This window comes from Dietzia sp. NPDC055340, assembly GCF_053645335.1.
In genome coordinates this window covers 1-54,687 of record NZ_JBSHML010000007.1, presented here as the reverse complement: position 1 = coordinate 54,687, position 54,687 = coordinate 1, and the positions used below count along the sequence as shown (strand labels likewise).

Genomic DNA, 54,687 nt, shown 5'->3' with positions numbered 1-54,687 from the left:
GCCCCAGCGTCAGAAGGACGGTCGAGACCAGGGCGACGAGCAGCCGAGTGAGGGATGGGCGAGGGATGAGGGTGGCTCGGGCAGGCGGACCGGCAGGAGTCATGGGGCGAGTATCCGGGAGTAACACGCGCCACACAAGCAACTCGCGCAACTATTTCCCAGCTGGTTGTAGGAGCCGCCCGTCCCGGCCGCGGATTGGTTTGGCCCCGAAACAAGTGTCACGGATTCACAACAACCGGTAACACGCAGCCCCACCCGTGCGATCTGCCGGAATTCGCACATAACCTTGAGGACGTAACCAATACCAGTCGGGAGTGCCCCTCATGACCGATGCCATCGACCTCACCACCCTCCGATACCGTGAGCGCCTCGTCACCGAGGTGGACGGGCCGGACGACGACCCGTTCCTCGAGGTGGTCGTCGCCGAAACCGTGCTACTGGACGCGGACGGTGCCGGCCGCGGAGCGCCGGAACTGCGCCTGAGTACGGGCGGGCAGGACATCGTGCTCACCGACAGGGAGCAGGTGCTGCGACTGCAGGCCGTGATCAACCGGGCGGCCAACCAGTGGCGCGAGGTCGGCTCGCACCTGCCCTGACCTGTCGAGCCGCCTGCCCGGGCGGCCGCGCGGCGGTCAGGCGACCCGGATCCCGGTCTCGCCGATGAGGGCCAGGCCCACGCCCAGAACCTGCTCCGGCGAGATGAGCGCGCCGCGCAGCGCCGAGGCCCCGCGAAGATCTTCCAGGTCGGCGCCCCGCAGGTCGGCGGCGGCGAGCTGCGCGCGCTCGAAGTTCGTCCCGCGCAGGTCCGCGCCCTCGGTGGACAGGTCCGAGACCTGGGCCTCGTGGAAGTCGGCCTGGCGGCCGCGGGTGCCGGACAGGCGGATCCGCTGGAGCCGGGCCATGCGCAGGTTGATCATGTCGGCGTGGCAGTCCTCGAACGAGACATCGGTGAGTCGGGCGGCGGACAGCACCAGTCCGGTCAGTCGGCATCCGACGAACCGCACGCGGGTCAGCGAGGCGCCGTCGGCGACGAGGCCGGACAGGTCGCAGTCGCGGAGTTCGACGTCCGTGAGGCGCAGGCTGTCGGCGCGGGCACTGCTCAGGCGAAGCCCCTGCACCAGCGATTCACGGATCTCCATCCCGCCGAGGTCGGCGGGCCCGTCCATGAGGTCCGGCCCGTCCTCGGCGCCGGCCAGTACCCCGTCCCAGAGTCCGTCGGTCTCGAGTTCGGAGCCGGGGGCGTCGAGCTGCTCGGGTCGCGGAACGCTCGGGGCGGTCGGGGGACGGGGGTTCTCGGAACGACGACGCAGAGGAGGGGCCACGGGCCCCACCTTAGATCCGCACGATTTCGTCCGACCGGCCGCGCACCTCTCCGGACGTGGTGGCGCGGTCGCCGTCGCCATCGGCCTGGGATTTCTCGACGGTCGGGAGTAGTCTCGTTTTTAGCGATAGACAGATCGGTCTATCCGGAAAGTCTGAGAGGTCGGCACGATGAGTCTGCGCGAGGCGTTCGCCTTCCCCGAGATCGTCAACGACTACGCGGCACGCTGCACCGCGGCGCTCGTCGTCACGCTCGCGGTGGTCACGATCATCGTGTCGGCGCCCGTTCAGACCTGGCTCGCCGGCGCGCTCTTCGTGGGCTTCGCGCTCCGCGTCGCCGGCGGCCCCCGGTATTCGCCGTTCGGCCGGCTGTCGGTGCACGTGCTGGCGCCCAGGGTCAGTGCCGAGCCGAGGATGGTGGCCGGGGCGCCCAAGCGGTTCGCGCAGACCATCGGTCTGGTGATGTCAGGAGTCGCGTTCGGCTTGTTCCTCGCCGGCTTCGCCACCGCGGGCGCCGTGGTGCTCGGTGTGCTGGTACTCGCGGCTCTCGCGGAGGCGGCGCTCGGGTTCTGCCTCGGTTGCTGGATCTACGGGCGGTTGCAGCGTGCCGGGATCGTCTCCGAGGACGCCTGCGTGGATTGCGCGGACATCTGGTCGCGCCCGGAGATGACTGCTCGCCACTGATGCGGTCCCTTCTAGGCTGCTGGCCGTGAACACCCCCGGCGATCACTGGCGCGAACAGGCGGCGCCGTACCGGCCCGCGGAGCCCCGCAGGGACCCGCTCGTATACGCGGTGGCCTCCTTCTTCGTTCCCGGCCTGGGGACGATCATCAACGGGCAGGTCCGGCGAGGAGTGACCATCATGGCCATCCACTACGGGACCCCGTTCGCCGTTCTCGCAATCCTGTTCTTCACGCTGTTCACCACGCGTGTGGATCTCTCGCCCGTCAACCTGGCCGTGATCCTCGGTGCTCTCGCCGTGATGTTCGGGACGTGGATCTGGGGAATCGTCGACGCCTACCGGGCAGCCTCCGAGCACAATCGCCTCCACGTGGACGTGTGACGACTCCTCCGCCCGCGGGCCGTCACCAGCACCGGCCCGCTGTCGCGACGGCCATGCGGGCATCAGAGCTCGGGGCTACTGTGGTGCCATGAGCCACCCCGCTGACGATCGCCGCCCCGAGGATTTCGATGCGTTCGCGGGCGACGGCACCTCGAGCCCGTCGAGCGACTGGCGGAACGATCCGTCGCCGGGAACGGACCAGGCCGGGGCGCCCTATGGTGCGAACCCCTACCTCGCGGATCCTCTCGGGAACCAGCAGTTCGGGACCCAGCAGTACGAAGCCCAGCAGTACGGGGCCCAGCCGTTCGGGAACCAGCCGTTCGGGAACCAGCAGTTCGGCGATCAGCAGTACGGAGCCCAGCCCTACGGCGGGCAGCCCCTGACCGGCCCGGGATTCGCTACGCCGGGCTACGGGACGCCCGCGTACGGCGCGGTCCAGCCCTACGGCCAGTACCCGCAGGTGGCGCGCAAGGACCCGGCGATCATGCTGGTGGCATCGCTGATCATCCCGGGGCTCGGCACGCTCCTCAACGGCTCGACCGGCAAGGGGATCGGCATCTTCGCCGGCTACTGCATCGGCGCCCTGTTGTCGGTGATCCTCATCGGACTGCCGATCATGTTCGGCTTCTGGGTCTGGGGAATGGTCGACGCCTACAACGGCGCCAAGGACTTCAACGCGCGTCACGGTCTGCCCTGAGCCCTGAGCCCTGAGCCCTGAGCCCTGAGTCCGGCCCGCCAGATCCGCGCGTTTCCGTAACCTGGTCGCATGACTGCGACCGAGAACCCCACCACCGACACCCAGCGCCCCTCCGGCCTGGATCTCCGGTACATCAACACCGACGTGCGGTCCCAGGACGACCTGTACCAGCACGTCAACGGCACCTGGATCCGCGACCACGTGATCCCCGCCGACCGTCCCATCGACGGCGCGTTCCTCGCCCTGCGTGACCTGTCCGAGGAGCGAGTGCGCGACATCATCACCGACGCCGCCGTAGACTCGCAGATCGGCGCCTTCTACGCCTCCTTCATGGACACCGACGCGGTCGAGGCCGCGGGCGTGGCGGCGCTCGCCCCCGACCTGGCGGAGATCGACGCCGCCACCGACGCCACCTCGCTGGCGTTGGCCATGGCACGCCTCGAGCGGGCCGGCATCGGCGGTCTGATTGGGGCCTACGTCAACAACGACGCCAAGAACTCCAGCGAGTACATCCTCTACCTGGTTCAGAACGGAATCGGGCTGCCGGACGAGTCCTACTACCGGGAGGAGCAGTACGGGCCGATCCGCGAGCAGTACACCGAGCACATCGCGCGGATGCTCGAACTGGCCAGCCTCGCCGGCGCCGGGGACGCCCGCGCGCGTGCCGAGCGGATCGTCGCCCTGGAGACCCGCATCGCCGCCGCGCACTGGGACGTGGTGGCCCGCCGCGACGCCGACAAGACGTACAACCCCGTCACCTGGGACGAGTTGCCCGCGCTGGCGCCCGGCTTCCCGTGGCACGAGTGGGCGCGCGAGGTCGGCGGCACCGAGGAGACCTTCGGCCGCCTGGTGGCCATGCAGCCCGACTTCCTCACCGCGGTGGCCGAACTGTGGGCCGGCGAGCCGCTCGAGACGTGGACCGAGTGGCTGCGCTGGCGGGTCGTCAGTTCGCGCGCCCCGTACCTGACCTCGGACCTGGTGGACGAGAACTTCCGCTTCTACGGCACCGCGATGTCGGGCACCGAGGAGATCAAGGCGCGCTGGAAGCGCGGCGTCGGCGCGGTCGAGGCGGCCCTCGGTGAGGAGGTGGGCAGGGAGTACGTGTCCCGCCACTTCCCGCCCGGGCACAAGGCGCGGATGGAGGAGCTCGTCGCCAACCTCACCGCCGCCTACCGCTACTCGATCAGCCGGCTGCCGTGGATGACCCCCGCAACCCAGGAGCGGGCGCTGGCCAAGCTCGAGGCGTTCGTGCCCAAGATCGGCTACCCCGACGAGTGGCGTGACTACTCGGCGCTCGAGGTGAAGGCCGACGACCTCCTCGGCAACGTCCGGCGCTCCGCGCGGTTCGAGCACGACTACGAGCTCGGCAAGCTCGGCGGCCCGGTCGACCGCGGTGAGTGGCACATGACGCCGCAGACGGTCAACGCCTACTACAACCCGGTCATGAACGAGATCGTGTTCCCCGCCGCGATCCTGCAGCCGCCGTTCTTCGACGCCGACGCCGACGACGCCGCCAACTACGGGGCGATCGGTGCGGTGATCGGGCACGAGATCGGCCACGGCTTCGACGACCAGGGATCGAAGTACGACGGCGAGGGGAACCTCGTCGACTGGTGGACCGACGCGGACCGGTCCGCCTTCAGCATCCGCGTGGACAAGCTGATCGCCCAGTACGAGGGCCTCACCCCCGACGGCCTGGACCCGGAGAAGGACCACGTCAACGGTGCCTTCACGGTGGGCGAGAACATCGGGGACCTCGGCGGGCTGACGATCGCCCTGCTGGCCTACCGGCTGGCACAGAGCGTCGACGGCGAGCCCGTGCAGGGCACCGACGTGGGCCCGGAGATCGACGGCCTCACCGGGATCCAGCGGCTCATCGCCTCGTGGGCGATCGTGTGGCGCACCAAGACCCGAGCCGAGGAGGCCGCCCGCCGGCTGGCGGTGGACCCCCACTCGCCGCCGGAGTTCCGCTGCAACCAGGTCGTCAAGAATCTCGACGACTTCCACGAGTCCTTCGGCGTGGTCGAGGGCGACGGCATGTGGATGGCCCCGGAGGAGCGCGTCAGCATCTGGTGATCCGGTGATCTGGTGAGGCGGGCGCCACGCGGTGGCCGGGCCGGTCAGTAGCGCGCGAGGAGTTCCTCGTCGAGCGTGAACTCCCGGTGCGCCCCGCGGCTGATCGCCCCGGAGTCCATGAGTTCGCGCAGGCGTCGGCTCAGCGTCTCCGGGGTGGTGCCCAGGTACGAGGCGAGGTCGATCTGCGTCAGCGGCAGCTGCACCGCGGTGCGGCCGTCCCCGCCCCGGCGCCGCGGCAGGGACAGCAGGTAGGACACCACCCGGGTCGCCACGTCCTCCGACGTGAGCGAGACCAACAGGTGCTCGCTCTCGGCGGTCTTCCGGGCCAGCGCCATGGTGATGGCGCGCTGGAGGGCCGGGTGGCGGTCGGCGATCGTCCGCAGGTCATCGAAGCGGATCTCGGTCAGCGTCGAGTCCTCGCCGGCTTCGACGAGGTAACGCGCGGCGCTGTCCAGGGCGAGCTCCACCAACCCGTAGTGATCACCCGGCCCGATGATCCGCACGATCCGGCGGCGGCCGGCCCTGTCGCTGCGCACCACGTGCAGGGAGCCGGCGGTGACGAGGAGCAGTCGGGTCGCCGGCCCGCCGACTGTCTGCAGTACCGTCCCGGCCTCGACCTCGACGGTGTGCGCGACGGCCGCCAGTTGCTGGCGGCCCTCCGCGTCGAGGGCCGCGACGAGGTCGAACTGGCCGGTGAGGCCGTCGCGGCGGGAGCTGGGCATGTGTCGAGTATCGCCGCCGGCATGAGGTCTGGCCAGTAGTAGAGAAATTGACGTCGGTCAATGCGGAGACGCAGGCGTGCGCCTAGCGTCGGCAGCAGGTCGTCTCAAGGGAGTGCCATGTCATCAACGCTTGCCCCGTCGAGTCGAGCAGTCGGCGGGGGTGGTGCACCTGTTGCCGCTCCGCGCCAGGGGCAGACGCCCTGGCAGATGCTCACCACCACCGATCACAAGCAGATCGGCGTGATGTACGTCGTGGTGTGCTTCATCTTCTTCTTCATCGGCGGTCTGATGGCGCTGCTCCTACGCGCCGAGCTCTTCTTCCCGGGAATGCAGTTCCTGGCGAACGAGCAGTACAACCAGCTGTTCACCATGCACGGCACGGTGATGCTGCTGTTCTATGCCACCCCGATCGTGATCGGCATCGGCAACTACGTGATGCCGCTGCAGATCGGCGCCCCGGACGTGGCGTTCCCGCGGTTGAACGCCTTCGGTTTCTGGCTGTTCACGTTCGGCGGGATCATCGCGCTCTCCGGGTTCCTCACGCCCGGTGGCGCGGCCGCGTTCGGCTGGACCATGTACATGCCGCTGGCGGACAAGATCCACTCGCCGAACGTCGGTGCGGAGCTCTGGATCCTCGGGGTGGCGATCGGCGGGATCGGCACCATCCTCGGCGCCGTCAACTTCATCACCACCATCGTCTGCCTGCGTGCCCCGGGCATGACGATGTTCCGGATGCCCATCTTCACGTGGAACCTGCTCATCACCTCGGTGCTGATCCTGCTCATCTTCCCGTTGCTCACCGCCGCCGCGATGGGCGTCTTCTACGACCGGACATTCGGCGGGCGCATCTACTCGGCAGGCAACGGCGGGGCCATCCTGTGGCAGCACCTGTTCTGGTTCTTCGGCCACCCCGAGGTGTACGTGGTGGCGTTGCCGTTCTTCGGCATCGTCTCCGAGGTTTTCCCCGTGTTCTCGCGTAAGCCGCTGTTCGGCTACGCCGGCCTGGTGTTCGCGACCCTCGCGATCGCCGCGCTGTCGATGGCGGTGTGGGCGCACCACATGTTCGCCACCGGGGCCGTTCTGCTGCCGTTCTTCTCGTTCATGTCGTATCTCATCGCCGTGCCGACGGGCGTGAAGTTCTTCAACTGGATCGGCACCATGTGGAAGGGCAAGCTCACCTTCGAGACGCCGATGCTGTTCGCGCTGGGCTTCCTGGTGACGTTCTTGTTCGGCGGCCTGACCGGCATCATGATGGCCTCCGCGCCGATCGACTTCCACATCCACGACTCGTACTTCATCGTGGCGCACTTCCACTACACGCTGTTCGGGACGATCGTGTTCGCCACCTTCTCCGGCGTCTACTTCTGGTTCCCCAAGGTCACCGGGCGGATGTACGACGAACGGCTGGGCAAGCTGCACTTCTGGCTGATGTTCATCGGCTTCCACACCACGTTCCTGGTCCAGCACTGGCTGGGGAACCAGGGCATGCCGCGGCGCTACGCCGACTACCTGGCGAGCGACAACTTCACCGTCCTCAACCAGATCTCGACCGTCGGCTCGTTCATCCTGGGTATCGCGATGCTGCCGTTCATCTGGAACATGATCAAGAGCTGGCGGTACGGCGAGATCGTGACCGTCGACGATCCGTGGGGCGCGGGCAACTCGCTCGAGTGGGCCACCTCCTGCCCGCCGCCGCGTCACAACTTCGAGACGCTGCCCCGCATCCGCTCGGAGCGCCCCGCCTTCGAGTTGCACTACCCGGAGATGTCGGAGCGGATGCGCGCCGAATCCCACGTCGGCGGCCGGCGGAAGTCCCACGATCCGCACTCGTCCAAGGACGTGGCCGAGCGCGGGCCGTCGCCCAACAGGTGAAACAGGTTCTACCGGCGGCGGTGCGCGGTTAGGGTCCACCCATGACGATTCGCGTTGTGGAGTGGTCGACCGGGTACCTGGGGCGGATGGCGGTCGAGGCGATCCACGCCCGGCCCGAACTCGAGTTGGTGGGCGTGTTCGTCTCCGACCCGGCCAAGGTCGGGGTCGACGCCGGACGGCTGGCCGGGCTGGACCGCGACCTCGGGGTCGTCGCCACCGATGACCGCGCGGCGCTGCTCGCACTGAAGCCGGACGCGGTGCTCTACACGGCCGAGACCGAGACCCGGTTCATGGGCGGGATCGAGGACTTCGCCGAGTTCCTGCGCGCCGGGATCAACGTGGTGGCTTCCGGGCCGGTGCTGTTGCAATACCCGCACGGGACTATCCCCGAAGAGATGATCACCGCGCTCGCGGACGCGGGCCGCGAGGGCGGCGCGACGTTGCACGTCAACGGCATCGACCCGGGCTTTGCCAACGATGTGCTGCCCCTGGTCATGACGAGTCTGTCCCGGCGGATCGACCTGATCCGCGTGGGCGAGATCGCGGACTACTCCGTGTATCACCAGGGCGAGACCATGCGGCGTCTGTTCGGATTCGGACAGTCCATGGAGACCCTGCCACCGCTGCTGCGGCCGGGCATGCTCGCCGCGGGCTGGGGTTCGGTGGTCCGTCAGCTCGCAGCCGCGCTGGAGGTGACCCTGGACGAGCCGCTGGTCGAGCGGCACGAGCGGCTCGCGGCCGATCGTGACCTGTCGCTGCTGGCGTGTGAGGTGCCCGCCGGGTCGCAGGCGGCCCTGCGGTTCGAGGTGGTGGGGCAGGTCGACGGCGAGGACCGCATCATCCTCGAGCATGTCACCCGCACCGCGCACGATCAGGCGCCCGACTGGCCGCGGCCCGACCACGGCGACGGTTGCTACCGCGTGGAGATCTCCGGCCAGCCGGAGATGCGGGTGGAGTTCACCCACCACGATGCCCACGGCGACCACAACGTCTCCGGCATGCTCATCACCGCCATGCGACTGGTCAACTCGATCGAGGCCGTGGCCGCGGCGGAGCCTGGCCTGGTCTACGCAAAGGACCTGCCGGTGATCACCGGCCGTGGCTTAATGGCCAGATGAAGATCCTCTCCAGCGCAGGGGCGGTAGTGGCCGCCGCGCTCCTCGTGCTCGCCGGCGCGGCAGCCGCCCCCGCGGCCCCGGCCCCGACCCCCGCGACTGCCCCGGCTACGGATCCGGCGGCGCGGGCCCCGATCCCGGTGCCGACTTCGTTCGCCGAGGGTGTCGCGGGTGCGCTGAATTCGCCGGGCGGTCAGCTGCCCGGCGCCAACGACTGGTCCTGCCGGCCCTCGGCGGACAAGCCTCGTCCCGTGGTGCTGGTGCACGGTACCGCGGGTGGGGCCGTGACCAACTGGGGGACCTACGGCCCGCTGTTGCACAACGAGGGCTACTGCGTGTTCGCGCTGACCTACGGGGCCCTGCCGGGGCAGCCGTGGCCGATCAGCGAACTCGGTGGGCTGGCGGACATCCTCGAGGTGTCGGTTCCGCAGGTCGGCGGGTTCGTGGATCGCGTGCTCGAGGCCACGGGGGCCGAGCAGGTGGACCTGGTGGGCCACTCGCAGGGCACCCTCGTCTCCGGTCTGGTGGCCAAGGTCGGCCGCCCGGGGCGCGTGCACGCGGTGGCCTCGCTCGCGCCCCTCTGGGACAACTCGGAATCGGAGGCACTGGAGGGATTGGAGTCCGTGCCCGGGCTCCTGGACCAGGTCAACCGGGTCCTGCCGCCCGCGTTGAGCCAGATGGGCCCGGACTCGGCGGCGTCCCAGGCGCTGTGGGAGGGCGGCACTCCGTACGCGCCCGGCGTGCGTTACCTCAACGTGGTGACGCGCTACGACCAGTTGGTCACCCCGTACACCGCCGGGATCGTCGAGGGGCCGCTGGCCACGAACGTGGTCCTGCAGGACGGCTGCGAGGAGAACCGGTCCGAACACACGGCGATCGTCGCTGACGGTCGTGCGGCAGACCTGGTCCTCGCTTCGCTCGATCCGGCGACGCCCCGCGAACCCCGCTGTGAGTCGACAGTGGAACGGGCGCCGGGCGGTTCGTGAGCTGTCCCGGTTATCCAGGTCAGATGTCGTACGGCCGTGGCTTAATAGGCGCATGACAATCCTGCGCGCCGCTTGCACTCTCCTCGCCGCCGTGACGCTCGCAGTGTCCGGGGCGGGCGCCGCCACTGCCCAGCCTGCCACTGCCCAGCCCGCCACCGACCCATCGATGCGGGCCCCGCTGCCCGTTCCGTACTCGTTCTTCACCGGCGCCGCCCAGGCGCTCACCGCCCCGGGGTCCGAACTGCCGGGGGCCAACGACTGGTCGTGCCGCCCCACCCCGGACAAACCCAGGCCGGTCGTGCTGGTGCACGGTACCTCCGGCGGGGCGGTGACAAACTGGGCCACCTACGGTCCGCTGCTGCACAACGAGGGGTATTGCGTCTACACCCTGACTTACGGCGCCCTGCCCGGTCAGCCGTGGCCGGTGAGCCTGCTCGGCGGGCTGGCGGACATCACCGAGGTCTCGGTGCCCCAGGTCAGTGAGTTCCTCGACCGAGTCCTGGAATCGACCGGAGCCGAGCAAGTGGATCTGATCGGTCATTCGCAGGGCACTCTCGTCTCGGGTCTGGTGGCCAAGGTCGGTCGGCCGGGCAAGATCAACACGGTCGCGTCGATAGCACCGTTGTGGGAGGGCTCCCGCGGGACCGGATCCGGGGCGATCGGCACCGCGCTGGCCAGCGGGGATCGCGGACGGGCGGAGGAGATCGCGCCGTCGCTCGGTCAGATGGCCGCGGGTTCGGACATGCTCGAGACCCTGTGGGCCGGTGGCAGTCCGTACGCCTCGGGCGTGAACTACCTCAACCTGGTGACCGTCCACGAGCAGGTGGTTCAGCCGTTCACCTCAGGGATCGTGGAGGGGTCGAACGCCGCCAACGTGATCATCCAGGAGGGTTGCAAGCAGAACCACGCCGAGCATCTGGGCATCGCGGCGGACGGCCGCACCGCCGACTTCATTCTCAACGCCCTCGACCCGGCCAATCCGCGTGAACCCCGTTGCGAGGCAGTGGCTCCGTACGTGGGACCGATCCCATCGCTGCCGGGCTCGTGAACCGCTCTGCGATCGCTGACCTGCTCGCGGCGGCAGCCCTCGTCGTCGTCACCCCCGGGCTCGCGGCGGCTGCCCCCACATCCCCGACACCCTCACCGCCGACACCCACCGCCGACCATGTCCCGTGGCGGTGGTGGGACGGCGCGGCGTATCAACTCACGCACGGCCTGGCCGACCCGCCCGCCCTGAACCGCGACGACTGCCGCCCCACCGCAGAGCGCCCGCACCCGGTGATCCTCGTCCACGGCACCGGGCTCAACGGAGGCAACTCGTGGGCGACCATCGGCACGGCGCTGGCCGCGGAGGGTTTCTGCGTGTGGGCGCCCACCGTCGGGGCGCCCGAGGGTATGGGCTCGACGGGAGGACTCGACTCGTTGACGGGGGCGTCGGCGCCGCAGCTGGCCTCCGAGATCGACCGCGTGCGGGGGCTCACCGACGCCGACCGGGTCGACCTCGTGGGGCACTCGCAGGGGGCGATCGTGGCGTCGTTCGTCGCGGCGACCGTCCGTGCGGACGCGGTGCACACCGTGGTCACGCTCGGCGCGGACCCGGCGAAATCGGGGGAGGGGCCGCCGGAGTTCGTCACCGCGATGCTCGGGGTGCTGTCCGCGGAGACCACGCGACGCGACGCCGAGGCGACCCTGGCGTGGCTGGGCGATGAGGGCGTGCCGTTCGCGCGCGGGGTGCGGTACGTGGCGGTGTCCTCGGATTACGACGAGCTCACCGGGCCCGTCGTGGCGCCGATCGTCCCGGACTGGGTGGACCTGCAGGTCGTGCGCCTGCAGGACGGGTGCGAGGCCGACCGCTCGGGGCACCTGACCGTGCTCGCCTCACCGCGCGCCGCGGACCTGGTGGCCGACGCGCTCGCCCCGGCGGAAGGTGCGCCCGCCGAAGCGCACCCACCGCGATGTGTGGCCGCCGACCAGGTGCTGGGGGTCCTGGCGCCGGTGCCACCGCGGTAGCGGTCGCCCGGTGCTCGTCAGTAGTTCCAGTCGCCCTGCCCGTCGAAGGCGCCGAACTGCTTGCCCGGGCCATTGATGACGATGAACGGATCCCCGTTGCCGGTGTTCTCGTAGTACCAGGCCGCGTCCTCGGGGCTGATGTTGATGCAACCGTGCGAGACGTTGCGCGCGCCCTGGTCCGCGACGGACCACGGGGCGGAGTGGATGAAGATACCGTCGTAGCTCAGTCGCACCCCGTCGTTGACCACGGTGTCGTAGCCGCCGGCATCCTGGGCCAGGCCCCACGTCGCGGAGTCCATGTGGACCTCGCGGGCGCGCCAGCCGTTGTAGTAGATGCCGTTGTGCGTGGGGTAGGCGTCGCGGCCGGCGGAGGCCTTCATGACGCGCTCGACCACGCCGTTGCGGGTGACGGTGACCTCGTGGGTGTTGTCGTCGTAGGTGGACACCACGGCGTCGCCGGTACGGAAGGTGTGTTCCGCGCCGCCCGCCCAGACGGTGACGGCGGTGGCGGCCGGCCAGAACTCGTGCGGCCGCCAGCGCAGCTCCGTGTCGCCGACCCAGTAGAACTTGCCCTCGATGCCGGGCGTGGTGCGGATCCCCACCGCCGCCTCGGCGGCCGCGCGGTCCGCGACGGGGCGGTCGAAGGTGATCATGACCGGTTGCGCCACGCCGACGGTCTCGTCGCGGGTGGGGTAGACCGAGGCGACCTGCGCCTCGATCGACGGCCGCTGGGGGGCCAGGGCGGGGACCGTCAGGACGGGCAGTCCGGGCATGAGGAAGGTGGGTAGGGGCGCTGTCTCCATGCCGACCGCGCCGGCCGAGCCGGAGGAGCCGAAGCCGCCGGCGAGTGACTGTGCGGAGGCGGCGGGGGAGAGTCCGACGACGACGAGACCGGCGGCGGCAAGGACGGCGGCGGTCGAACGGGTGCGGCGGTGCATCGATCTCCTCGGGGCGCGTGCCGCGGGCGGGCGGCGGTGTTCGGGGAAGGCGATCCGAGACGGCCGGCGTTCAGTACTTAGAAACACTAATCACACCAGTCACTCAGATAACTTGCGTAACACTACCGCGAATCCGGGTGCCGTGTACATCCCGCGGGCGCTGCGGCGATACGGACGCGGTGGCGCCCGGTCCGGCGCGGCGCGAAACCCTGCCATCGTTTGTTGGCATCGACGCGGAGGGAAGTGCAGGTAGATGCCGCGAGAGGTGTTACTGACCGAAAGTCAGTAGAATAATCGCAGTTCACCGGCTTGATCGCGCTGTGGGCGCAACATATAGTCCAATCAGTCACCAACCGAGGGAGGTGGCGAGGTGAAGGACTGGTTGAGGGACCACGACTTCACGCTGAGGGGCCGGTCATACGGACCGGAGCACCTGGGGGGGTGCTGGCCCGCGGCCGGACAGGCATGCGAGGCGGCGTGAGCGCGCGATGCGCGATCCGCCGAATACGGGAACGGCGTCGGAAGCTGAGAGGCTCCGACGCCGTTTCTCTAGTTGGCCTCCAGCCCGCCTCTAACTCTCGAGAGACGCGAAGCTAGATGATCCCGGCAGCATGCCCGAGCCCCCGCCCGAGGAGCAGGACAGCGCCGGCGGTGACCACCACGACGGCAACCCTGCGGCCCGCCTCTGCGGAGACCCGCCGGGCCAGGACTCCTCCCAGGAGGACGCCGAGCGGCACCATCGCCACGATGAGGCCGATGACGATCATCGGTGGGAGCTCGGAAATGGGCGCGGCGCCGACGCCGATCTTGGTGATCACGGACGTGGCGCCCATGGTGCAGAAAATCGGTTGAAGGGTCGCGGCAAAGGACCGCTGTCTCCAACCAGTTGCCTGCGCGTAGACCAGCATCGCGGGAGCGGCCACCCCCACCGCGGTGTTGAGGAACCCTCCGGCGGTGCCGGCCACCGCAGCAGGGAAAGGGCCGCTGACCTGCGGGATGCGCGCGATCGCCGTCATGAGAAGCGTGCCCAGCAACGCCGCCCCGATGATGATCTCGAGCCAGCTGCGATCGACGGCGCCGACCAGGAGCGCGCCGGGCACGGACCCCACGACGATCAGGGGCGCGAGACGGCGATACCGACGCCAGTCGATGTCGCGACGCAGCATGATCGCGATGAAAGCAGCGGAAAAAGTGGTGGTCACGTTGGTCAGCAGGACTCCGGCGACGGGCCCGAGGATCAGCGACAGGGTCGGCGCCACCACGAGCCCGACCCCCATCCCGCTGACCCGCTGCAGTACCGTGCCGAGGACGACGGACACCGCCGCGACGATCAGGAGGGGTGGACCGATGTCGCCGAGCATGGAATACAGCATTCCAGGTGCGTTGGTCCGTGCTGCCGGCGGTGCGCGCCGCTCAGGCCAGGATCTGACGGGCGACCCGGTGTAGGCCGGCCAGCGCCTCGGCCTCCGCCTCCGGGCTGCGAGCGGTCTCCGGCTGGACCAACGTGATGTGCCACAGGTAGTCGCCGGTGACGAGGATCGTGTGCACCTCCACGCCGCCGCCGGTCGGCGCGGCGAGGCAATCGATGAAGGCGGTCGCCAGCGGCGGCGAGACGGGGCCCGGTGCGCCGGGTGCGGCGGGTGGCGCCCCCTCGACGGTGGCGGCCAGTGTGCCGCGGACCTCCGAGCACGCGTAGCGCGCGCCGAGCATCAGCGGCTGTCCGGCGAGCGCCGCCTCCGCTCCGCCCTGCGGCTCGACGACGCCGGCGGCGAAGGTGTCCGGCACGATGCCCGGCTCGAAGGCTGGCGGGGCGGGGGCTTCCGTGGTGGCGGTCGTGGTGGTCGCGCCGAGGTTCCAGGGGTCGGTCTCGTCGGCACCGTCGGTGCCGTCCAGGTCGTCGGTGCCATCAAGGCCGTCGGAGTCGTCCGGGTCGTCGAGATTGTCGTCGGAACCTGTGCCCGTCGCGGCCTCGGCCCGATCGGGCGAGCCCGGGCCACCGTAGGTACAGATCAGGCCCAGGTCGCCGGAGCCGGTCGGCTCCACGTCGGGCATCTCGGCATCGGTGAGCGTGATGACCTCGGCGGTCGTCAGGTCGAGCATCTCGCAGGCGTTGAGTCGCTCGTTGGCGGAACCGCTGCTCGCGATCATCGCCTCGGCGGCGTCCATCTGCAGGTTCGGGGTGAGTCGCGGCGGGCCGGACTCCGCCTCGTCGCCGAGACCCGAGCAGCCGGCGAGCGTCAGCGCGGCCACGGCGGCCAGCGCTCCGGTGACGCCGCGGGACGGGGACGGCGAAGTCGAACGCAGCGAGGAACGCATGGCCCCGATCCTACGGCGCGGGGTCGCGGGTCCCGCCTCCGCTCCTGCCCGCCACCCGGACGAGCCGACTCTGTGATCGGCGTCACCGTCTTGACGTCCGACGTTCACCGAGAGTGTGCCGTCCGCTCAACTGGTCTGGTGAGACTGCATGTCGTGGAGCCGATTTCTGACACCGTCACCGGGCGAGACCGCCGACCGGCGCAGCTGGGTGGCCGGGCGCTCGGCTATCAGCGTTCGATCCTCGCCGGTCCCGGTCGATGTCACGCCCCCGAGGGCTGGGCGGAGATCTCCCTGACCTCCCGGCTCGGCGAGGGGACGGCCCTGTTCGACGTCACCTCCGACGACCTCCTCGGCCTGGACGCCCACTGCCGTGCCGGGTTCCGGCTGGTCGGGGCAGACCCGGGCCTGCCGTCGGACGTCGACCTGCTGGACGGGCCCATGCGTGGCCCCTGCCGGGTGGTCGACAGGACCGACGAGTCGCTGCGGCAGGGGCTCGTCGTCGGCACCCTCGAGGGCAACCCCGCGGTGGCCGAGCACCGCTGCCACGTCGATCTGGATCCGGACACCGGCGCCGTGACGGCGACGGTCCGCACCACGTGGCGCCCCGGTTCGGCCTACGTCCTGCCCGGCGCCGGACGTCGCGAGGCGCGGGCGTACCGGCGGATGGGGCAGCGGCTCGTACGCGCGCTCGGGGCCTGCCGGGCGCCGGGATCAGGAGTCGTCGGGCCGTAGGATCACCGCATCGGTGACGGCGTCGAACGACTCGTCGATCAGGTTCTCCAGCAGCGCCCCGGATTCGTCGGTGCGCCACCGCTCCACGGCGACCCGCAGGATCGCGATGGAGGCCGCCGCCACCGTGGCCGCCTCGACCGAGTCGGGGGCCAGACCCTCCCGCTGGCACACCAGCTGGGCGAGCCGGCCCTCCAGCCGCGCGAACAGCGCGTGCATCTCGGTCTGGATGCCCGGTTCGTGCCGCCAGAGGTCGTGGAAGCGGTCGAACTCGGGGGACTCGCGCCGGGCCGTCGACACCTGGTTCCACATCAACCGCGACAGCGCCGTCATGGTGGGCACCGACCGGTCCGACAGAAACAGCTGCACCGCCTCGGGTTCGGCGGGCGGCACGTAGGGGATGCACGCGGCGACCTTGGACGGGAAGTAGTTGAAGAACGTACGCCGGGAGACGTTCGCGGCGCGCGCGATCTCGTCGACGGTGACGTCGTCGAGCCCGCGCTCGAGCACCAGGTCGAGCGCCACGCCGCTGATGCGGACCCGCACCTCGCGGCGGCGGCTCATGCCCGGCGGGCCGGAGGACTCGGTGCTGCTCATCTCGGCCCTCCTGTCCGTACCTCGTGTGATCGACTGCCGTCGATGTTACGGAGCGGCCTCCGCCCTATCCTGGCTGGCATGACCACTCGCACCGCCGCCGCCCTCGCGTCAGCCTCCGTGGCGCTCCTCGCCGTGCTCGCCGGATGCGGTGGGACGGGCTCCGATCAGGAGACCGGCACCATCAGGACCGAACCGCTGCCGGCCCCGGAGCGGGAACTGCCGCCGGTCCAGCCGGCTGCTGCCGCGGACTGCCCGTACCTGTCGGTGGCCGAGGCGGCGGAGACGGGCGCCGCCCCGGTCACCGAGGTGCGGATCGACGAGAGTATCGACCCGGCCGCCTGCTTCTTCTACGGGACGGACGGCTCCGTGGTCCTCACGACCACCGTCTATACGGTCGACTCCGCCGAGCGGGCGCGCGAGCTGGTGGCCGAGTCCGCGCCTGAGGACACGGCCGAGGAGGCCACCGCCGACGGTGGCTGGGCCGGCGCCCGCACCGGGGGCGCGGCCGGCGCGCTGGTCGTGCTGTCCCGGGGCGACCAGCTGCTGGCGGTGCAGACGGTCAACGAGGAGGCCGGCCCGGCGCAGCAGGTGGCCGAGCTGGTCGGCCCCCGCCTCGCGCAGTGACCGGCCCGGGTCAGATGGGGTCGGTGATCATGCCCAGGATCAGCTCGGCCATGCTTCGGGCGGTCATGGACGTGGTCTGGACCTCGCCCAGCATCGCGGCGGTGACGGCACCGTCGTGGAGCAGCGCCAACCGGTCCGCGAGGTCGGCGATGTTGTCCGGGTCCTGCAGGCCCATCCCGGCCAGCTCGGCGCGCAGGGTCTCGGCGACCCAGGCGCGCTGGTCGGCGACCGCGGCACGGATCGAGCGCTCGCCGTCGGTGTCGGGGCTGGGGAACTCGATCGCGGCCCCGATGTGGCAGGAGCCGGGGGTGGCGGGCTCGACCCGCTCGCGGATGATGTCGAACAGGGCCAGGACGCGGCCCCGGGCATCGGGCGAGCGGTCGGCGCGGCGTCGCCACAGCACCCGGTCCCGCTCGGCCACCGATCGTAGGTAGGCCACCACGAGCTCGTCCTTGGACCCGTACGTGTTGTAGAGGCTGGCCTTGGCCACGCCCGCCTCGCGCAGGATCCGGTCGATGCCCACGGCCCGGATCCCGTCGGTGGAGAACAGACGGGTCGCCGTGGCCAGGAGCCGCTCCCGCGGCCCGGGCTTGGTCGACCGTGTACTCGTCACGGGTTACAGACTATCGGCTGTGACCACCGACACCGCAGGGCCGGTGCCGCGTGGAGCGGGCGCCGGCCCCGAAGATCTGGCAACGGGTGCTCGAAGGGTGTCGAGCCGTGCCGGTCAGGCCGGCGGGCGACCCCCCTGCTCGGGGCCGGGATCGGGGGTGGGGGTGCCGTCCGGCGCGTCGGGCACCTCGGGGGCGTCGGCAGTGCGTCCGGTGAGGAACTCGCCGGCCTTCTCCTGCACGCGGTCCGTGTGCTGGGCGTGCTTACCGCCGGTCTTCCTGTCGAACATGTCGCCGGCCTTGTCGATGACCGAGTCCACCTTGTCCGGGTTCTTGCCTGCGAGTTCCTTGGCCTTGGCCAGGCCCTTGTCGAGAAATCCCATGTCGGAGTCCTTCCTGCCTTCCTGCCTGGTGGCCAGCGGCCCGGCTCCGCGTGGGAGGCCGGGCCGCTGGATCGTACGGGTTTGTGAGGGTTGTGGTGGGGTCAGACCTTGGTGCGCCCGCGGCCCTTGACGGCCGCGACCACCCAGATCAGCAGACACGCGCCGATGATCGCCGCGATGAAGCCCCACAGCGAGAAGGCCTCCGGCATGCCGCCACCCCCGGTGATCAGCGAGACGATAAGGCCTACGACGAACGCGCCGACGATTCCGGCTACAACGTTGGCGACGAATCCCATCTGGGCGTTCCGGCCCATGATCATGGACGCGATCCAGCCGGCGATTCCACCGACGATGATCCAGGAGATGATGCTCCACAGCATGGTGGTTGTCCTTTCCGAGAGTCGTTCTCGGCCCAGGGGTGGGCCGCTCACTCAGGAGAACACGATCCGGCCACGGACGCTTCCGGTCCACTCCACTGTGCGGTTAAACGTCGCTCATCCGTTACCGCGCCGTGTCCGGCTGTGGGCCCGGCGCTGCTCAGGCGAGGTCGGCCGAGTCCGGGTGTTTCTCGATGTACCGGGCGACGAACGAGCAGGCGGGATTCACGCGGAGCCCCTTGCCCCTCGTCTGCCGTAGGGCCTCGCCGATCATCCGGCCGGCCAGACCGCGACCGCCGAACTCGGTGGCCACGACGGTGTGCGGGAAGGTGCGCACCCCGGAGGCCGTGCCGGTCCCGGGCGCGTCCTGATAGTCGGCGAACCCGGCCACCACGTCGTCGACCAGGATCTCGAAGCGGCCGGCGACCTCGTCCTCACGGACCCGGATGTCCTCGGCGCTGCCGGGGTCCCCGCTCATTCGTGGGCCTCCGGACGGACGACCATCACGGGACACGGCGCGGCCTGGAGCAGCGCGCGGGACGTCGAGCCCAGGACCATGCCGGCGAAGCCGCCACGCCCGTGGGATCCGACGACGACGAGCTGTGCCCCTTCGGACTGCTCGACCAGGGCGCGGACCGCGCGGTCCCGGGTCACGTAGCGGGTGACGTTCACGTCCGGGAAGCGGTCGGCGAAGCCGGCCAGCCGTTCGGCCAGCGTCTGGTGCTGCTGCTCCTCGAGTTGGCTCCAGTCGTCGTCCGTGAGGGCGATCCCGGCGGCCGCGGCCTGGACCTGCGGGTCCATCCAGGTGTGGACGGCGATCAACTCGGCGCCGCGGGCCGAGGCCTCGGCGAACGCCCAGTCGGTGGCCCGGGCACTGATCTCGGAGCCGTCGATACCCACCACGACGGGGCCGGTGCTGTCCGGCTGATCGGTGTCCGTGCGGGTCACCACCACCGGGCAGAACGCGTGGCTGGCGACGGCCGCGGAGACCGAGCCCAGGACCATGCCCTTGATGCCGCCCAGGCCGCGGGAGCCCAGGACGATGAGCTTGGCCTTGCGCGAGTAGTCGATGAGCACCTGTGCGGGGTTGCCCTCGACCACGGCGTGGCCGATCTGGATCTCCGGAGCGATCTTCTGAGCGGTGGCCCTGGCGCTCTCGATGATCGGGTGGCACTCGCGCTCGAGCTCGTCGTAGACGGGCTGGGGCGGCACCATGCCCTCGGCGAACATGGCCGCCGGCATGGTGTAACTCGTGACGAGCAGCAGCGGGATGCCACGGGTGGCGGCGGTGTTGGCGGCGTAGGCGACTGCGCCGGTGGACGCAGCAGAGCCGTCGACACCGACTACAACGGTGTTCTCGAGGGAAGCCATGCCGTCAGCGTACCGCCGGGATCGGCCTGCGGAAGCGGCTTGGCGAAGGGTGGGCGAACGGGGTTACGCCGCCTCGGGGAACGGGGCGTTCGACGGGTAGGCGAGGTTGAAGCTGCCCTGGAACGCGGGCAGGATCGCGCGGCCCGGGCCGAACAGGAAGAAGTCGACGACGGCGTCGATCATGGTTGCTCCTGGTGCTGAAGTGATAGATGAGGCGCAGGTGAGTGTAACGCACGGATTAGGCTCGGGGGTATGGCCAGTTCTGGTTCCCGGCGCAGCCGCCGGCCGCTGCCCCTGCGCGACGGCGTCGACCCGGTCCGCATCCGGCTCGCCGACCCCGGCCAGGGGCCCCGCAGCATCCCCGAGGAACTGCGGCGCCGCTTCCCCGACCGGCTCGCCGAGCTCGAGGCCGCACTGGCCGCGGGTGAGGTCGTCACCGCCGACGGCAGCCCCGTCACCGGCGAGACCAGGCGCCACCGGGGGATGGACGTGTGGATGTACCGGACCCCCGGGCCCGAGACCGAGGTGCCCTTCGACCTCGTGGTGCTGCACCGGGATGACCGCCTCGTCGTCGTCGACAAACCGCATTTCCTCGCCACCACGCCGCGCGCCGGGCACGTCACCGAGACCGCACTGGTGCGGCTCCGCCGCGACCATCACGGACTCGGCGACCTGGCGCCCGCGCACCGCCTCGACCGGCTCACCGCCGGCGTGCTGGTGTTCACCGCCGACCCCGCGCACCGCGGCGCCTACCAGGAACTCTTCGCCGCCCGCCGCGTCGACAAGACCTACCTCGCCGTGGCGCCGGCGCCGGACGGCACGCCCGAGGTGCGCGAGCGGTCCAGCCGGATCGTCAAGACGCGCGGCATCCTCCAGGCCGCCGAGGTCGACGGCGAGGCCGACGCACACACGCGCATCACGCTGCTGGACGCCCGTGACGGACTGGGCCTCTACCGCCTCGAGCCCACCACCGGCCGCACCCACCAGCTCCGCGTGCACATGAACGCCCTGGGTACGCCGATCCTCGGCGACGACCTGTACCCCGACGTGCTCGAGGTGACCCCCGGCGACTTCACCCGCCCGCTGCAGCTGCTGGCGGAATCGATCGCGTTCACCGATCCCGTCTCCGGCGAGCGGCGCAGGTTCACCACCCGTCGCACACTGGAGCAGTGGCCGACCGCGCCCGATGAGCCCGAGCCCGATCAGGGTGGAAACCAGGGCCATCCCTGATCCGTCCCGGTCCCCGGATGCTGCATGCTTTAGTCGACCACCACCTTGCGAGGGAGCACATGACCACCCAGGCCGAGACCCACCAGCAGCCCGGCGCCGCGGAGCCCGTGGCCGCCATCGCCACCGACCTCGTCATGACCTACGGCGAGGGCGAGACCGAGGTGCGCGCCCTGGACCACGTCAGCGCCACCTTCGCCAAGGGCCGGTTCACCGCCATCATGGGGCCGTCCGGCTCCGGCAAATCCACCCTCATGCACTGCATGGCCGGGCTCGACCGGCCCACCTCCGGGTCCGTACGCATCGGCGACACCGAGATCGTGGGCCTTCCGGACAAGCAGCTCACCGCATTGCGGCGCGACCGGATCGGCTTCGTGTTCCAGTCCTTCAATCTCGTGCCCACCCTCACGGCCGAGGAGAACATCACGCTGCCGCAGGACATCGCCGGCCACCGCATCGACCGCGCGTGGTTCGACGAGGTCGTGGGGCGCCTGGGCATCGGCGACCGGCTCTCGCACCGGCCGTCCGAGCTGTCGGGAGGGCAGCAGCAGCGCGTCGCCTGCGCCCGCGCCCTCGTCGGCCGGCCCGACATCCTGTTCGGCGACGAGCCCACCGGCAACCTGGACTCCACCTCCTCCGCCGAGGTGCTGTCCATCCTGCGCAGCGCGGCCGACGACTTCGGGCAGACCGTCGTGATCGTCACCCACGACCCGCGCGCCGCCACCTACGCCGACCGCGTCCTGCTGCTCGCCGACGGGCGGCTCGTGCGCGAACTCGAGAGCCCCACGGCGGACGAGATCCTCGCCGCCATGGGCGACCTCGAGGAGCGGTGATGGCCACCGCGAAACACCAGGCCCGCCACTCCCGACCCGACGAGCACGCACCGCGGCATGCGCGGCCGATGCTGCGGGTCTCCCTGCGCAACATCGCCGCGCACAAGCTGAGGCTGCTGCTGTCGGTGCTGGCCGTGGTGCTGGGGACCGCGTTCGTCACCGGCTCGCTCGTGTTCACCTCCACGCTCAAGAGCACCTTCGACGGGCTGCTCGAGCAGGGCACCGCCGACCTGTCGGTGATGATCGAGCCCGAGGATCCGCGCGGTGCCGGGGTGCCGTTCGAGGTGGCCGACCGGCTCGGGGAGATGCCCGGCGTCGCCGCGGCCATGCCCGAGGTGTCCGGGACGGTCGTGCTGTTCAACGCCGACGGCACCCCGTACCAGTCCGGCGGGGCCCCGTCCGAGGGCCTGGCCTGGATCGATCCCGAGCAGGCGGTCGGCAGCAGCAACGAGATGGTCGACGGGCGCACGCCCGCCGCCGACGGCGAGGTCGTTCTGCCCGAGGGCGTGCTCGAGGGGGCCGGCCTGGCGATCGGCGACACCGCGCAGGTGTACACCACCTCGAACGGGATGATCGACGTCACCGTCGTCGGCGCCTACACCAGCGACACCGACGTCGGCGGCTACGTCGGCGTCGGCTTCACCTCCGAGCAGGCCCGCGCGCTGTTCAGCGACGGCGAGAACGCCAGCAGCGTCTCCGTCCGCGCCGAGGAGGGCGTGGGCCAGGGCGAGCTGCGGGACGCCATCGCGGCCGAGTACCCCGACTTCTCCGTCAGCACGGGCGAGGAGGTCAAGGAGCGGCTCTCGGACCAGCTGGGCACGATGCTGGACTTCATCAACTACTTCTTTGTGGCGTTCGGCCTGATCGCGCTACTCGTGGGCACGTTCATCATCTACAACACCTTCTCCATGCTGGTCGCGCAGCGGCTGCGGGAGCTCGCACTGCTGCGGGCGATCGGCGCCTCCCGGGGTCAGATCACCCGGTCGGTGCTGGCCGAGGCCGCCGTCACGGGGATCGTCGGATCCGCGATCGGTGTGGTGGCCGGGTTCGGGCTGGCGCAGGCGATCTTCATGGTGCTCGACGCCCTGGACCTGGGCATCCCGGCCGGCGACCTGGCGCTCGCCACCTCGTCGGTGGTCACGCCGCTGGTGCTGGGTTTCCTCGTCACCCTGTTCTCCGCCTGGGCCCCCGCCCGGCGGGCCGGACGCGTCGCCCCCGTGCAGGGTATGCGCGTCGGCTCCGTCGCCACCGAGGCCGGCGGCGGCATGCGCACGTACGTCGGCGTCCTCGCGGTCGTCGCGGGTCTCGCGCTCGCGCTCATCGGCACGTGGCAGGACACCACGAAGTCCGGCGCGATCACCGTCGGCGTCGGCGCTGCGGCCCTGATTGTCGGCAGCTTCCTGGTGATGCCCGCCCTCGCGCGGCCCATCGCCGGTGGTATCGGCCGGGTCATCGGCGCGCCCTTCGGTGCGGTCGGTCGGCTGGCCGCGACCAACGCCGGGCGCAACACCCGCCGCACCGCGGCGACCGCGTTCGCGCTCACCCTCGGACTCACCCTGGTCGCGGCGTTCGGCACTCTCGGCGCCACCACCAAGGAGAGCATCAGCGGCATCATCGACCAGGACATCAAGGCGGACGTCGTCGTCCAGGGCGTCGCCTCGCAGGGGCCGCCGGTGCCGCTGCCCGGTGCCATCGAGGAGCGGATCTCCGCCGTCGACGAGGTCGGCGAGGTCGCGTACCTGGCGTTCGGGTTCGGCGTACTCGGCGGGGAGCAGCAACTCATCTCCGCCGCGGGCGGCCCGGTCGAGGAGATGATCGACGCGACCGTCGTGGACGGCTCGCTCCAGCCGGCCGAGGACTCGCTCGTCGTCTCCCGCTCCGTGGCCCGCGACAAGGGCTGGACGTACGGCAGCACCGTGCCGCTCGTCGGGCCCGACGGCAGCGAATCCACCCTGCGCGTCACCGGCGTCTACGAGGACTCGCAGGTGCTGGGCCAGTTCTACACCGGTAGGGACGTGTATGAGCGCCTGGTGCCGGAGAACCTGCGGACCACGTTCAACGTGCTGGTCTCTCCGGCGGAGGGATTCACCTCGGACCAGGCCCGGGAGGCGGTCACCGCGGAACTGGCCGACACCCCCATCGCGATGGTGCAGAGCAAGCAGGAGTATATCGACCAGCAGACCGGTGGGGTCGACCAGTTGCTCACGATCATCTACGCCCTGCTGGGGCTGGCCCTGGTGGTCGCGGTGCTGGGCATCGTCAACACGCTGGCGCTGTCGGTGATCGAGCGGCGCACCGAGATCGGGATGCTCCGCGCCGTCGGCATGCAACGGTCGCAGGTGCGGCGAACGGTCAATCTCGAGTCCACGCAGATCGCCGTGTTCGGCGCGCTGATCGGTGCTGCGGTGGGCGTCTACCTGGGCTGGGCGTTCGTGACCGTGCTGGCGTCCAGCGGGCTGCAGATGACCACCATCCCGTGGGGGATGATCGGCATCGTGCTGGTGTGCTCGGCGTTCGTCGGTGTGCTGGCCTCACTGTGGCCGGCGCACCGGGCGGCCAAGACCGGGCCGCTCGAGGCGATCACGGACTAGCAGCACTCCGTGCAGCCCGCTCGTGGAGCCGGCGTACCTCGTCGGCCAGCTCAGGCACAGGGCCGGCAACGGGGACGTCCGGCGCGACCTGCGTGATCGGCAGACCGGCCACCGGTCCCGGGTTCACGCCGAGCTCGGCCATCCACGCCGCGTACTGCGCACCGCTGGAGGCGAACACGATGCGACCGAGCCCCACGAGGGCGTGCGCTGCGCTGCACATCGGGCAGTGCTCGCCCGAGGTGTAGACGGTCGCCGCCGCGCGCTCGTCGGGGGTGAGGTTGTCGGCCGCCCACCGCGCGATCGCGAACTCCGGGTGCCGGGTGGCGTCGCCGCCGGAGATGCGATTGCGGTCGGAGAACCGGACCCGCCCGGCGGCGTCGACGAGGACTGATCCGAACGGCTCGTCCCCGGCCTCTACCGCCGTGGTGGCCAACTGGATGCATCGGCGCAGGTGGGTGATGTCGTCGTCGTCATACTTGTTGTGTTCGGTCACGGTCCCTCCTCGAGCAGGGCGACGACCTGCCCCTGGCCGCGCCCGGCGGCCAGGTCGCGCGGCGAGGTACCGTCGCCGTCGGGCAGGGTCGGATCCGCGCCGCCGTCCAGCAGGATGCGGATCGTCTCGAGATGGCCGCCGGTGCCGTCACCGTAGATGATCGCCTCGTGCAGGGCGGTCCAACCGAGGTCGTTGACGTGGTTCACGGGCACCCCGGCATCCACCAGGATCTGTGCGGTGCTCGCGTAGCCGCCCTCGCCGGCGGGGATGAGCGCGGTGCCGCCGAAGCGGTTGGTGCTGGTCACGTCCGCGCCGTGCGCCAGGGTCATGGTGAGGATCTCGTCCAGGCCCTCGGCGCCGGCGTACAGGAACGCCGAGTCCTGGATGTCGTCCTGCGCGTCCGGGTCGGCGCCCAGGTAGAGCAGCAGTGCGGCGACCCGCGGGTGATTGTTCCTGGTGGCAACGACCAGCGGGGTCTGGCCCTGGGCGTTGCGGGTGTCGAGGTCCGCGCCGCGGCGCAGCGCGAGCGCGGCGGCGTCGGGGTCGCCGCTCGCTGCGGCCTGCAGCAGTTCGGCGTCGGCGTCGCGGCCGGGCGCGTCGGCGCGGTCGGCGGCCACGGCCTGCTCGATCAGGCTCGCCTGCGACGTCAGCCCGTGGCGGCGCGCCAGTTCGAGAGGGGTGGCGCCGTCCTGCTGCGCGGGGATCGTGAGGTCACCCCCGGCGGCGACGATCACGCGCACGCTGTCCATGAAGTCGGTGCTGTCGCCCCGCGCGGGGCGTCCGGCCTGGTCGGCGAAGATGAGCGCCTCGTGTAGGCCGGTCCAGCCGAGGTTGTTGACGTGGTCGATGTCCACGTCATGTCGGATGAGCCGGCCGATGATGTCGGCGTGCCCGCGCTCGGCCGCGCGGATGAGACCGGTGCCGTCGTAGGAGTCCAGCGAGGTCATGTCGGCACCGTTGGCGAGGGTCAGGTCGAGCAGTTCGGTGTACCCCTCCGAGGTGGCGATGAGGTAGGCGCTCTGCACGGTGTCGTCGGTGGCGTTGACATCGGCACCGCGGGCAATGAGCTCACGCGCGGCGGGCACATCGTCGGCCCACGCGGCGGCGATGAGCTCGGTGTCGAGCCGCTGCTGTTCCTCGGGGCTGAGGGTGGGCGCGGTGGTGGGCGTCGCGGTCTCGGTGACGACCGTGGAGGGGGCCGCCTCGGGCGTGGGGGCGGCGTCGGTCGCGGTGTCGGTGGCGCAGGCGGTGAGGAGCAGGGCCAGGGCGGCCACGCCGACGGTGGCGCCAGCTCCTCGCGGACGGTGACGGATCATGTGGGGTCCTTGAGGTCGTGAACCGCCTGCCGGCTGGAGGCGGCGTGGGAGTGGATGAGCGCGGCCGCCGCGGTGGTGTCGCCGGCGGCGATCGCGTCGGCGATCGCCACGTGCTCGGCGTGGAGCACCGCGGCGTCGCCGTGTTGTCGGTGCACCCAGGCCAGGCGTGGCCGGATGGTGCTGAGGAGTTCGTGGGTGATGCTCCCGTGCGCCTGGTCCAACAGGACGTCGTGGAAGCGGGCGTTGAGGGCGATTGCGCGGGTGGTGTCCCCGGCCTCGATCGCCGCGCCGGCCTCTGAGGTGACCGTGTGGAGGGCGACGACGACGAGTTCGTCCGCTTCTTCCGCGAGCCGGACGACCAGCACCGTCTCGAGGACTTCGTTCAGGACGATCAGCTCGTCGATCTCGGCCTCGGAGTAGTGCCGTACCTCCATCCCGCCGGCCGGTCGCTCGCGGGTGAGTCCCTCGGCGAGGAGGTCGCGCAGGGCGTCCCGGACGGGGACCCGCGATACCTCGAGTTGGGCGGCGATCCGCTGCTCTATCAGGCGGGATCCCGGCGCGTATTCGCCGGAGAGGATGCGGTTGCGGATCGCGTCGCGAACGGTCGGGGTGGTGAAGGAGGGCCGTGGCACTCGTTTAGTATACAAAAACACGGGGTCGGCGCAGGGCGCCGCGACGAGGCTCACGTGCAGACAGGCGAGCCCCCGACGGCCTGGGGGCAGGGCGTCGGGGGCTCGGGATGGTGCTGTGGGGCTGGCGGCGCCTGGCTAGCGGCGCAGGCCGAACAGGTTGCGGGGGCCGCGGTGCTCGTGGCGTGCGAGCGCGGCGCTGAGCAGCTCGGAGTCGTGCGCGCGGTCGACGGCCTGGCCGGCGAGGCGGCCGACGGTGCGCTCCCAGATCAGGCCCTCGAAGACGGCGAGGAGGTCCATCGCGGCGACCGCCGGCTCACGCATCCCGGTGGCGTCGAGCGCGTTGGTCAGGTCGCTGGGGTCCAGCAGTGAGGACACGAGATCGGTGGTGTCCTCCTTGCCGGAGAGCTCGATGATGAGCGCGGACCGCGCGGCCAGCTCGCCGCGGTAGTCGGCGAGCAGGGCCTCGATCATGCGGGAGAGCACCCCCAGCACGTCGTCGGCGTTCGTGGACGCCAGCTCCTGGATTCCCGAGACCTCGACGAATCCCCGCAGCAGCGAGGTGACCCGGTCGACGGTGAGACCGACCAATTGTGCCCGGGTGCGGCAGTAGTACGAGGTCGAGCCGGAGGGGAGGCCCGCCTCGGAGTCGACGGCCCGGTGTGTGAGCGCCCGGATGCCGTCCCTCGCCACGACCTCGATCGCCGAGTCGGCGATCAGCATTCGCCGGTCCTCCATGGGTACTCCCGTCGTCATGTGTGACTGGTGCTGGACTGGTACGGCCGACTTCCGGGGTCAGCCTATCGCCGGTTCTACAACTGGGGCGTCGAAATCACGGACGCCCTCGACACCTGATCAGGTGTCGAGGGCGTGGCGGCGTGCGATTCAGGTCAGGAGACCGGCACGTACTTCTTCGCGCGACGGCGGGCGCGCTGCTGGCGTAGCGCCGTCTTGAGTCCGGCGCGCTTGCCGTTCCCGGCGGTCGGCTTCGGCTCGGGGAGCCCCTCGAACATCCGCTCCGAGTGGGTCTCGGGTGCGTCGTCGGCGGTGTCCTTGAGCATGTGGTTGGGCAGTGACATCTTGGCGATGGTGCGCCACGCCTTGAGGTATTGCACCGGAAGCGAGCCGGCCACATACGGCAGGTCGTACTTGTCGCACACCTCGCGCACCCGTACGGACGCCTCCGCCAGGCGGTTGGACGACATGTCCGGGTAGAGGTGGTGCTCGATCTGGTACGACAGGTTGCCGGACATGAAGTCGATGACCGGGCCGCCGGTGAGGTTCGCGGAGCCGAGCATCTGGCGCAGGTACCACTCGGCCCGCGTCTCGTTCGCGAGGTCCTTCTTGGTGAACTTCTCGGCGCCGTCGGGGAAGTGGCCGCAGAAGATCACGGCGTTGGTCCACACGTTGCGGATGCCGTTGGCCACCAGGTTGGCGGTCATGGTGGACTTCCAGCCCTTGCCCGACAGTGCCGGGTAGAACACGTAGTCCTTCGCGAGCTGGCGGCCGGCCTTGCGCAGGAACAGGGCGACGTTGCGCTTGGTCTCCTCGCGGTCGTCGCGGCCCTTCACGACCTTGCCCAGCTCCAGGTACTGGATCCCCACGCCCCACTGGAACAGCAACGCCAGGGCGGTGTTGTAGGCCAGGTTGCCGTAGTAGAAGGGGTGCCAGCGCTGGTCGCGGGTCACGCGGAGGAGTCCGTACCCCACATCGTCGTCCATGCCGATGATGTTCGTGTACTTGTGGTGCATGTAGTTGTGGGTCTGCTTCCAGTGCTCGGACGTGCCCACGTTGTCCCACTCCCAGGTGGTGGAGTGGATCTCGGGATCGTTCATCCAATCCCACTGCCCGTGCATGATGTTGTGCCCGAGCTCCATGTTCTCGACGATCTTGGCCACACCGAGCGCGCCCGCGCCGATCGCCCACGCGGTCTTGTTGCGAGAGCCCACCATCAGCAGCGCCCGGGCGCCGACCTCGAGGCCGCGCTGGAAGCGGATGGTGTTGCGGATGTAGGTGGCATCTCGCTCACCCAGGGAGCCGATGATGTCCTGACGGATCTGCTCCAGCTCCGCGCCGAGCGCTTCGATGTCATCCTCGCTGAGATGTGCGAACTCTGGGATGTCGGTGATTGCCATGAAGCTACGGTACCGTAAGTTACGGTCCCGTAGGTTAGCTTTGTCGGGTGAGTCACACTCCGCGGCGATAGTCCACCGCAGGGTGAGGGCGGGGCGGCACAGCCGTGACCAGTGCGAAAAGTGTGGGAGTCGCCACGGATATCACGGTTGTGTAACGTCGGGCCGGTTGGTGGCGACATACCGGACGTACTCGGTCGCACACCGCCGGGAAGAGACACTGACGAGGGGACCAACATGAGCAACGCGAACGACATTTTCCTGCAGGCCATCCAGCCCGTGGTCGACATCTTCTGGACCATGGTGTGGAGCGCCACGGGGTCGACCATCAGCGTCCCGCGCCCGACGGCCCCCCAGGGCTGATAGCCCGCACAGCGCAACGCAGCACAGCACAAGGCAGCACGGCGCAAAACAACGCAGCGCAGGCGGCCCGGCTCCCTCGATTGAGGGTGCCGGGCCGTTCTCGTGTCTGGCAAGCGCGGTCGGTCAGCGCCCGAACTTCTCGCTTCCGCCCAGGTCGACGGGGATAGAGGCGCCGGTGATGCCGGCGCCGGCATCACTGCACAGGTACAGGGCCATGGAGGCGATCGACTCGGGCCCGACCCACGGCTGCGGCATCTGGTTCATGCCGGCGAAGGTCTCGGTGGTGTCCTCGAGCGTCGTGCCCTGTCCGCCGGACATCATGGCGATCATCGACGGGTTCTCGATCATCGGCGTGCGTACGTTGCCGGGGTGGATGGAGTTGCACCGCACGTTGGAGAAGCCCAGCTCCCCGGCGAGGGCCTTGGCCAGACCCCGGACGCCCCACTTCGAGGTCGCGTAGCTGGCGGTGAAGGAGCCGCCGCGCAGCGCGACCATCGAGCTGATGAGGATGACCGCGCCGCCCCGGCCGGTGGCCAGGATGTGGGGAATGGCCACGGTGGTGGTGACCCAGGTGCCCTTGAGGTTGATGTCCAGGGTGGAGTCCCACTCCTCCTCGGTCCGCTCCCACGACGGGATGGGCTGCGGCGAGACCCCGGCGTTGGCGACCACGAAGTCCAGGCCACCCAACTCGGCGACACCGGCGTCGACGGCCTCGCGCATCCCCGGCATGTCCCGCACGTCGACCTCGCCCGTCACGCAGCGCCGCCCGAGCGCGCGCACGGCCTCGGCGGTGGCCTCCAGGTCCGCCGGGTTCGCCATCGGGTAGGGCACGGACTCGATGTCGCGGCACAGGTCGAGGGCGATCACGTCGCAGCCGGCAGCGGCGAAGGCCTCGCAGTGGGCGCGGCCCTGTCCGCGGGCGGCGCCGGTGACCAGCACGACCCTTCCACTGAGGTCGGTCGGCGTGGCGAAGGGTTGTGACATCGAGAGACTCCTGACGTTGTTCGGTAGCGACCCCTGCGGGTCCGTGCGCCCTGCGGCATGCTGGAAGTCAACGAATGACAACCAGAACAGGTCGTGATCATCATGCTTCAACGAACTCTGATCCTCGTCGATACGTCTTACCTACTGGCGAGTTTCTATAACTCGTGGGAGGAGGGGGCGCGCGGTCAGCTGGAGATCTCTCTGGCCACGGTCGTGCACCGTTTAGATCAGGTCGCGCACGGTCTGGTGGATCAGCCGGTCCAGCGCCAGAACTGGTACGACGGCATCCCGGATTCAGGACCACACCGCTATCAACGGACACTGCGCGTCATCGAGGGCGTGCAGTTGCGGGCCGGTCAGCTGATCGAGTGGGGTGAGCGCCGGACGCAGAAGGCCGTCGACACCCTGCTGGTCGCGGATATGATCCAGGCCGCGTACAAGGGGCACTGTTCCGACATGGTCCTGGTCACCGGCGACGCCGACATGATCCCGGGCGTCCGGGTGGCCGTCGACGCGGGCGTGCGCATGCACCTCGTCGGATTCGGCTGGGATTCCATCTCGTCCGCGCTGCGCCACGCCTGCGACACCACGACCGTGCTCGATCCCCGCACGGACTTCCACGACGCCATGCAGATCCGGGTCCTCGAGGGGCCGATCCCGCCGAAGGTGCGCACCGCGGCCCCGCGCCCTGCGCATCCCGGCGAGGAGACCCGCGATCCGGAGGCGGAGGAGACCGTGGACATGGTCGACGTGCAGTTGCGGTCCGACCGCGCCGCCGCGACCACCGTGGCGGACGAGACGCGCCAGACCGTGGCCGACGAGGAGCTCGCGGCCGAGGCCGAGGAGCTCGCGGCCGACGAGGAGGAGTGCGCGGCCATTGTCGATGACGCCCACCGCGAGGACCCTGCCGGCCCTGCCGGCCCTGCCAGCCCTGCCAGCCCTGCCAGCCCTGCCGATCTGGCCGATCCGGCCGATCGGCCGGCAGTGCCGAAGCCAGGCCAGGTGCCGCCGGCGCCCCGGGCCGAGTCGCCGGCCGCGGCTGCGCCCGCGTCGGATGAGCCGACGGCCAATGGCTCCGCGCGGCCGAGCCCGTCGATGATGGCCCCGCATCGTCGTCCGCTGCGGTCGAAGTTCGTACCTCTGCCCGAGGAGGTGTGGACCTCCTCCGGTGAGCAGACCCCCTTCGACGTGGGACAGCAGTACGCCACCTGGTGGTACGAGCAGGCCGCCACCGAGGAGCAGCGCGACGACGCGCATCTCCTGTCGGGCGGGGTGCTTCCGCCGGCGATCGACAGGCCATTGCTGCAGTTCGCCTGCCAGATGCTCAACGAGTTCACGCTCACCGAGGCCCAGCGCGTGCGTCTGCGTGACGGATTCCACGAGGGCATCCGGGCGGTCCTTCTCAAGCACCGCTGAGCCGGCGGCCCGCCTCGGTCAGAACGGTGGCGGGTCGTAGCCGGGGTCGCCGGGCTCGGGGACACGCCTGGCGGCGATGTTCTCTCGACGTGCCGCGACCTGGCGTTGCATGCGCTGGAACCAGTAGGTCGGTTTCGGCTCAGGGCTGAGCCACGGCCGCGGTGGCCCGGCGTCAGAGGAGGCCCCCTCGTCCGGCCGTTGGCGCCATCGCGCCAGCGGCCCGTCCGGCTCGGTGGCGAGGGTGTGACCAGTGCTGGTGGTGACGGTCAGTGTGCCGTCGCGCGCCAGTTGGTACCTCCACCCGTGGAAGGTTTTGAAGCGGTGGTGCCGCCGACACAGGCACATGAGATTGAACTCGACGGTCAACCCGCCGGAGCCGGAATCAGAGTGATTGAAGGGACGGACGTGGTCAACATCGCAGTCGTCGGCCGGCACCGAGCACCCGGGGTGCCGACAGGTACCGTCCCGTAGCCGGATGCGGCGCGCCAGTTCGGCACTGATCCGATAGCGCCGGGCGGCCGTGCGCGAGTCAGCCGACCCGGGCGTGGGGTCCGGGACCGAGATGGTGGCGCCGACACAGCGCGACAGCAGCTCCATGAGGGCATCGATCGTGGCCGGCCCGCCCCGGGGCATGTAGACGGCGGGCTCGCCGCCCGGGCCGAGTTCGGTGAGCACGGTGATGTGTGGCCGGAGCTGGGCCCGGGGAGTCTCGCCCGCGAGGCGCTCGCCCGCGAGGCGCTCCGGCTCAGGGGCAGAGCCGGGATCGGCGCCTTGTCCGGGCCCGAGGATCGCGTCGACCAAGGCGTCGGCGCGGCGTTCGCCGATGCGCCGGCCGGACGAGTTGTCGCATACCCCCGCGTCCACGTACCGGGTCGACTCGCCGCGGGAGTCCTTCTCCTTCTTGATCTGATCGCGCGCCGACATCTGCAGCGCCTCGTACAGTGCCGCCGCCTCCGCCGACGTCAGATAGGCATGGAGTTGGGCCATGCCGTCACTGCTGCGACGGACCTGAACGTTCCGCTCGGTGATCGCGCGCCGGCGTCTGGCGAGGACGCCGTCCGGGTCGGACTCCTCGATGATGCGATCCGTCTGGCCGAGAATTCGATCGCGGCCCGGCCGCTGCCCCGCGTCGATCGCGCCCAGGAGCCAGTCGGCCACGGCCTTCTGCACGGCGGACCTGAACCTCGGTTCCACGACCCGCATCTGGCGCGCGAGCATCTTGGCCGTGTCCTCGTCGAGGCGGCCGCTCTCCATGGCCTCCAGTAGGGCGGGGAAGTTGTCGACGAGCGTGATCGACAGCCTGATCAGCGCCCGCGCCCTGTGGGTATGTACGCCGTACGCGGCCACGATCTCGGCGCAGGCGATGTCGAAGGGGTCGATCAGTGCGTAGTCCTGCGGCTCCTCGCCCATCGGGTCGTAGCCGGCGTCGATAGCCCGCTGGAACTCCACATCGTCACAGATGTCGAGTAGCGCGTAACACGCACGCAAGCGGGCGGCGGCGGCACGATTCTCCGCCCGGAGGGCCTCGAGAACCGCCTTGCTCGCCTCCGGGATCCTGGTGTCCGAACCGGGTTCCGACGTCTGGTCAATTCCCGCCATCGCCATCCACGCCACCCCCTCCACGCTCTGATTCAGTCGCTTCTGTGTTCGACTGGAATCAAGGTAGCAAGGGGGTACGACATCAACCTCGGCCGCTGAACAACTCCCTGTAGTAGCCGGCCAGACCTGGGTAATAGTCGGGGTCGAATCGGAGCGCGTCCGGATCCCGGCCCGCCTCGGCCTCGACCAGCCGGTCCAGGTAGAAGTCCCACCCGGGACCGATCGAGGCGGCGGACTCGGCGTCCGGAATGTCCTGTTCCAGGGAGATGACGGCCTCGTCGTCGTCGCCCTCGACGCGCACCGTGAGCACCCACCCGCCGGGGCCGGTGGTGACGACGACCACCGGTTCCTCACACCGCCGCACCTCCACGGTCGACGTGGGGGAGCCCCCCTCGACGGTCATCGTCAACTCGACGGTACCGCTGGCCGGATCGCCCGACCACGGGCCGATCCACCGGGCAGTGCGGGCCGGGTCGGTGACGGCCGCCCACGCCTGCTCGCGCGAGATCGGCAGTCGGCGCGTGAACACGACGGCCCCCGACTCGGTGAGGGAGCCGGAGGCCGTGGGTGGGGTGGACATGGCGTCTCCTCGCGGTGAGAGCGACGCCGCGTCGGCCGGATGCTCTAGCGCAGCGCCGGCATCACCGTATCGCGCATGGGCGCGAGGAAGCGGCTGAAGTTATCCCAGTTGTGCATCCCGGTCGGCAGGTAGTCGACGCGCGCACCGATTCCCAGCTCCTTCAGGCGCTCGTCCATGTCGACGGTGCAGGCGTGGGTGGCGATCTCCAAGCCGGCGCCCTGGCTGAAGCGCAGCAAGTCGTGGTCGTTGCGCTGCCACTCGGTGGCGTCGGGCATGCCGGTCGCTGTCGCGAAGTAGAGCGCCTTGTCGCGGAGCTTCTCGGCGTGGAGCAGGCCGTCGTTCTCCAGGTAGGCGGGGTCGTTGCGCTGGCCCCACATGTTGGCGATGGTGCCGCCCCGGGACTCGGTCACGATCTTGGCGAGCAGGAAGCCCAGGTCGTCGCGGGCCGTGTAGCAGCCGGCGATCGCGCCGACCGCCTCGTACATCTCGGGGCTGCGCTCCGCGGTGGTGACCGCACTGGCGGCGCCCATCGACAGGCCGGCCACGCCGCGCTTGCCCGTGAACGGGATGGCGTGTGCGCCGGACTCCAGCAGCGGCGGCAGCTCCTGGGTGAGGAACGTCTGCCACTTGTTGCGGCTCAGTACCGGGTCGTCGTGCTGCCAATCCGCGTGCAGCGAGCCGTCTGCCCGTGCCGGCATGACCAGGGTGACGTGCTCCCCCGCGAACACCTCCTGGATCTGTCCGGGCAGCAGCCAGCCGCTCGGCGAGGGCGAGTCCACGCCATCGAGGAGGTAGAGCATCGGCGCCGGAGCGTCCGAGGCGGCGCGCCAGATCTCGACCGGCAGGACGCGGTTCATGGACTTGGAGGCGACCCACCAGCGCTCGAAGCGTGGATCGCCGCCGGCGACCATCTGGTCGCCGACCTCGACATCGCGCACCTCGGTGACCTCGACTGGTTCGGACTCCATGCCGATCGGCGGGGTGGCCGTGGTGTTCTGCGAGCCGGTGCCCATCGGGGGCAGGGTGCCGAGGCCGACGAGCGAGTCGGTGCCGGTCGAGCCGGTGGAGCCGACGGTCGCGGAACCGGCGGCGGCGCTGGACGGGTCGACGCTGCCGCCCAGGTTGTTGACCGAACCGATGTTGCCGATCGAGCCCGGGTCGAGCGATGCGGGATCGCCGGAGCCCGCCTGTGCCGCCGCGGGCGCCGCCGCGCCGCAGACCAGGGTCAGTGCGACCGCGGGGACGAGTGCGCGGCGTGCTGCGGAGGCCGGAAGGGATCTCAAGTTCACGGGGTCACCTTGGTTGCGCGGGAAGGGAAGCGACCCCGCTCAACGACCCGCTGAGCCACCACGCGGAGGCCACTGGCTGATGATAAACCACTGAGCGTGCCAGGTGAATGTCCTGAAACTCCCTGGGCATGGCCCTCAACCGCATCCGCACGAGCGACGCGCGAGCGACTACTGGCGCGTGTCGCGGGGCAGCGTCGGGCCCGACTGCCCGCCCTCGGCGCTGTCGGTGCCTCCGGCGCCGCCGGTGTCGGCCGGCCGGGCGTCGCCGGGGGCGGAGCTGGCGGCGTTGTCGTCGTCGCCCTCCGTCAGTTGGCGGCCCGCGCCCGCCGCACCGCCCGACTCGAGGCCCATCGACGCGCGGATCTGGTCAAGCTTGGAGCGGCCCTCCGATTCCCGGGTGAGGGCGGCGGCGTCGAGCTGCGCGGTGGACGGGCCGCCGGTGGCCTCGGCGAGCTCCTGCTTGCCGAGCGCGGTGGTGTACCGGCTCTCGATCTTGTTGCGGATCTCGTCGAACGTCGGCGAGTTACCGCCGCCGACGCCCTCCATCGAGGTGAGCGACTCGGTGGTGCGATGCTGCATCTCGGCCTGCGTGGCCTGCAGCAGCAGCTGGTCCTCCTGCGCCAGGGTCTCCCGCAGCTTCCGCTCGGACTCGCCGACCGCCTGCTTGGCCTGCTCGGCCGCATGAGTCGCCTGACCGTGCAACTGCCGCGTGTGCTCCAGGTCCGACTCCAGCGTCACGAGCCGCCCGGCCATCTGCTCGGCCTGCGTCTCCAGCTGGCCGGCCCGCGCCTGGTCGCCCTCCGCGCGCGCCTTCTCGGCCATCTGCAGCATCTGCCGGATCTGCCCCTGCACCTCGTCGAGCTGCCGGGCTTTGGTGCCCATCGCGATCTCGAGCTGCTTGGCGTTGCCGATCACCGCGGCGGCCTGGTCGGCCACGGCCTTGTGCTGGTCCCGGGCGCCCTGCATCGCCTGGCGGACGAGCACCTTGGGGTCGGCGTTGTCGTCGACCGTCTTGTCGAGCGAGGCCTTGAGGTAGTTCCAGCCCTTGGAGAACGGGTTCGGCATGGCTGCGTCCTTACTGTCGGCGAGTGGCGAGCGCTACCTCTTCACGGTACCGAGCAGCGCCGCGACCGGGAGGGCGGTCCGGGGCAGGTACGGCTGCCGCCACAGTCCGCCCGAGGCGGCGCCGGACGACTCGTGCTGCCACTGCACGTCGACCTCGGGTCGGTCCACGTTGAGGTCGTGGACCATGAGCGCCGCGAGCATCGCCGAGGAGGTGTCGGGCTCGAAGATCTCGATGCCGAACGCGCCCGCGCCCTTGTAGGTGCTGGCGAGGATCTTGTTCTTGGTCACGGAGTAGGTGTCGGTGGCGGGGGCGACGTTGACGGAGACGGTGTGGCCGTCGGCGAAGGCGGTGGTGGCACGCCAGCGCTGGACGCGCTTGGCGAGCGTGTAGTTGGGGCCCTGCTGGGGGACGAGCGCGTCGTGGACGGCCGGTCCGCGGCCGGCGGCGTAGTTGCGGTGGAACAGGCGGCCACGGGTGAGGGCGCCGACGATCTTCTTGACGTCGATGGCCCTACGGTCGGCGAGTGCGGCGTCGGAGGCCTCCCGCACGTCGGCGGGTACGACGAAGGTGTCCATCGGGGTGGCGAGGTAGGCCAGCGCGGTGGCGGTGGAATCGGACAAGAGGTCGACGACGAGGGCGTCCGCCGCCGAGGACAGTTGCACGTGGGTCCCGCCGTCCGCGTAGAAGTAGCTGCCCACCGTCAGCGGGGCGGGGGCGGCGTCGCGGGCCCAGGCGGCGAGCTCGGGCAGCTCGGTGAGCAGGTTGATCCCGGGTCGGCCGTCAGCGTCGGTGGGGATGTGGAGGCGTCCCGCGAACTGGTCGGCCCCACTGCGGAAGCGCTCCCACGCGGGGCTGGAGGGCAGGTCGACGCCCATCACGTCGGCGCCCCAGCGAAGCAGTTGGCGGGCGGGGCCCATCTCGGAGCCGAGGCCCAGGACGAGCATGGCGCGGCCGGGCAGGGACAACCAGTCGGGGTTGTCCTGAACCAGGCGCAGGGCGGCCGCGCAGCTGGGTTCCACGACGCCGTCGGCGATCCATCGGTCGAGCAGGTCGCTCAGCGCGGCGCCGGAGAGGTTCTCACCGCGGTAGGGGATCGACAGGGTTCGTTCGGGCTCGGCGGTGCCGGTGATCGTCTCGGTGCCCGGGGTGGAGGTGGCGGCGACGACGGCGAGGTAGTCCGCCATCGGGGTCTCGACGGTCTCCCCGTTGACGTCATGGGCGCCGACCATGCGGGACTGCAGTGAGTCGAGGGCGGCCCTGGCGACCCCGTCCCAGGTGTCGGCGTCATGGACGCCCGCCGCGACGAGCTCGGTGAACGGCTCGATGTAGCCCTTGCGCCAGTCCTTGATGCGGTGGACGCGTTCGGCGGCCGACGGGTCCACGGTGGCGAGCGCGTCGGCCACCACCTGCTTGGCCAGTGTGCCCGTCGACCGGGACCCGGAAGGGTCGGCGGGGAACTGGACTCCGGACGTGGCTTTCGCTGGCATGACGCTCCTGACTGTCGGCTGCAATGCGAGGTTATCCTCAACTTCGCGCGAGGCGCACTCGGCCTGCCGCCGGATGGCGGTTGTCGCATTGATTTCTCAGGCGCGGAGCCCGGGATCTGGGTTTCGCTCAGCACTTGATTGGTTAATTGACACTTATCTATCAGGTTTGCTAATCGACGGCTGGATCAGCGAAAGGCGCAGTTGGACTGCGTAATTCATCCATCTTTCTCGTCATGTCCGGGTCTATGCGGCTGGGCTCCGCATATGTGTGAGCCATTTCGGACGTAACGCGTTGCGAAATTCGCTCGATGAGAAAGCCGACACGATTCCGGTCGCCGGGTCGTCTCCCAACGTCAAGGAAGGCAATTCCTATGAAGAACTCCAAGCGGATGATCGCCGTCATCGCGGCCTCCGGACTCGCGCTCGGGTCGCTGCCGGGTGTCGCCAACGCGCAGAGCGCCGAGCTGGGCCTCGGGGTCGCTGCGAACCTCGGTTCGGCGGACCTCGGCGTTGACCTGGGTCTGGCACTCGGCTCGATCGAGCCGAGTGACCTGCCGGATCTGAAGCCGGACACCGGATCGCTGGGTTCGCTGGGTGACGTCACGGGTTCGGCGGATGACATCGAAACGCTCCCGGCGCCGGGCACCAGCTCGCTCGGTGATCTGACCGAGGATTCCGGCTCGAGTGAGGGCTCCAACGGCGACTCCGGCTCTGAGGGCTCGAACGGTGGTGAGACCGGTGGCGACGCGGGCACCGACGGCACGGGCTCGCTGGGTAGCCTCACGGATTCACTTGAGCCCGAGAACGGCACCGAGTTCGATCTCCTCGGTTCGCTCGAGGAGATGTTCGCGGGTTCTTCTGACGCGACCGATACGGAGAACCCGAACACCGGCTCGGGCGAGGGGTCGAACGGCAGCTCTGACGAGGGGGCCGGGGACGATAACGACTCCGGCGATATCGACTCCGGCTCGCTGGGCAGCTCAGCCCCCGAGGATGACGACAACACCGACGAGAACGACTTCTTCGGCTCGCTGACCGACACGCTGGGCAGCCTGTCCTCGGGTTCGGATGGCGGCGAGGAGAACGAGGAGGACAGCCTCTTCGGCTCGCTCGAGGACATCTTCTCCGGTTCCTCGGAGGGCAGCAACGGCTCGGAAGACGACGACACGAACACCGGCGGCGAGACCGGCCCGGGCGATGAGGAGACCCCCGGCAGCGGTGGCGAAATCGACGCCGGGACGCTCCTGGCCCTCGGCTCGCTGGCCGGCGCCGGCATCGCGATCGGCATCGCCGTCAACGGTGGCGTCAACCTCCCGCCGCTCCCGGGCGTTGACGTCGGGGCCGTCTGCAACCTGCCGCAGGAGGGCATCGACTTCCTCAAGAACAATGGCTCCATGGAGCAGGACGAGTGCGAGCCCGAGCAGCAGCCGGTTCGCTGAGCTCCCGGTTCGCAGGTCGGTCTGACCGGCCGATGAACTGATCAAGATTCACGCGATCCCCCGTCGACCACATGGTCGGCGGGGGATCTGTCGTACCTCCGGCCTACCCTCAGGGCATGTCGACCCCCGACTTCGTCCTGAAGCTCCGCGAGCACGTGGGCACCGCGCCGCTCTGGCTGTCTGGCGCGACCGCCGTCATCCGCAGCGCCGATCACCGGCGGGTCCTGTTGGTCCGGCGCAGCGACAACGGCTGGTGGACCCCCGTCACCGGAATCGTCGACCCGGGCGAGCATCCCGCGGACACCGCGGTGCGTGAAGCGCGGGAGGAAGCCGACGTCACCATCCGCGTGGACAGGGTCGCCTCGATCGGCGTCTCCCGCATGGTCACCTACGCCAACGGCGACCGGGCCCAGTACATCGATCACACCTTCGCCTGCACCTATTTCTCCGGCGATCCCCACCCGGCAGATGGTGAGAACACCGACGTCCGATGGTTCGCGGTCGACGACCTGCCCGAGATGCGCCCCCACATGCTCGAACGCGTCGAGGCCGGCCTCTCGACCGAGGAACGCGCGCGAATCGTCACCACCACCGAGTCGCATTAGAATCAGGTCATGTCCGCCGATCGCCTGCGCACCGAGGTCCCCCCTGTGGTGACCGCGGTCGTGGGGATCATCGTCGCCGTGGTCAGCGGAGTCTTCGGCATCAGCGCCCACGGACTGGCCGCCGGGGCCGCGGCGATCCCTCCCACCTCGGGCGACGTGCTCATGGTGGGGGCCGCCAGCGCCGGCATCGGAGCCGTCACCGCTGCCCTCGCCCGTCGACGGCCGCCGCTGCTCACCGCGGCCGGCGGCCTGCTGGCCGGGCAGGCGCTCGTCCACCTCGTGTTGTCCTCGGGGCACTCGCACTCGCACCCGGGCGGGCAGACGGAAGCGCTCGGCCACCATGTCACCGACCCGGCCGCGATCCGCGCCGCGATGGACGGCGGCGTCGTTGGCGGGGCGGCCGGCCCGGCGGAGCCGATCACGTGGGCGACACTGCTCACCCCGCAGATGCTCGGCGCCCACGTGGCCGCCGTGCTCCTGACGCTCGCCGTTGTGGCGGCCCTGTCCGGGACGCTCGCGTGGGTCGCGGCACGGGTGCGGCCGATGCTGGCGGGTGTCCGCCTTGTCGTCGTCGTACCCCTGTTGTCCTCCTACGACGCGTACGTCCCGCGCGGGCGGTACCTCCTGACAGGCGGGGGAACCCGGGCGCCGCCCGCCTTCGTGTGATCCAGCGCCACCACGCCCGCCCACATGCGGCCGGGCGATCACCCCTGTCACCAAAGGACACACATGCGTACCAACCGCACCACCCGTACCGTGGCCGCCGCGGCCGCCCTCGCGCTCGCCCTGGGCCTCGCCGCCTGCTCGGAGGACACCGGAACCACCGGCTCCACCGCCACCGACTCGGCCACCAACGAGCCCGCCGCCACCAGCCAGCCCAACGACGGCGGCGAGTCCGAGGCCGCCGTCGTGATCTTCGAGAACGGCTGGGCCAAGGCCACCGACACCGAGATGAGCGGCGCGTTCGGCACGCTCCGCAACACCGGGGACGTCGAGATCCGCATCACTGGCGTCACCTCACCCGTCAGCGAACGCGTCGAGATGCACGAGACGGTCCCCGGCGGCAGCGGCATGATGATGCAAGAGAAGGAGGGCGGATTCGTCCTGCCCGCCGGCGGGGAGCTGTTCCTCGAGCCCGGCAAGGACCACTTCATGTTCATGGACCTCACCGGGCCCATCACCACCGGCCAGGAGATCCCGATGGTCCTGACGTTCGACGACGGCACCGAGCAGGACATCACCCTCACCGCCCGCGACTTCAAGGGCGGCGAAGAGGAGTACGTCGGCGACGACCACGGCAGCCACGGCGGCGGGGAGGGCGCGAACCACGATGGCTGACCGCACCTCTCGCGGTCTGTCCAGGCGGTCGGTGCTCACCGGCGGCGTCGCGGCGGTCGTGGGGGGTGGCGCCGCCGGCGCCCTCGCCGGATACACGGGGCGCGGTGTCGTCGACGACGACGAGGCGGTCACCTGGAAGACGGTGGCCGACTCCCGCGTGGTCGGCTCGGCCTCGGAACCGTTCTACGGTCCGCGGCAGGCGGGCATCACCACGGCACCGCAATCGCACGCTGCCTTCGTGGGGTTCGAAATCGTCCCCAGGGCGACGCGTACCGAGGTCCAGGGCGTCCTGCGCGCCTGGTCCCAGGACGCGGCGCGGCTCACCCAGGGGCACGCCGGACTGGCCGACCTCGAACCCGAACTGGCCGCGGACCCGGCACGGCTCACCGTGACCATCGGGCTCGGGCCCGGCTTCTTCGACGCGATCGGGATGCCGGACAAGCGACCCGAGTGGCTGCAACAGTTGCCGGCGTTCCCGCAGATCGACCAGCTCGAGGACCGCTGGTCGGAAGGCGATCTGCTGCTGCAGATCTGCGCCGACGACCCGCTGATCGTCGCGCACGCCGCCCGCATCCTGGCCTCCGGGGTGCGGGGGGTGGCGCGGCAGAAGTGGGCCCAGCGGGGGTTCCGCAAGGCCGTGGGCACCGACCCGTCCGGGCGGACGCAGCGCAACCTGTTCGGGCAGATCGACGGCACCGTCAACCCGACGCCGGAGGGGGACATGGACTTCGACCAGATCCTCTACTCCGACGGCAGCGATCAGCGGTGGATGCGGGGCGGTTCGGCACTCGTGCTGCGGCGTATCCGCATGACGATGGACACCTGGGAGGAGATCGACCGCAACTCCCGCGAACTGTCCGTCGGCCGCACGCTCGACACCGGGGCGCCGCTCACCGGCACCGCCGAGCACGACCCCGCCGATTTCGAGGCCATCGACGACGTGGGACTGCCCGTGATCCCGCCCGAGTCACACATGGCCCGGGCCCGGCAGTTGAACCGGGGCGAGGCCATGCTCCGGCGGCCGTACAACTACGACGACCCGCCGGAAGGCGGCGAGATCAGCAACACCGGACTGCTGTTCACCGCCTACATGGCCGATCCGGTGCGCACCTATATCCCGGTGCAGCAGCGGCTCGCCGAGCAGGACGCCCTCAACACGTGGACGATCCCCATCGGGTCGGCGGTGTTCGCGATCCCACCCGGGGCGCCCGCGGGCGGGTACGTGGGGCAGGGGCTCTTCGAGGGCTGATGTCCCGGCCGTTAGCGGCTGCGCTCTGACGCCAGCTGGAGTCAGAGCGCAGCGGCGATCGCTGCCGCCATGGCCTCCTGGCCCAGGGCTGTGGGATGGAACGGCGCGGCGTTGGTCGGCTCCCCGCCGGCGAAGTCGGTCCAGCGCTCGTCCGCGTCGGCGCAGCCCGAGCGGTCGATGTCCGAGGTGGGCAGGACCGAGACGTGGCCGTTGCGCTCGGCGGCCGCGTCGACCGCGTCGTTGATCTCCTTGGTGATCTCGCGGGCCCAGTCGAGATTGGCCTGGCCGATCAGCGTGGTCAGCGGGCACTGAGCCGGGCCCGGGTCCTCGGCGGGCATTAGCGGCAGGTACTGGGTCGCGATGACGGTGGCGCCGGGAGCCTTCTGGGCAATCGCGTCGTAGATGTCATCCACCGGGCCGTCCTCGCCGAACACCGCATTGATATCGCCGGTGACCTGATCGCCCATCACTGCCTCACAATCCACAGGAGTTCCTACCGTGCCGGACATGATGCACTGGACAATGTCTCCGAAGTGGACGTCGTTGCCCCCGATCGACAGGGTCACCAGGTCGGTGTCTTCGGTAAGCGCGTCGAGCTGCGGGGCCACACCCTCGTGCCGCTCGGTGAACATGTCGGTTGTGATGGCCCCGCCGCAGGTCACGTCCGTCAGATCGCCTACGGCGGGATTGGCGTCGAGCTGGTGGGGGTAGTTTGCTGAGCTCTGGCTGCACGGGGCTGGAGTGGTAAGCGATTCCTGGTCCCCGAACGCCGCATAGGAGTCACCCAACGCGACGTATTCGGCGTACGCGGGCGCGGCCAGCGAGCCGAACGGTCCGAGCGAGCCCGTGGAGCTGCCGGGTGCCCCGGTGGTCGAGCCGAGCGAGCTGACGGCGATCGTGCCATCCGCCTCGGCGGTGGACTGCGCGGCCGAGATCGGTGCGACGGCCAGCGTGAGGGCCGCGCCCACGGCGAGCGCGCCCGTCAGGCGAGACGCGGTGCGGCGGGAGGAGGTAGAGGGCGTTAGGGAGGGACGACGACGAGGTGTGAGCATGCCCACAGTGTGCTCCCGCCGGAGCCCCGTCAAAGGCGAAACGCTTCGCCCCGGGACTGGTGTGGCAGGTGGGGCGGATAATGGCCGTGCTAACCGGAATCGTCTACCTCGTTGTCGTCGGGTTCGTCGGGCTCGTCGCTCCCCCGACGGCTACGCCTCCAGCGCCGCCAGGACCCGGTCGGCGACGTGGGCGTGCCCGACGGTCGTCGGATGCACGGGCGCGGCGCCGGTCTCGACACCGAGCAGGTCGACGCGGCGGGTGTCGGCCGGCGCGCACATGGAGTGGCCGGGCTCGTCCGGGATGACCACGGTCGCGCCGTTGCGTTCGGCGGCGGCCTGAACCACGTCGTTGAGATCGTTCTGGAACGTGCGCACCTTGTCGCGCTCGTCCCGGGTCGCGGCCATGAGCGGCTCGCACGCCGGCGACGAGGCGATGGTCGCGTCGTCCTCCGGGATGGCCGCCAGGTAACCGGTCGTCACGACCCGGGCGTCGGGGGAGCGGCGCGCGATCTCCGCATAGACCTCGTCCAGGTGGGTGTCGAGCTCGGCGAGGGCCGCGGTGGCCTGCCGGTCGATCACGTCCGCGCAGCCGGTGGTGGTGTCGAAGTCCTCGGCGACGGGACCCGTCACGGCGTCGATCACCGGCAGGAACGGCGCGGCCGTGTTGGTGCGGACCGCGCACGCCACGAGCACCGCGCCGAAGCCCACGTCGTTGCCGCCGATCGACAGCGAGACCAGGTCGGTGTCCTCGGTCAGCGCGTCGAACTGCGCCGGGACACCCTTGTCCGGGGCCCACAGATCGTCGGTCACCGCCCCGCCGCACGAGGCGTTGACGAACGTGCCGACCCCCAGCTCGCGGGCCACGACGTTCGGGTAGGCGTCGTCGGTCCGGACGCAGGTGACCGGGCCGGCGCTCCACGCGCCCGGGGCGATGCGGCCGACCGCCGCGTACGAGTCGCCGAGCGCCACGTAGCGGGCCGGGCCCGAGCCGTCCCCCGAGGTCACGGCCGGCCCGAGGTCGGAGCTGCTGACCTGGCCCATGATGTTCTCACCGAGCGTCTGCGAGGAGCCGCCGAACTGCTCGGCCGTCGAGCCCGTCGCCGGCGGTGCCGCCGGGATCGGGGGAGCGGCGGCGACGGTGGGGGCCATCGCGACCATCGACACGGTCAGGGCGGATACGGCGACGGCAGCGGCACCGGACGCCAGTAGGCGAGCCGACCGCGGTGAGGGAGATGTGAACATAGCCACACTTTCGCACGAATGCCCACTGGACGGGTGGGGCAACTTTGTCCATGTCGGGGCGAAAGCGAAGGCCCCGGTTCACCACTGGGAACCGGGGCCGACAGCCGGAGGGCTGCAAGGGGCCGCGAGGGGCCGGGCTGCGCGTCAGTTGGCGGGCGGCTTCGCGGGCAGACGCACGACCTGACCCGCGTAGGACAGGCCTGCGCCGAAGCCGATCAGCAGCGCGATCTGGCCGGGCTCGGCCTGACCCTCGCGGAGCATGGTCTCCATCGCGAGCGGAACCGAGGCGGCCGAGGTGTTGCCCGTCTGCTCGATGTCATTGGCGATCGCCACCGACTCCGGCAGGCCGAGATGCTTGGCCATGGCCGAGTTGATGCGGCCGTTGGCCTGGTGGGGGATGAACGCCTGGATCTGCTCGGCCGTCACGCCGGACGCCTCGAGCGTGCGGGCCGAGGCCTTGGCGATCTGCACCGCGGCCCACCGGAAGACCCGCGAGCCGTCCATCGTGACGTACGGCTGATCGGTGGCGCCCTGCTTGGCGTCGGCGATGAGGGTCTTCCAGTCCTTGGTCTGGGTGATCGCGTCGGCCTGCTCGCCGTCCGAGCCCCAGACCACCGGGCCGACGTCGTTGCCCTCGTCGGACGGGCCCACCACGACGGCACCCGCGCCGTCGCCGAAGATGAACGCCGTATTGCGATCGGTCAAGTCGAGACCATCACTCATCCGCTCCACGCCCACGACCACCGCGTAGCGGGCGCCGCCGCCGCGGATGACGTTGGTGGCCACAGCCAGGCCGTAGCCGAAACCCGCGCAGCCGGCCGTGATGTCGAACGCCGGGATGCCGTTACGGCCGATCGCCATGGCGACCTTGGGGGCCGCGTGCGGGACCTGGGCCTCGTACGTCGACGTGCACAGGATCACCAGGTCGATCAGCTCGGGATCGACTCCCGCGGACTCCACGGCCTTCTTGGCGGCCTCGCCGGACATGTAGATGACGGACTCATCGGGACCCGCGAACCGCCGGTTGAGGATGCCCGAGCGCTCGTAGATCCACTCGGAGGTCGAGTCGATGTGCTCGCAGATCTCCTCGTTGCTCACCACCCGCTCCGGGCGGTAGGCGCCGATACCCAGCAGCCTGGAGCCGGACGCGCCCTCGCCTGTCGCGATGGTCACGGTGTCGTTGGAATCCGCCATGGGCGATCTCACTTCTCGTAGATGTACGTCGATCGTGCTCCCCGCCACGATACTGACCCCGCCCGGGAATTACCCATCGATGAGCGCCTCGAGCCAGGTCCGCCAGCGCGTCGCGTCCCACGTCGGCTCCACGTCGACGGCCGCCGCACCCAGCGGGGCGCCGTCGCCGCCGGGGGCGTCGACGTACTCGTACAGCCGGACCGCCAGCGCCGCCCGGCCCGCCGCGTCCTCATGCGTCTCGCCCGCGGGGAACGCGAACAGCTCCAGCATCCCGTCAACCGGAGCGGACAGGATCAACGCCATCGACGCAGCCGCTTCCGACGCCACGATGCCGCCGACCTCGCCCGACCGGGCCACGGCGCCGGTGCTCGCCGAACCTCCGCCGCCGGCCCCCGCCGCAGGCGTCACGAGCTGCGCACTCACCCGGGCCCACAACTCCGGCACCGTCATCGCGACCGGATCGGTGGCCGCATCGACGGTCGCCACCCCGTCGGCGGGGCGATGGGTCAGGCGATGCGCCAGGACGGTCAGTGACTGGGACCAGCCGGCGACGCTGCCGTCGACCGACTCCACCGCGAGCTGGCCGTCCGAATCGAATCCCGACCGCAGCGTCAGCACCGAGCCGCCCTCGCCGTCGGAGGTGACCTCGCACGAGGTCTCCCACGGCGGCACCGGCACCCCCTCGCCCATCCAGTCGCGCTCGGCGTACGCGAACCGGCCGGGCACGCTGCCGGCGGGCGGCGTGTAGTCGGTGATCTCGCCGACGGTCGCGGTGAGCATGGCCTCGGCGGCCGCCTCCGGCCCGGCTGTGGGGTCGGGCGCGCCGGGGTCGGCGAACTGGACGATCCGGCCGCCCGCCTGCGGCTCGAGCGCGCACGGGACGAACCACGAGCTGATGCCCTCGCCGGTGGCCACGGCGTCGAACACGACCGGGGGCGGGACCGGCAGCGGCACACTGCACACCACGCGGCGCCCGTCGTCGTCGACCTCTACCCCCGCCGTGACCTGGTACATGTCCATTCCTGCCCGCCCTTCGCCCGATACCCGCCCAACGCTACCGGCGCCGCCCGCCAGGCTCCCGCCCGACCGCCCGCGGTGTGCCCCGGTGATCGCCGGCGACAGGCCCCACGGGATCGGTCGGGGATCAGCGCGGTGCCGGGGCGAGCGCCGCGGTGCGCGATGCGGATTAGGGTGGCGGGCGTGACCTCGACGAGCCCGCCGGGAGACCGCGGAGCCGGCAGCGCCGCCGGAGCCGACCACGACCACGACTACGACGACGACGCCGTCTCCACCGACACCGCCCACCGCCCGATCGCGGCCACCGCGCTGCTGTTCGCTGCCAACGGCGCGATTTTCGGCGCCATCGTGCCCCGGCTGCCCGATCTCAAGGACGCCCTCGAGCTCAGCCCGGCGCTGTTCGGGTTGGCCATGGCCTGCTACCCGGCCGGCGCGTTGTTCGGTGGGCTGTTGACGCCCGTGCTCATGCGGAGACGCTCGGACGGAGCGGTGGCCGTGGGCACCATGATCGCCGCTTCGGTTGTGGCGGCGCTGGTCGGGTTCTCGCCTGTCGTTGCAGTGTTTGCGGGGCTGTTGTTGCTGTTCGGGGTGTGCGATGCCATCACCGACGTGTCGATGAATGCGCACGGCATCCGGGTGCAACTGCGGCACGGGCGGTCGCTGATCAACCGGTTTCATGCGGTGTGGTCGCTGGGCGCGGTGCTCGGGGCGGCCGGCGGTTCTCTGTCGGCCGGTGTCGGCGCGCCCGTGCAGGTGCAGATGATCGGCGCCGCGATCGTGTGCGCGGCCGCGGCTGCCGCGGCGTATCCGCTACGGCTGGGCCCGCCCGTCGCGGAGGACGAGTACGGTCGCGACCTCGACCAGGCTCACGAGGTCGATACCGCCCCCACCAGGCATGATGCGGCAGCGCATGGGGCGACGCCCTCACCCGCCCAGTCGGTAGACCCCGTCGTGCGGCGGCGGCTGCCGGGCGGCCGCGCGCTGGTGTTGCTCGTGGCGCTGGGGCTCTTCGCGTGCTGCGCCGAGATCGTCGAGGACTTCGCCCAGACCTGGTCGGCGCTGTACCTGCGGGACGTCGCCGCGGTCGGTGCGGGCGTGGCCGGTCTCGGCTTCATCGCGGTGCAGGGCGCGCAGCTGATCGGTCGGCTCACCGGCGACAGGCTCGTCGAGGGCTTCGGCGCCGTCCGCGTGGGCCGGATGGGTGGCGTCTGCGTGGTACTGGGCGCGGGCGCGGCGCTGACCGGCTCGTTCCTACTGGACGGCCCCGCAATGGTGGCCGTGCTGCTGGCCGGGTTCGCCGTGGCCGGCTGGGGCATCGCGACGATCATCCCCGGTGCGATGGTCGGCGCCGATTCGGTTCCCGGTCTGCCCGACGGCGCCGGACTCGCCGTCCTCAACTGGGTCATGCGCCTCGGCTTCCTGCTGGCCCCGCCCTTTGTCGGGCAGATCGCCGAGCACGTCGGCATGCGCTGGGCCGTCGCCCCGATGGTCGTGGGCGGCCTGCTAATCGCCCTGCTCGCCGGTCCACTTCTCGGCCGCTCGGCGGACCCTGATCGCGCCCCGCGCCCCGACCGCGAGGCGGCGGCATGAGCGGCCGCGCATCGCAGTCGTTCGTCAAACGCGGCTCAGATCACGGCCCCGACTTCTTCCGCTACGAGGCCGCGGGACTGCGGTGGCTCGCCGCGGCGCCCGGCGGGCCCCGCGTGGTCGAGGTGCGGGGAGTCGACGACGACGAGATCGTGCTCGAGCGGATCCCCGACGGCCGCGCGAGTTCGGACGGAGCCCTGCGGTTCGGCCGGTCACTGGCGGCGATGCATGATGCCGGCGCCGCCGGATGGGGCGCACCGGCCGGAGACTGGGCGGGCCGGTGTTTCATCGGCAACCGACCCCAGGAATGCGTGCCCACAGACTCGTGGGGTGAGTTCTACGCCGAGCAGCGGGTCCGCCCGTTCGTCCGGATCGCCGTGGATCTCGGAGTGCTCGGCGGCGCCGAGCTGGCGGTGGTGGAGCGGGCCTGCGACCGCGTGGCCTCCGGCGAGCTCGACGACCCGGCCGACCGTCCCGCCCGCCTCCACGGCGACCTGTGGACGGGAAACGTGCTGTGGACGCCGGACGGGGAGGCGGTGCTCATCGACCCCGCCGCCCACGGCGGCCATCGCGAAACCGATCTGGCGATGCTCGCCCTGTTCGGCGCGCCGCACCTGGACCGGATACTGCACGGATATGACCAGGCACGCCCCTTGACGGAGGGCTGGCGCGACCGCGTGCCGCTGCACCAGCTGCATCCGCTGGCCACCCACTCGGCGGGGCACGGCGCCGGCTACGCGGTCGCGTTGGCCGACGCCGCCCGCGAGGTCCTACGGCTGTAGGCCTGCCGCGGTTACTCGGCGGCGGCGGGGCTGATCCGCAGGACCTCGTCGTTGCCGCCGCCGTTGGAGGTGGTCACCAGCAGCGAGCCGCCCGGTTCCGGGGTGATGGACCGCATCCGGCCGTGGACGTCGCGCAGGAGCGTCGCCATCTCGGTGACCGAGTTGCCGTCCGGGGACAGCTTCATCAGGACGATCTGGCTGGTCTTGAGCATCGCTACCGCGATCGCGCCGTTCCACTCGCCCCACGCGGGGTCGTCGAGGAACGTCATCCCGCCCGGCGCCAGCGTCGGGGCGCCCGAGCTCCAGACCGCCGACACCGCATCCGGGAATGCGCCGGTGTCGGTCATGGGGACGTCCTGGTTGTATTCGCCGCCGCGGTTCGGGTTCCACCCGTAGTTGCCGCGTGGCTGCACAAGATTGACCTCGTCGTCGACATTCGGGCCGTGCTCCGCGGAGTAGATGCGATCGGTGCCGGGCTGTGCGGCGAGTCCCTGCACGTTGCGGTGGCCGATCGTCAGAACGGGGGAGTCGTCACTGATGGTGTCCGCGGCGGGCGAGCCGTCGCCGTTGACGTGCAGGATCTTCCCGGCGAGCGAGTCCGGATCCTGCGGGCCCGGGCCGGAGAACGTGTCGCCCGTGCCGATGTACAGCGAGCCGTCGGCCATGGGCAGGATGCGGCAGCCGGAATGGAATCCGCCCTCGCTGAGCGGGATGCCGTCGACGACCACCCGCGGCGACTCGATCGCAGACCAGTCGCTCGTCGCGGTCCAGGCGGTGACCCGGTTGTCGTTGTGGTCGGCCGAGGAGTGACACGTGTAGAGCTCGCGGCTGGTCTCGAAGTCCGCAGCCAACGCGATCCCCATCAGCCCGCTCTCGGCCTCGTTGAACACCGGACCGAGGTCGGCCTGGATGGCCGACTTATCGCCGCCGGGACGGATCGCGTACAGCGCGCCCGAGCCACGCTCTCCGGTGACGACGACGCCACTCGGATCGCGGGCCACGTCCCACGGGATCGTGAATCCGTCTGCCAGCACATCGACCTCGACCTCCGGGCCGGGGGACAGGGGGCGCTCCGGGGCCAGGGATCCGAGAGAGTCGGTGCTGGACCCGACGGGTCCACCGCCCGGGATCATGCTCTGCGCACACGCGGTGAGTGGCAGCGCGACGGTCACCGCGGCAGCGGCGGCCACCGCGGAGAGTGTCCGCGGGAGTGCGGTGGGTTTGGCGGCGATCGTGCGGAGAGAGGGCTTGCGGTGGTCGGTGGCGAGGGACACGAGCACTCCTGTGGGACGGATTCGGGGGAGGGCGCGTGAGTCGCCCTGCGCCCGAACCTATTCGATCCGGGACGGAGACGACACCGGATTCTCAGACGCCCACCGCTCGCGGGTCGCCGCGGGCACACCCCAAGGCGCGAGCCGGGGACGCCACGACCGCGGGGCGGTGTCGACGGCGGTCGGCGGCGTGAGCTCCCGCAGGACACGGCGGAGGACGAGGAAGGTGATCACCGCGGTGACGAGGCTGATGATGTTCCCGCCCACGGCGCCCTCGACGACGTCGGTCATCGACAGATCATGATCGGTGGTGTCGTTCTGGGTGCCCCCTTGTTCCAGGAGAAGAGGCCGTCGTGCAGCGAATGCAGTCCCGCGGCGACGAGCCACCCGACCAGCCCGGCCCAGGTCAACACCCGGCCCGACCGATGGGCTGCCAACCAGATCGCGCCGGCGGCGATGGCGGCCTACAACGGATGGGAGATCTCCGCGAGCGGGCGGACAAGCGACTGCAGCAGGTGACTGTTGGCGCCGCTGCCCCCGCTGACGTACTGCAGACCCTCGCCGACCCCGAACACCGCTGCGCTGACCAATACCATCAGCACGCCGGCGCGGGGATCTCCGAACCGCGTGCGGGCGAACACCAACAGCAGCACGGGGACGGCGATCTTGCAGGTCTCCTCGATGGGCCCCGAGAGCCACAGATCGAGCGCGAACGGCATCCGCAGATGTGGTTCGAGTCTGCCCCTCAAGTAGGAACGCCACCGCCAGCCCGATGAGCCCGGAGACCACGTCGGCCCCGATGATCACGGGAAGGTCCGCCACCTCGGCGAACCGCAGCCGCGGGCGGAACAGGAGCACGATCCCCGAGAGGGCCAGGATGAGACCGACCGCTACCGGGGCGATCCACCACGCGGATTCGCCGGAGTTCCACATCGCCCCGGCGGCCGCCGTGATCACGACGCCCGCGACGATCAGCCAGAACCACGGCCGGGTGAGGAACTCCAGCGGCCGGCGGTGGGCCGGGAGGAAGGAACCGCCGGGTCCGCCACGTGGTGACCGGTCCAGGCCCGACCGTCCCACTCCGCCGCACTCTCGGCCGGGCCGTACGGATACCAGCCAGGGGCCGGCGCAGTCGTGGTCAATTCCTCGCTCCATCCCGGTCTTTGCAGGTCAGGCGCCTACTCAGGTGATGAAGCGGATGTTACTCGGCCGCCGAGCGAAAATGCTGGAACTGTCGGTTGCTTAACAGTGTGTCTATCTCGTGCTGATCCAGCAGGGCGTTGTCACGAGAGTGTCAGTTGCGAGTTGTCGCGAGGTCGGCAGGATCCGAGCCAAGGGGATGATCCAAGAAGCGCTGGTGCTGAGAGGGCTCACGCATCCGAGACTATTTTGGACTGCCCCTACGGCCAGGATTCAAGCGATCCCCACCGACGTTCTTACTGGGCTGAGTCTGGTGCGGCTCCTCGTTCTCTCAGAGAATCCGTTCGCTTCAGATAAGTACACCCGTGTGGGATGGCCCGACAAACCTCGATCTGGATGTTTCACAGGGTCATATGCGGTGTTGTGACACGTAGTCCCCGTAGGGTTTGCGAGCTCAGATGGACTCCGAACAGACTGCGGTCAGTTGCCATCCGGACACTCGGGGGAGCGGGTGATCGGGCAGAAGGTTGGATCGTAGGAGAGCAGGGGGCTGTTCGTCTTTAGCCATGCTTCTGTAGGTGGATGATGGGTGTTGAGGTAGCGGGCGATAGTCAGGACGCTCACCTGCGATGCGCCGGCTTGCTTGAGGCTGGTGGCCAGAGAAAGGGCGCTGAATCCTCTGGTCCATGTGTCTTCTAGGACTAGTACGTGGCGACCGGTGACGTCAGAGTCGATGTGGTTGATCGACGGGTCAATCAGCATCTGGCGGCCTCCATTGCGAGCTGCTGCGACTCGAGTGACTGCAACTCGTTCAAGCGTGGAGGGAAAGAGCGGGAGAAGCTCGGTCTCGAGAGGATGGTCTTTTCGTCCTCGACCTGATGGGACGACCGCAATATGGCTGACAGACGCTCCTGTGCTCAATCGAAGGCAGCCGCTGTGGTAGTTAACGAAAAAATACAGCAGGAGTTTCAGGCGATCGAGTGCGGCCCCGCCGATGTCTTTGTACTGATATGCGTCTTGGCCTGATTGCTCGCCCGTGATCGCGTATGTCAGGAAGGCATAGCGATCTGGGAGGTCAGACCTGAGCTTGCTGCCCAAGATGTCGTATCTACAGACGTAGCAGTACTGGTGCCCCTCCGTTGGTGTTCCGCAGAGGCGGCACAGTGAACTCCCTGGCAGGGTGAACAGCTCGTTGTTCGAGGTGACGCGGAACGCGTTGTGCATCGTCGGGGCCACTTGGGCTAGGTACTGCCCGTCGTCTGGGTTGAACGGGATGTTCAAAAGAGAGTGGCCTCGGCAGGTACGGGTGACCGACGGTTGAGGACGCTTCGCGCGAGCTCGATGGCGTCGTCAGGGGTGCGGGCTACGTGCGCATCGACGAATGGGTCGTCGGCGAGCTTTCTTCCCCAGGTCGTTTCCCGCGCCACGGGCTCGGCGAGGATAAGTGGTCGACCATGCCGGATTGCCTGTCGTGCCTGGTGACGCGTACCGGACTTTTCGTCTGCAGCCACGATTATTGTCGCGTTGCCGTATGCGGACATCACACCATTGCGCATGGGAAATGATGATCGAGTGGGGGAGCTGCCTGGTGGGAATTGCGAGAGCACCATTCCGTGGCCGGCCGCCAGATGCTGCTGGAGCTGACAGGAGGACGAGGGGTAGCAGCGGTCTATACCGGTGCCGACTACGCCCACGGTCCGTGCTCCCATCTGTACTGCTGCGCTATGGGCTGCGTAGTCGATACCTGCGGCGAGTCCCGAGACGATCGTGGTGCCTTCCTCGGCCAGTGATCGAGCGATGTAGCTAGCCACGGCCACTGCTTCGCTCGAAGCAGATCGGGACCCCACAATGCAGATGCCTTTGTCTCCACGCGGGGAGTGCAGCGGGGTCTCATCGCCCTGGAGGAAGACGAATGGCGGGAAGTCCCACACTTCGCGTAGCTGGGCTGGGTAGCCAGAGTCGAGGTAGGAGTAGAAGTTCGCACCCGCCGCAGTATCGAGCCACCTGCTCAGCGTCGCTTCCCCACGCTGGCGTTCCGCAGCGTCTGTGACGAGGCCACTGGGAAGGGCGTCGATGGCGAGGTCATCCCGGTACTGGGCCCACCGCATCGTCGGCTCTCTGGTCAACAGCGCGACCAAAGCGACGTTCTCGGGACTCAGTGCGGTCATTGGGTCACCTTATTCTCGGCGTGCTTCTGAGTCGAGGAGCTGGCCGGGGCGTCGAGGTGGCGATAGATCGTGGAGCGTGCAACTCCGAACTCGGCGGCGATCTCCGCCACTGTGTGAAGCGGGACTCCCTCGTCGTCTGTGCTGTCATACATCTGGCGGGCGAGGGCCAGCTGGCGAGGGCCCAGAGCGGCCGGCCGTCCCCCGGTGCGACCACGAGCGCGGGCCGCAGCCAGCCCATCTCTTGTGCGTTCAGAGAGTAGAGCGTGTTCGAACTCGGCAATAGCTCCGAGGATGTGGAAGAACATCCGGCCCACCGGAGTGGATGTGTCGATGCCTTGGTCGAGAACGACAAGGCCGACGCCGGCGGCCTCGAGCTCCTTGGCGATCTCGATGAGGTGCTCCAGGGATCTGCCGAGGCGATCGAGCTTGGTGACCACAAGTAGGTCCCCGGGTCGGCAAGCCACCTCAAGGGCCCGGTCTAACTGTGGTCGGCGAGAAAGCTTGCCTGAGGCGTGGTCGACGAAGACCTTCTCGCAACCCGCGGCCGAGAGGGCGTCGAGCTGAGCCTCAGGGTGCTGATCTCGGGTCGACACACGCCCATAGCCCACCTTCATGACTCACAGCGTAGTGGAAACTACCCTTGGTCGGACACTAGTGTCGACACGAGTTTTCGGACATATGCGTCCTGGGACAACTTGTGGACTTGATCGCTCTGTGGCGGTCTTCTGTGGTTACTTCTTGGCGGCGCCGTACCAATCGGGCGTTCTGGCCGGAAGAATTAGAGCGAGTCG

Annotated in this window: 57 protein-coding genes (1 of these 57 only partly in view); 24 read left to right on the top strand and 33 right to left on the bottom strand. The window is 70.1% G+C overall.

Annotated features, from left to right (window positions below):
* Positions 1–103 carry the 5' end (the start) of a glycoside hydrolase family 25 protein gene (locus ACWIFB_RS06840; protein WP_454057748.1) on the bottom strand. 878 nt of this gene lie to the left of the window's left edge, so 103 of the gene's 981 nt are visible here — the first part of the coding sequence; it begins with the start codon at positions 101–103; its stop codon lies beyond the left edge, outside the window.
* 220 nt (positions 104–323) lie between these two features.
* Between ACWIFB_RS06840 and ACWIFB_RS06835 the strand changes: the two genes are divergently transcribed.
* Entirely contained in the window at positions 324–596 is a 273-nt protein-coding gene (locus tag ACWIFB_RS06835) for a hypothetical protein (protein WP_452100434.1), read from the top strand.
* Positions 597–632: 36 nt separating this feature from the next.
* Here the strand turns inward: ACWIFB_RS06835 and ACWIFB_RS06830 are convergent, their stop codons facing one another.
* Entirely contained in the window at positions 633–1,322 is a 690-nt protein-coding gene (locus ACWIFB_RS06830; protein WP_452100435.1) for a pentapeptide repeat-containing protein, read from the bottom strand.
* Between the two features lie 169 nt (positions 1,323–1,491).
* On the opposite strand from ACWIFB_RS06830, the gene ACWIFB_RS06825 reads away from it, so the two are divergent.
* From ACWIFB_RS06825 to ACWIFB_RS06810, 4 genes are all read left to right on the top strand, one after another.
* Positions 1,492–2,004: a DUF4395 domain-containing protein gene (locus ACWIFB_RS06825; RefSeq protein WP_452100436.1), complete on the top strand. Its 513-nt coding sequence runs from the start codon at positions 1,492–1,494 to the stop codon at positions 2,002–2,004.
* Positions 2,005–2,029: 25 nt separating this feature from the next.
* Positions 2,030–2,383: a hypothetical protein gene (locus tag ACWIFB_RS06820; RefSeq protein ID WP_452100437.1), complete on the top strand. Its 354-nt coding sequence runs from the start codon at positions 2,030–2,032 to the stop codon at positions 2,381–2,383.
* An 88-nt stretch (positions 2,384–2,471) separates the two neighbouring features.
* Entirely contained in the window at positions 2,472–3,080 is a 609-nt protein-coding gene (locus ACWIFB_RS06815; protein ID WP_454057747.1) for a hypothetical protein, read from the top strand.
* 69 nt (positions 3,081–3,149) lie between these two features.
* On the top strand, positions 3,150–5,156 hold the full coding sequence (locus ACWIFB_RS06810; RefSeq protein WP_452100439.1) for a M13 family metallopeptidase: 2,007 nt from the start codon (positions 3,150–3,152) through the stop codon (positions 5,154–5,156).
* 44 nt (positions 5,157–5,200) lie between these two features.
* Here the strand turns inward: ACWIFB_RS06810 and ACWIFB_RS06805 are convergent, their stop codons facing one another.
* A complete protein-coding gene (locus tag ACWIFB_RS06805; RefSeq protein WP_454057746.1) occupies positions 5,201–5,878 on the bottom strand; it encodes a Crp/Fnr family transcriptional regulator in 678 nt (225 codons plus the stop codon).
* Positions 5,879–5,995: 117 nt separating this feature from the next.
* Here ACWIFB_RS06805 and ctaD point away from each other — a divergent pair, with 117 nt between their 5' ends.
* Genes ctaD through ACWIFB_RS06780 form a run of 5 tightly spaced genes read left to right on the top strand, consistent with a single transcriptional unit; the run spans position 5,996 to position 11,861 of the window.
* The gene (gene ctaD, locus ACWIFB_RS06800) at positions 5,996–7,750 is read left to right on the top strand and encodes an aa3-type cytochrome oxidase subunit I (RefSeq protein WP_454057745.1); all 1,755 of its coding nucleotides are present in this window, start codon (positions 5,996–5,998) and stop codon (positions 7,748–7,750) included.
* A 41-nt stretch (positions 7,751–7,791) separates the two neighbouring features.
* Entirely contained in the window at positions 7,792–8,868 is a 1,077-nt protein-coding gene (locus ACWIFB_RS06795) for an NAD(P)H-dependent amine dehydrogenase family protein (protein ID WP_452100442.1), read from the top strand.
* Positions 8,865–9,851: an esterase/lipase family protein gene (locus ACWIFB_RS06790; RefSeq protein ID WP_454057744.1), complete on the top strand. Its 987-nt coding sequence runs from the start codon at positions 8,865–8,867 to the stop codon at positions 9,849–9,851. Before ACWIFB_RS06795 ends, ACWIFB_RS06790 begins: the two co-directional genes overlap by 4 nt.
* A 52-nt stretch (positions 9,852–9,903) precedes the next feature.
* A complete protein-coding gene (locus ACWIFB_RS06785) occupies positions 9,904–10,899 on the top strand; it encodes an esterase/lipase family protein (protein ID WP_454057743.1) in 996 nt (331 codons plus the stop codon).
* Positions 10,896–11,861: an esterase/lipase family protein gene (locus ACWIFB_RS06780; protein WP_454057742.1), complete on the top strand. Its 966-nt coding sequence runs from the start codon at positions 10,896–10,898 to the stop codon at positions 11,859–11,861. The genes ACWIFB_RS06785 and ACWIFB_RS06780 overlap by 4 nt, the downstream gene beginning before the upstream one ends.
* Positions 11,862–11,878: 17 nt before the next feature.
* Here ACWIFB_RS06780 and ACWIFB_RS06775 read toward each other — a convergent pair whose 3' ends face one another.
* The 3 genes from ACWIFB_RS06775 to ACWIFB_RS06765 form a co-directional block, all read right to left on the bottom strand.
* Positions 11,879–12,799 (bottom strand): L,D-transpeptidase, encoded by a 921-nt coding sequence (locus ACWIFB_RS06775; protein WP_454057741.1) that lies wholly within the window; start codon positions 12,797–12,799, stop codon positions 11,879–11,881.
* A 593-nt stretch (positions 12,800–13,392) separates the two neighbouring features.
* Entirely contained in the window at positions 13,393–14,160 is a 768-nt protein-coding gene (locus ACWIFB_RS06770) for a TSUP family transporter (RefSeq protein WP_454057740.1), read from the bottom strand.
* Positions 14,161–14,212: 52 nt separating this feature from the next.
* On the bottom strand, positions 14,213–15,115 hold the full coding sequence (locus ACWIFB_RS06765; RefSeq protein WP_454057739.1) for a hypothetical protein: 903 nt from the start codon (positions 15,113–15,115) through the stop codon (positions 14,213–14,215).
* A gap of 153 nt (positions 15,116–15,268) precedes the next feature.
* Here ACWIFB_RS06765 and ACWIFB_RS06760 point away from each other — a divergent pair, with 153 nt between their 5' ends.
* Positions 15,269–15,847 (top strand): DUF1990 family protein, encoded by a 579-nt coding sequence (locus ACWIFB_RS06760; RefSeq protein WP_454057738.1) that lies wholly within the window; start codon positions 15,269–15,271, stop codon positions 15,845–15,847.
* On the opposite strand, the gene ACWIFB_RS06755 is transcribed toward ACWIFB_RS06760, so the two are convergent.
* Positions 15,827–16,441 carry a TetR family transcriptional regulator gene (locus ACWIFB_RS06755; protein WP_454057737.1) on the bottom strand — a complete coding sequence of 205 codons (615 nt, stop codon included), beginning with the start codon at positions 16,439–16,441 and terminating at the stop codon, positions 15,827–15,829. The two genes, ACWIFB_RS06760 and ACWIFB_RS06755, sit on opposite strands and share 21 nt — an antisense overlap.
* Before the next feature lie 78 nt (positions 16,442–16,519).
* Here ACWIFB_RS06755 and ACWIFB_RS06750 point away from each other — a divergent pair, with 78 nt between their 5' ends.
* The gene (locus tag ACWIFB_RS06750; protein WP_452100451.1) at positions 16,520–17,065 is read left to right on the top strand and encodes a DUF2020 domain-containing protein; all 546 of its coding nucleotides are present in this window, start codon (positions 16,520–16,522) and stop codon (positions 17,063–17,065) included.
* A gap of 10 nt (positions 17,066–17,075) precedes the next feature.
* Here ACWIFB_RS06750 and ACWIFB_RS06745 read toward each other — a convergent pair whose 3' ends face one another.
* From ACWIFB_RS06745 to ACWIFB_RS06725, 5 genes are all read right to left on the bottom strand, one after another.
* On the bottom strand, positions 17,076–17,678 hold the full coding sequence (locus ACWIFB_RS06745; RefSeq protein WP_454057736.1) for a TetR/AcrR family transcriptional regulator: 603 nt from the start codon (positions 17,676–17,678) through the stop codon (positions 17,076–17,078).
* Positions 17,679–17,792: 114 nt separating this feature from the next.
* Positions 17,793–18,059, bottom strand: a complete 267-nt coding sequence (locus ACWIFB_RS06740) for an antitoxin (RefSeq protein ID WP_452100453.1) — start codon at positions 18,057–18,059, stop codon at positions 17,793–17,795.
* Positions 18,060–18,160: 101 nt separating this feature from the next.
* Positions 18,161–18,439: a GlsB/YeaQ/YmgE family stress response membrane protein gene (locus tag ACWIFB_RS06735; RefSeq protein ID WP_230930571.1), complete on the bottom strand. Its 279-nt coding sequence runs from the start codon at positions 18,437–18,439 to the stop codon at positions 18,161–18,163.
* Between the two features lie 157 nt (positions 18,440–18,596).
* Complete coding sequence (locus ACWIFB_RS06730) at positions 18,597–18,914, bottom strand: GNAT family N-acetyltransferase (protein ID WP_454057735.1); 318 nt, start codon at positions 18,912–18,914, stop codon at positions 18,597–18,599.
* Positions 18,911–19,807, bottom strand: a complete 897-nt coding sequence (locus ACWIFB_RS06725; RefSeq protein WP_452100455.1) for a universal stress protein — start codon at positions 19,805–19,807, stop codon at positions 18,911–18,913. Before ACWIFB_RS06725 ends, ACWIFB_RS06730 begins: the two co-directional genes overlap by 4 nt.
* Positions 19,808–20,059: 252 nt before the next feature.
* Between ACWIFB_RS06725 and ACWIFB_RS06720 the strand changes: the two genes are divergently transcribed.
* Genes ACWIFB_RS06720 through ACWIFB_RS06710 form a run of 3 tightly spaced genes read left to right on the top strand, consistent with a single transcriptional unit; the run spans position 20,060 to position 24,458 of the window.
* The gene (locus ACWIFB_RS06720; protein ID WP_454057734.1) at positions 20,060–21,037 is read left to right on the top strand and encodes a pseudouridine synthase; all 978 of its coding nucleotides are present in this window, start codon (positions 20,060–20,062) and stop codon (positions 21,035–21,037) included.
* Between the two features lie 59 nt (positions 21,038–21,096).
* Positions 21,097–21,867, top strand: coding sequence for an ABC transporter ATP-binding protein (locus ACWIFB_RS06715; protein ID WP_230930575.1), 771 nt, complete (start codon positions 21,097–21,099; stop codon positions 21,865–21,867).
* Entirely contained in the window at positions 21,867–24,458 is a 2,592-nt protein-coding gene (locus tag ACWIFB_RS06710; RefSeq protein WP_454057733.1) for an ABC transporter permease, read from the top strand. The genes ACWIFB_RS06715 and ACWIFB_RS06710 overlap by 1 nt, the downstream gene beginning before the upstream one ends.
* Here ACWIFB_RS06710 and ACWIFB_RS06705 read toward each other — a convergent pair.
* The 5 genes from ACWIFB_RS06705 to ACWIFB_RS06685 form a co-directional block, all read right to left on the bottom strand.
* Positions 24,448–24,951, bottom strand: a complete 504-nt coding sequence (locus ACWIFB_RS06705; protein WP_454057732.1) for a nucleoside deaminase — start codon at positions 24,949–24,951, stop codon at positions 24,448–24,450. The two genes, ACWIFB_RS06710 and ACWIFB_RS06705, sit on opposite strands and share 11 nt — an antisense overlap.
* Positions 24,948–26,267, bottom strand: a complete 1,320-nt coding sequence (locus ACWIFB_RS06700) for an ankyrin repeat domain-containing protein (RefSeq protein ID WP_454057731.1) — start codon at positions 26,265–26,267, stop codon at positions 24,948–24,950. The genes ACWIFB_RS06705 and ACWIFB_RS06700 overlap by 4 nt, the downstream gene beginning before the upstream one ends.
* The gene (locus tag ACWIFB_RS06695; RefSeq protein WP_454057730.1) at positions 26,264–26,899 is read right to left on the bottom strand and encodes a GntR family transcriptional regulator; all 636 of its coding nucleotides are present in this window, start codon (positions 26,897–26,899) and stop codon (positions 26,264–26,266) included. The genes ACWIFB_RS06700 and ACWIFB_RS06695 overlap by 4 nt, the downstream gene beginning before the upstream one ends.
* Before the next feature lie 135 nt (positions 26,900–27,034).
* Positions 27,035–27,634 (bottom strand): TetR/AcrR family transcriptional regulator, encoded by a 600-nt coding sequence (locus ACWIFB_RS06690; protein WP_452100462.1) that lies wholly within the window; start codon positions 27,632–27,634, stop codon positions 27,035–27,037.
* A 152-nt stretch (positions 27,635–27,786) separates the two neighbouring features.
* Positions 27,787–29,031, bottom strand: coding sequence for a fatty acid desaturase family protein (locus tag ACWIFB_RS06685; RefSeq protein WP_452100463.1), 1,245 nt, complete (start codon positions 29,029–29,031; stop codon positions 27,787–27,789).
* Between the two features lie 234 nt (positions 29,032–29,265).
* Between ACWIFB_RS06685 and ACWIFB_RS06680 the strand changes: the two genes are divergently transcribed.
* Complete coding sequence (locus ACWIFB_RS06680) at positions 29,266–29,391, top strand: hypothetical protein (RefSeq protein WP_454057729.1); 126 nt, start codon at positions 29,266–29,268, stop codon at positions 29,389–29,391.
* Between the two features lie 123 nt (positions 29,392–29,514).
* On the opposite strand, the gene ACWIFB_RS06675 is transcribed toward ACWIFB_RS06680, so the two are convergent.
* Positions 29,515–30,375: a mycofactocin-coupled SDR family oxidoreductase gene (locus ACWIFB_RS06675; RefSeq protein ID WP_454057728.1), complete on the bottom strand. Its 861-nt coding sequence runs from the start codon at positions 30,373–30,375 to the stop codon at positions 29,515–29,517.
* A 102-nt stretch (positions 30,376–30,477) separates the two neighbouring features.
* On the opposite strand from ACWIFB_RS06675, the gene ACWIFB_RS06670 reads away from it, so the two are divergent.
* On the top strand, positions 30,478–31,791 hold the full coding sequence (locus ACWIFB_RS06670) for an NYN domain-containing protein (RefSeq protein WP_454057727.1): 1,314 nt from the start codon (positions 30,478–30,480) through the stop codon (positions 31,789–31,791).
* 18 nt (positions 31,792–31,809) lie between these two features.
* Here ACWIFB_RS06670 and ACWIFB_RS06665 read toward each other — a convergent pair whose 3' ends face one another.
* From ACWIFB_RS06665 to ACWIFB_RS06645, 5 genes are all read right to left on the bottom strand, one after another.
* Positions 31,810–33,390, bottom strand: coding sequence for a DUF222 domain-containing protein (locus tag ACWIFB_RS06665; RefSeq protein WP_454057726.1), 1,581 nt, complete (start codon positions 33,388–33,390; stop codon positions 31,810–31,812).
* An 82-nt stretch (positions 33,391–33,472) separates the two neighbouring features.
* Positions 33,473–33,970 (bottom strand): SRPBCC domain-containing protein, encoded by a 498-nt coding sequence (locus ACWIFB_RS06660; protein ID WP_454057725.1) that lies wholly within the window; start codon positions 33,968–33,970, stop codon positions 33,473–33,475.
* A 44-nt stretch (positions 33,971–34,014) separates the two neighbouring features.
* On the bottom strand, positions 34,015–35,259 hold the full coding sequence (locus tag ACWIFB_RS06655; RefSeq protein WP_454057724.1) for an alpha/beta hydrolase: 1,245 nt from the start codon (positions 35,257–35,259) through the stop codon (positions 34,015–34,017).
* Between the two features lie 168 nt (positions 35,260–35,427).
* Positions 35,428–36,324, bottom strand: coding sequence for a PspA/IM30 family protein (locus ACWIFB_RS06650; RefSeq protein ID WP_454057723.1), 897 nt, complete (start codon positions 36,322–36,324; stop codon positions 35,428–35,430).
* Positions 36,325–36,357: 33 nt separating this feature from the next.
* Complete coding sequence (locus tag ACWIFB_RS06645; RefSeq protein ID WP_454057722.1) at positions 36,358–37,812, bottom strand: hypothetical protein; 1,455 nt, start codon at positions 37,810–37,812, stop codon at positions 36,358–36,360.
* Between the two features lie 371 nt (positions 37,813–38,183).
* On the opposite strand from ACWIFB_RS06645, the gene ACWIFB_RS06640 reads away from it, so the two are divergent.
* The 5 genes from ACWIFB_RS06640 (at position 38,184) to ACWIFB_RS06620 (ending at position 42,443) form a co-directional block, all read left to right on the top strand.
* Positions 38,184–39,251 (top strand): hypothetical protein, encoded by a 1,068-nt coding sequence (locus ACWIFB_RS06640; RefSeq protein ID WP_454057721.1) that lies wholly within the window; start codon positions 38,184–38,186, stop codon positions 39,249–39,251.
* A 116-nt stretch (positions 39,252–39,367) separates the two neighbouring features.
* The gene (locus ACWIFB_RS06635) at positions 39,368–39,856 is read left to right on the top strand and encodes an NUDIX hydrolase (RefSeq protein ID WP_454057720.1); all 489 of its coding nucleotides are present in this window, start codon (positions 39,368–39,370) and stop codon (positions 39,854–39,856) included.
* Between the two features lie 9 nt (positions 39,857–39,865).
* Positions 39,866–40,522, top strand: a complete 657-nt coding sequence (locus tag ACWIFB_RS06630; protein WP_454057719.1) for a hypothetical protein — start codon at positions 39,866–39,868, stop codon at positions 40,520–40,522.
* A gap of 63 nt (positions 40,523–40,585) precedes the next feature.
* On the top strand, positions 40,586–41,194 hold the full coding sequence (locus ACWIFB_RS06625) for a copper chaperone PCu(A)C (protein ID WP_454057718.1): 609 nt from the start codon (positions 40,586–40,588) through the stop codon (positions 41,192–41,194).
* The gene (locus ACWIFB_RS06620) at positions 41,187–42,443 is read left to right on the top strand and encodes a Dyp-type peroxidase (RefSeq protein ID WP_454057717.1); all 1,257 of its coding nucleotides are present in this window, start codon (positions 41,187–41,189) and stop codon (positions 42,441–42,443) included. Before ACWIFB_RS06625 ends, ACWIFB_RS06620 begins: the two co-directional genes overlap by 8 nt.
* Positions 42,444–42,484: 41 nt before the next feature.
* Here the strand turns inward: ACWIFB_RS06620 and ACWIFB_RS06615 are convergent, their stop codons facing one another.
* From ACWIFB_RS06615 to ACWIFB_RS06600, 4 genes are all read right to left on the bottom strand, one after another.
* Positions 42,485–43,495, bottom strand: a complete 1,011-nt coding sequence (locus tag ACWIFB_RS06615; RefSeq protein WP_454057716.1) for an SGNH/GDSL hydrolase family protein — start codon at positions 43,493–43,495, stop codon at positions 42,485–42,487.
* Positions 43,496–43,645: 150 nt separating this feature from the next.
* Complete coding sequence (locus ACWIFB_RS06610; RefSeq protein ID WP_454057715.1) at positions 43,646–44,737, bottom strand: SGNH/GDSL hydrolase family protein; 1,092 nt, start codon at positions 44,735–44,737, stop codon at positions 43,646–43,648.
* 144 nt (positions 44,738–44,881) lie between these two features.
* Positions 44,882–45,931, bottom strand: coding sequence for a beta-ketoacyl-ACP synthase III (locus ACWIFB_RS06605; RefSeq protein ID WP_454057714.1), 1,050 nt, complete (start codon positions 45,929–45,931; stop codon positions 44,882–44,884).
* A gap of 69 nt (positions 45,932–46,000) precedes the next feature.
* The gene (locus ACWIFB_RS06600) at positions 46,001–46,945 is read right to left on the bottom strand and encodes an SRPBCC family protein (RefSeq protein WP_454057713.1); all 945 of its coding nucleotides are present in this window, start codon (positions 46,943–46,945) and stop codon (positions 46,001–46,003) included.
* Between the two features lie 186 nt (positions 46,946–47,131).
* On the opposite strand from ACWIFB_RS06600, the gene ACWIFB_RS06595 reads away from it, so the two are divergent.
* Positions 47,132–48,538 carry an MFS transporter gene (locus ACWIFB_RS06595; RefSeq protein WP_454057712.1) on the top strand — a complete coding sequence of 469 codons (1,407 nt, stop codon included), beginning with the start codon at positions 47,132–47,134 and terminating at the stop codon, positions 48,536–48,538.
* Entirely contained in the window at positions 48,535–49,317 is a 783-nt protein-coding gene (locus tag ACWIFB_RS06590) for a fructosamine kinase family protein (protein WP_454057711.1), read from the top strand. The genes ACWIFB_RS06595 and ACWIFB_RS06590 overlap by 4 nt, the downstream gene beginning before the upstream one ends.
* A gap of 11 nt (positions 49,318–49,328) precedes the next feature.
* Here the strand turns inward: ACWIFB_RS06590 and ACWIFB_RS06585 are convergent, their stop codons facing one another.
* The 6 genes from ACWIFB_RS06585 to ACWIFB_RS06560 all read right to left on the bottom strand — a co-directional run bounded on the left by ACWIFB_RS06585 (position 49,329) and on the right by ACWIFB_RS06560 (position 54,510).
* Positions 49,329–50,591 (bottom strand): PQQ-dependent sugar dehydrogenase, encoded by a 1,263-nt coding sequence (locus tag ACWIFB_RS06585; RefSeq protein WP_454057710.1) that lies wholly within the window; start codon positions 50,589–50,591, stop codon positions 49,329–49,331.
* 57 nt (positions 50,592–50,648) lie between these two features.
* Positions 50,649–50,879, bottom strand: coding sequence for a hypothetical protein (locus ACWIFB_RS06580; protein ID WP_454057709.1), 231 nt, complete (start codon positions 50,877–50,879; stop codon positions 50,649–50,651).
* Positions 50,880–51,052: 173 nt separating this feature from the next.
* Positions 51,053–51,337 carry a PrsW family glutamic-type intramembrane protease gene (locus tag ACWIFB_RS06575; protein ID WP_452100484.1) on the bottom strand — a complete coding sequence of 95 codons (285 nt, stop codon included), beginning with the start codon at positions 51,335–51,337 and terminating at the stop codon, positions 51,053–51,055.
* Positions 51,338–52,208: 871 nt separating this feature from the next.
* Positions 52,209–52,964: a phosphoribosyltransferase gene (locus ACWIFB_RS06570; RefSeq protein WP_454057708.1), complete on the bottom strand. Its 756-nt coding sequence runs from the start codon at positions 52,962–52,964 to the stop codon at positions 52,209–52,211.
* A 41-nt stretch (positions 52,965–53,005) separates the two neighbouring features.
* On the bottom strand, positions 53,006–53,896 hold the full coding sequence (locus tag ACWIFB_RS06565) for a DNA-processing protein DprA (RefSeq protein WP_454057707.1): 891 nt from the start codon (positions 53,894–53,896) through the stop codon (positions 53,006–53,008).
* Entirely contained in the window at positions 53,893–54,510 is a 618-nt protein-coding gene (locus ACWIFB_RS06560) for a recombinase family protein (protein WP_454057706.1), read from the bottom strand. Before ACWIFB_RS06560 ends, ACWIFB_RS06565 begins: the two co-directional genes overlap by 4 nt.
* Between the last annotated feature and the right edge of the window lie 177 nt (positions 54,511–54,687).

What these genes read in the sequence shown, in the direction of transcription:
- ACWIFB_RS06735 (WP_230930571.1), bottom strand. Translation starts at nt 18,439, where the DNA reads ATGCTGTGGAGCATCATCTCCTGGATCATCGTCGGTGGAATCGCCGGC.
- ACWIFB_RS06630 (WP_454057719.1), top strand. Translation starts at nt 39,866, where the DNA reads ATGTCCGCCGATCGCCTGCGCACCGAGGTCCCCCCTGTGGTGACCGCG.
- ACWIFB_RS06675 (WP_454057728.1), bottom strand. Translation starts at nt 30,375, where the DNA reads ATGTCACAACCCTTCGCCACGCCGACCGACCTCAGTGGAAGGGTCGTG.
- ACWIFB_RS06765 (WP_454057739.1), bottom strand. Translation starts at nt 15,115, where the DNA reads ATGCGTTCCTCGCTGCGTTCGACTTCGCCGTCCCCGTCCCGCGGCGTC.
- ACWIFB_RS06715 (WP_230930575.1), top strand. Translation starts at nt 21,097, where the DNA reads ATGACCACCCAGGCCGAGACCCACCAGCAGCCCGGCGCCGCGGAGCCC.
- ACWIFB_RS06835 (WP_452100434.1), top strand. Translation starts at nt 324, where the DNA reads ATGACCGATGCCATCGACCTCACCACCCTCCGATACCGTGAGCGCCTC.
- ACWIFB_RS06825 (WP_452100436.1), top strand. Translation starts at nt 1,492, where the DNA reads ATGAGTCTGCGCGAGGCGTTCGCCTTCCCCGAGATCGTCAACGACTAC.
- ACWIFB_RS06635 (WP_454057720.1), top strand. Translation starts at nt 39,368, where the DNA reads ATGTCGACCCCCGACTTCGTCCTGAAGCTCCGCGAGCACGTGGGCACC.
- ACWIFB_RS06615 (WP_454057716.1), bottom strand. Translation starts at nt 43,495, where the DNA reads ATGCTCACACCTCGTCGTCGTCCCTCCCTAACGCCCTCTACCTCCTCC.
- ACWIFB_RS06650 (WP_454057723.1), bottom strand. Translation starts at nt 36,324, where the DNA reads ATGCCGAACCCGTTCTCCAAGGGCTGGAACTACCTCAAGGCCTCGCTC.
- ACWIFB_RS06560 (WP_454057706.1), bottom strand. Translation starts at nt 54,510, where the DNA reads ATGAAGGTGGGCTATGGGCGTGTGTCGACCCGAGATCAGCACCCTGAG.
- ACWIFB_RS06795 (WP_452100442.1), top strand. Translation starts at nt 7,792, where the DNA reads ATGACGATTCGCGTTGTGGAGTGGTCGACCGGGTACCTGGGGCGGATG.
- ACWIFB_RS06645 (WP_454057722.1), bottom strand. Translation starts at nt 37,812, where the DNA reads ATGCCAGCGAAAGCCACGTCCGGAGTCCAGTTCCCCGCCGACCCTTCC.
- ACWIFB_RS06775 (WP_454057741.1), bottom strand. Translation starts at nt 12,799, where the DNA reads ATGCACCGCCGCACCCGTTCGACCGCCGCCGTCCTTGCCGCCGCCGGT.
- ACWIFB_RS06740 (WP_452100453.1), bottom strand. Translation starts at nt 18,059, where the DNA reads ATGGGATTTCTCGACAAGGGCCTGGCCAAGGCCAAGGAACTCGCAGGC.
- ACWIFB_RS06670 (WP_454057727.1), top strand. Translation starts at nt 30,478, where the DNA reads ATGCTTCAACGAACTCTGATCCTCGTCGATACGTCTTACCTACTGGCG.
- ACWIFB_RS06720 (WP_454057734.1), top strand. Translation starts at nt 20,060, where the DNA reads ATGGCCAGTTCTGGTTCCCGGCGCAGCCGCCGGCCGCTGCCCCTGCGC.
- ACWIFB_RS06815 (WP_454057747.1), top strand. Translation starts at nt 2,472, where the DNA reads ATGAGCCACCCCGCTGACGATCGCCGCCCCGAGGATTTCGATGCGTTC.
- ACWIFB_RS06785 (WP_454057743.1), top strand. Translation starts at nt 9,904, where the DNA reads ATGACAATCCTGCGCGCCGCTTGCACTCTCCTCGCCGCCGTGACGCTC.
- ACWIFB_RS06565 (WP_454057707.1), bottom strand. Translation starts at nt 53,896, where the DNA reads ATGACCGCACTGAGTCCCGAGAACGTCGCTTTGGTCGCGCTGTTGACC.
- ACWIFB_RS06725 (WP_452100455.1), bottom strand. Translation starts at nt 19,807, where the DNA reads ATGGCTTCCCTCGAGAACACCGTTGTAGTCGGTGTCGACGGCTCTGCT.
- ACWIFB_RS06590 (WP_454057711.1), top strand. Translation starts at nt 48,535, where the DNA reads ATGAGCGGCCGCGCATCGCAGTCGTTCGTCAAACGCGGCTCAGATCAC.
- ACWIFB_RS06620 (WP_454057717.1), top strand. Translation starts at nt 41,187, where the DNA reads ATGGCTGACCGCACCTCTCGCGGTCTGTCCAGGCGGTCGGTGCTCACC.
- ACWIFB_RS06605 (WP_454057714.1), bottom strand. Translation starts at nt 45,931, where the DNA reads ATGGCGGATTCCAACGACACCGTGACCATCGCGACAGGCGAGGGCGCG.
- ACWIFB_RS06790 (WP_454057744.1), top strand. Translation starts at nt 8,865, where the DNA reads ATGAAGATCCTCTCCAGCGCAGGGGCGGTAGTGGCCGCCGCGCTCCTC.
- ACWIFB_RS06730 (WP_454057735.1), bottom strand. Translation starts at nt 18,914, where the DNA reads ATGAGCGGGGACCCCGGCAGCGCCGAGGACATCCGGGTCCGTGAGGAC.
- ACWIFB_RS06680 (WP_454057729.1), top strand. Translation starts at nt 29,266, where the DNA reads ATGAGCAACGCGAACGACATTTTCCTGCAGGCCATCCAGCCCGTGGTC.
- ACWIFB_RS06665 (WP_454057726.1), bottom strand. Translation starts at nt 33,390, where the DNA reads ATGGCGGGAATTGACCAGACGTCGGAACCCGGTTCGGACACCAGGATC.
- ACWIFB_RS06625 (WP_454057718.1), top strand. Translation starts at nt 40,586, where the DNA reads ATGCGTACCAACCGCACCACCCGTACCGTGGCCGCCGCGGCCGCCCTC.
- ACWIFB_RS06640 (WP_454057721.1), top strand. Translation starts at nt 38,184, where the DNA reads ATGAAGAACTCCAAGCGGATGATCGCCGTCATCGCGGCCTCCGGACTC.
- ACWIFB_RS06755 (WP_454057737.1), bottom strand. Translation starts at nt 16,441, where the DNA reads ATGAGCAGCACCGAGTCCTCCGGCCCGCCGGGCATGAGCCGCCGCCGC.
- ACWIFB_RS06660 (WP_454057725.1), bottom strand. Translation starts at nt 33,970, where the DNA reads ATGTCCACCCCACCCACGGCCTCCGGCTCCCTCACCGAGTCGGGGGCC.
- ACWIFB_RS06600 (WP_454057713.1), bottom strand. Translation starts at nt 46,945, where the DNA reads ATGTACCAGGTCACGGCGGGGGTAGAGGTCGACGACGACGGGCGCCGC.
- ACWIFB_RS06580 (WP_454057709.1), bottom strand. Translation starts at nt 50,879, where the DNA reads ATGACCGACGTCGTCGAGGGCGCCGTGGGCGGGAACATCATCAGCCTC.
- ACWIFB_RS06700 (WP_454057731.1), bottom strand. Translation starts at nt 26,267, where the DNA reads ATGATCCGTCACCGTCCGCGAGGAGCTGGCGCCACCGTCGGCGTGGCC.
- ACWIFB_RS06810 (WP_452100439.1), top strand. Translation starts at nt 3,150, where the DNA reads ATGACTGCGACCGAGAACCCCACCACCGACACCCAGCGCCCCTCCGGC.
- ACWIFB_RS06610 (WP_454057715.1), bottom strand. Translation starts at nt 44,737, where the DNA reads ATGTTCACATCTCCCTCACCGCGGTCGGCTCGCCTACTGGCGTCCGGT.
- ACWIFB_RS06750 (WP_452100451.1), top strand. Translation starts at nt 16,520, where the DNA reads ATGACCACTCGCACCGCCGCCGCCCTCGCGTCAGCCTCCGTGGCGCTC.
- ACWIFB_RS06710 (WP_454057733.1), top strand. Translation starts at nt 21,867, where the DNA reads ATGGCCACCGCGAAACACCAGGCCCGCCACTCCCGACCCGACGAGCAC.
- ACWIFB_RS06685 (WP_452100463.1), bottom strand. Translation starts at nt 29,031, where the DNA reads ATGGCAATCACCGACATCCCAGAGTTCGCACATCTCAGCGAGGATGAC.
- ACWIFB_RS06805 (WP_454057746.1), bottom strand. Translation starts at nt 5,878, where the DNA reads ATGCCCAGCTCCCGCCGCGACGGCCTCACCGGCCAGTTCGACCTCGTC.
- ctaD (WP_454057745.1), top strand. Translation starts at nt 5,996, where the DNA reads ATGTCATCAACGCTTGCCCCGTCGAGTCGAGCAGTCGGCGGGGGTGGT.
- ACWIFB_RS06770 (WP_454057740.1), bottom strand. Translation starts at nt 14,160, where the DNA reads ATGCTCGGCGACATCGGTCCACCCCTCCTGATCGTCGCGGCGGTGTCC.
- ACWIFB_RS06690 (WP_452100462.1), bottom strand. Translation starts at nt 27,634, where the DNA reads ATGGAGGACCGGCGAATGCTGATCGCCGACTCGGCGATCGAGGTCGTG.